This is a genomic window from Janthinobacterium sp., from assembly GCF_031995485.1.
In the GTDB taxonomy this organism is placed as follows: domain Bacteria; phylum Pseudomonadota; class Gammaproteobacteria; order Burkholderiales; family Burkholderiaceae_D; genus Janthinobacterium.
Genome location: NZ_DAMAGB010000036.1, coordinates 1 through 56,147, shown reverse-complemented (window position 1 = coordinate 56,147; position 56,147 = coordinate 1). Strand labels below are relative to the sequence as shown.

The window sequence follows — 56,147 nt, the reverse complement described above, 5'->3', positions numbered from 1 at the left end:
CGCAGCCCTGGCGCGGCAATGGGGACGGCATCGAGTTTGGCGCGTTTGCCGGCCTCGGTGGCCAGTTCGCCACGCCGCCGCTGGTACGTGCCACCGAAGATGGCTTTGTCGTCAGCGCCGGCGAGCGTTTTTACCTGCTGCTGGCGGACGCCCACGGCGCCGTGCTGCATGGCGCCACCGAAGACGAATATGCGCAGGCCGGTGCCAGTGTGCCGTCCGGCGTGCGGCTCAATGGCGCGACCCTGCATCTGGGCGCGCGCGCGCTGGCGCTGGACCTGCCGGCCGGCGAGATCGCGCTGGCCGCCAATGCGCACACGCTGGCGATCACCTCACCATATACGCATGCGATCCGCCTGCTGCCGCTGTCATGAGCGGCCAGCACGCCGAACTGATCGCGCAGTGGCGCGCCGCCTGGCCGCAGGCACTGGAGGTGTGGAGCAAGTTCACGCGCCTGCGCGATCCGGCCCTGTGCGCCAGCCGCGTCGCCGCCAGCAAGGAAGGCCTGAGCGGCAGCTTTGCCATGATCCGCCTGCTGGACCAGAGCGTGGTGGTCGACCTGCCGCTGGTGGCCGAGCTGGGATTGCAGGACTATGGACTGGAAATCCTTGCGCACGAAATCGGCCACCATATCCTGGCGCCCGGCAGCGCCAGCGACCAGTTCCGCCTGCTGGCCCGCATGCGCCGCGCCTTGCCGACGCTGGAGCAGCATGCACCGATGGTGGCCAATCTGTACACGGACCTGTTCATCAATGACCGCCTGCAGCGCCAGGCCGGCCTGCGCATGGACGACATCTACCGCAAACTCGAGCAAGGCAAGGCGAAAGACAGCCCCGCGTCCGGCAAGGTCTGGCTGCTCTACATGCGCATCTATGAGAACCTGTGGCAGCTGCCCAAGGGTGACCTTGGCGGCGCAGGTAGTGATAACGGCGCCGATGAACGCCTCGATACCGACGCCTGGCTGGGGGCGCGCCTGATCCGCGTCTACGCCAATGACTGGATGCTGGCGGCCGGGCGTTTTGCCACCTTGCTGCTGCCTTACCTGGTGGACGACACCGGTGCGCTGAAAGGGGCTGACCCGAGCCGCTATTTCCACGACACCCGCGATGCGGCGCGCGGCTGCCAGACCTATGGTGCGCAGCAGATCGAGGATGACGAGGAAGATGGCGCCATCCATCCCGTGCAGGACCGGCGCATTTCGGGACTCGGAGACGATGCCGTGGGCGAGCCGCCCGAGGAAAAGGCGCAGAAGCAGAGCAGCGGCCAGCTGCGCGAGCCGTTCGAGCTGGGTGATATTTTGAAAGCGTCCGGCATCGATCTGAGCGACCATGAAATCGCCATCCGCTACTATCGCGAGCGGGCCTTGCCGCACCTGGTGAAGTTTCCTTCGCGGCCAGCGCCCGAATCGGACGAGCCGCAGATGGAAGGCCTGTCGCCGTGGGATATCGGCGATCCTCTCGACGAGATCGACTGGCTGCAGTCGGTAATGCAGTCGCCGCGTCCGATCCCCGGCGTGACCACCGTGCGCCGCGAATACGGGCGCGAGCCGGCGCGCGACATCGACAATATTCCCGTCGACCTGGACATGTACGTGGACAGTTCAGGCTCCATGCCCAACCCGCAGCAGCACACCTCGTACCTGACCCTGGCCGGCGCCGTGATCGCCCTGTCCGCGCTGCGCGCCGGCGCCAAGGTGCAGGTGACGCTGTGGAGCGGCAAGCGCGAGGTGATGCAGACACCGGGTTTCGTGCGCGACGAGGATATGATCCTCGGCGTGCTGACCGATTTCTATGGCGGCGGTACCGCGTTTCCCATCCACTGCCTGCGCGAGACCTATGCGGCCAAACGCGAACGGCCCACGCATATCCTGATGATTTCCGACGACGGCATCACCACCATGTTCGACCAGGATGAGCTGGGCAACAGCGGCTGGGATATCTCCGCCAAAGCCCTGGAAAATGGCGGCGCCGGCGGTACCATGGCGCTGAACGTGGCAACTACCTGGGACCAGCCCGGCGGCGCCCACTGGATGCAGAAAATTTTCGGTGACCTGCAGCGCGCGCGCGACGAGCAGGGCTGGGATATCCACGCCGTGGCGCAGTTCGAGGATCTGCTCGAATTTGCGCGCCTGTTCAGCCAGCGGCATTATGTGTAAATTAACCCAAGGACAAGAACTGGGGTCGGACCCTGAGGGTCCGACCCCGGCATTCGCTCCTGGGTTTGACTGAGTATAAAAATCAATGCAAACCCCTGGCCCCCACCTCGAAACCCTGACCCACCGCCTGGCCGATACGCCTGCGGAATTCCTGCGCGAGCCGCGCATCGCCGGCGTGCATAACCCGCAGGCCGTGGCGGTGGCCGCGCTGGTCAACGATATCCTGCTGCTGCACGGCGCGCGCGCGCCGGCCGCATCGCTGCAAGGTTTCCATGGCGCGCAAGTGAAAGCCGACCGCAACCGGCTGGCGCTGGCCATGATCCTGTGCTGGCTGCTGACCGACGACTGGTTTGTGGCGCAGCAGCTGGCGCAGCAAGACCTGTTGCAGGTGCTGGGCGAGGCGGCGCGCGAACTGGCGGCGGCCAGCCCCGCGCACCAGTACACGCAAGATCCGGAACGGCGCGAGGAACTGGCGCGCATCGTGCTGGCGCGCCTGGGTTTCCGGCCCCGCGATGAAAGCGCGGCGCAGGCCACCGACCGCCTGTCGGCCATCAGCGGCACCGAGCGGCGCCGGCTGCTGGAGGCCAGCCGCGTGGCCGAGCAGCGCGCGCGCGAAATCCGCGAAGCGCTGGCGAAAAAGGCGGCCCAGGAATCGGCCGACAAGTGGTCGCGCGAATGATGCCGGCAGCGATATCGCAGGACAACCTGCCCGGCGGCGCCTGGGCCACCGATCTCGATTACTGTCCCACCTTGAGCGATGCGGGACGGCGCATGCTGGAGCACCTGCGCAGCCATCCTGCCGCCCCTGTCTACACGAACCGCAGCGGCAACAAGCTGCTGGCCCATGAGGTCGAGGCGCTGCGTGATTATGAGCGTGAAGTGATGGACGCCGTGATCGGCTGGCAGCCTGGCGAGCCACCTGCGTGGATGGCAGCTTTCCTGCGCCAGGCCTGGGTCAGCGTGCCGCATTATCGCGCCTGCGGTTCGCCCCCCGCGCGGCTGGCGGACGTGCCGCCCATCAGCCGCGCCGACCTGGCCAGCGATATTGCCTCATTCGTGCCCGACGATGCGGACCTGGCGCGCATGATCAACTTCCAGACCACGGGCACCACCGGCCACCCTTTGCTGATTCCTTCGCATCCGTTGGTGGCGGGGCGCTACCTGGCCTTTCACAAACGGGCGCTGCGCCGCTTTGGCGTGACCCTGCGCCATGGCACGGGCCAGGTGGGCGTGATGCTGCTGGGGCACCAGCGCCGCTGCTTCACGTATGTGTCGGTCACGCCCGCCATGGGCGAATCGGGGCTGGCAAAGCTGAACCTGCATGTGGACGACTGGCACCATCCCGATGACCGCGCGCGCTACCTGGACGCGATGGCGCCCGAGCTGGTCGCGGGCGACCCGATCTCGTTTGCCGAGTTGCTCACGCTGCCGATGACGCACCGGCCGGCCGCCCTGATGTCGGTCTCGATGATGCTGTTGCCGGGCATGCGCGCGCGCCTGGAACAGCGTTTCAATTGTCCCGTGCTCGATATCTATTCCCTCAACGAGGTGGGGCCGGTGGCCGTGTTTGACGAAGCGGCCGGCGGCCATGTGCTGCTGCAGCACCGGCTGTATGTGGAAATCCTCGACGGCGAAGGCCGGCCGGTACCGCAGGGGGTGCGTGGCGAAATCACGGTCACCGGCGGCTTCAATTTCTGCCTGCCGCTGGTGCGCTACCGTACCGGCGACTACGCCTCGCTGGCGCATGGGCCGCATGGCCCGGTGCTGCTGGGCCTGGCCGGGCGCAGTCCGCTGCGCTACCGCACGGCCAGCGGCGAATGGATCAACAATATCGACATCACGCACGCCCTCAAACCGCTGGCCATCGCGCTGTTCGGCGTGCACCAGCAGCAGGACGGCGCCGTCGTGCTGCGCCTCGCTCCCGGCGCGATGGCACAGGCAGGCCAGGCGCGTGCCTTGCTGGCGCCGTTTTTCGGCGCCATCACGGTGGAGGTGCTGCTGGCGGAGGACAAGATCATTCAATACACATCGGATTTGCAGGAAGCACTGGCATGAAAAAATTCAAGAGGGCGCTGGTGGTGGGCAAGTTCTGTCCGCTGCACCGCGGCCATCAGCTGTTGCTCGATCACGCACAGGACGGCAGCGAGGAGCTGCTGATCGTCAGCTATACCAAACCGGAGTTTCCCGGCATCGAGCCGGCGCGCAGGGAGCAATGGCTGCGCGCTCTGTATCCGCAGGCGAACGTCGTGGTGCTCGACGATGCGCGGCTGGCGGCATTGTGCGCCGCGCGCGGCATTGCGGCGCGCACGCTGCCGCACAATGACCTGGACGACGGCGACACGCATCGCCACTTCATGGGCTGGCTGTGCTGGACGGTGCTGGCGCTGCCGGTCGATGCCGTGTTTTCCAGCGAAGACTATGGCCCCGGCTTTGCCGACGTGCTGGCCGAATTTTATGCCAGCTCGCCTGTGGCGCATGTCAGCGTCGACCAGGCGAGAATGCAGGTGCCCGTGTCCGGCACGGCCGTGCGCGGCGATCCGCATGCGCACAGCGCCTTTCTGTCGCCCGTCGTGTATGCGAGCCTGGTCACGCGCATCTGCGTGCTCGGTGGCGAGTCGAGCGGCAAGACGACGCTCACCGCCGCGCTGGCCGCGCATCTCGACACCAGCTGGGTGGCCGAATATGGCCGCGAACTGTGGGAAAGCCAGGACGGCGTGCTGGCCTACGGCGACCTGCTGAAAATCGGCCGCGAACAGCTGAAACGCGAGGCGGCAGCGGCAGGGCAGGCCAGGCGCTGGCTGTTCTGCGACACCTCGCCCATGACCACCTATTTTTACTGCATCGAGATGTTCGGCAAGGCCGAGGCGGAGCTGGCGCAGCTGGCCGAACACCGCTACGACCTGGTGCTGCTGTGCGCGCCCGATTTTCCGTTTATCCAGGACGGCACGCGCCGCGACGAGGATTTCCGCGCGCGCCAGCATGCGTGGTACCAGCAAGAGCTGGCGCGGCGGGGAATCGCGTATGTCGATGTGACGGGCAGCGTGGAGCAGCGGATCGAGCAGGTTGCTACATTATTGGCTCGCGAATGACGGCCAACAATGTTGTCGGATTACGCGCTGCGCGCTAATCCGGCCTGCCTGGGATGGCGGCCGCAGGTCGGGTTGGCGCATGGCGCGTAACCCGGCATCACCACCGACGCCGACAATGTGATTGAATCATGGCGCAAACGCGCTGCTGACCGCCGCCAGGATCTCCTGCGAAAACGCCTCGTCATCGACGGCGCGCGCCAGCGCCACCGCACCCACCATGGCCGACAGCATGACGATGGCCTCCTGGCGCGGCCGGCTTTTCTTTTTCCACGGGAAATGCGCAGCCAGCTTGCCGATAATGGTCTTCAGGTGAAACGTGAAGGCTGGGCGCACCGATGGCTGGTTGCGCACTTCGCCGGCCAGCGCCGCCAGCAGGCAGCCCTGGCCCGGCGCATCGCGATGGGCGGTGCTGACGTAATTGCGCACATACTCGCGCATGGCCTCGGGCGTGGCGGTGGCCGCATCGAGCCCTTCGCGCGAATGGGCCGATCCATGCAGCGTGCTTTCCGCCATCAGCGCTTCTTTCGATGCGAAATGGTTGTAGAAGGGGCCGTGGGTCAGGCCCGTCGCTTTCATGATCTGGCCGACGCTCACGCCATCAAATCCCTTTTCGCGAAACAGGCGTGCCGCCGCGGTCAGGATGCGCTGGTGCTTGTCGGCGGTTTCTTCGGCTGGATAACGCATGGCAGGCTCCATAAAATTTATGTTGACATCATACATGATGTTCGTCATGCTTTCGCCATCAAACATGATGATCGTCATGTTTGATAAGTTGAAGCATGATGGTTGTCATGTTTGATGGCGCCACTTCCCACATTGAAAAAGGAATTACCATGAACGCAATTGCTCCAAAAGGCACGGCCCTCATTACCGGCGCCTCCTCCGGCCTGGGTGCCGTCTATGCCGACCGCCTGGCCCGGCGCGGCTTCGACCTGGTCCTGGTGGCGCGCCGCGTCGAACGCCTGGACACGCTGGCCACCTCGCTGGCGGAAAAGTATGGCGTGGCCGTACGCGCCATCGCGGCCGATCTGTCGGCACCCGCCGACCTGCAGCGCGTGGCGGAAGAACTGTCGTCGAATCCGTCCATCACCATGCTGGTCAATAATGCGGGCGTGTCCACCCTGGCGCCCGTGGCGGCCACCAGCGGCGCGGATATCGCGGCCATGGATGCGGTCAACGTGCTGGCCCTGACCACCTTGACGTACGCTGCGCTGCCCGCCTTTTTGCAGCGCGAGCGCGGCACCATTGTCAATATCGGTTCGGTGCTGTCCTTCCATGTGCTGCCGACCAGTACCGTCTACAGCGGCACCAAGGGCTATGTCATGAACTTTACGCGTGGCCTGCAGCAGGAAGTGGCCGGCACCGGGGTGACAGTGCAGCTGGTGCTGCCGGCATCGACGGCGACGGAAATCTGGGAGCTGAGCGGCGTGCCATTGACCCAGCTCGATCCGGCCACCGTCATGCGCGCCGAAGACTGCGTCGACGCGGCGCTGGCGGGCCTGGACCAGGGCGAACTGGTGACCTTGCCATCGGTGGAAGAGCAGGCGCTGTGGGAGCAGTTTGACGCAGCCCGTCTGGCGCTGTTTGCAGGCGCGATGCGGGGCAAGCCGGCATCGCGCTATGGGGTGAAGTAAAGTCTTACGCCGCTGCCAGCGCCTGTTCCAGATCTTCGCGCAGATCGTCGATATGCTCGATGCCGACCGACAGGCGCAGCATGTCTTCGGATACGCCCGCCTTGGCCAGTTCTTCGGGATTGAGCTGGCGGTGCGTGGTGGAGGCCGGATGGGTGGCCAGCGACTTGGCGTCGCCGATATTGACCAGGCGCGTAAACAGCTGCAAGGCGTCCAGCACGCGCGCGCCGGCCGCGCGCGGATCCTCTCCCTCGGCCAGCTTCAGGCCGAACGACAAAATGCCCGAAGCGCGGCCCTGCATGTATTTTTGCACCAGCGCGTAGTCGGCATGGTCTTCCAGCCCCGCGTAATTGACCCACGCGACTTTCGGATGATTTTTCAGATGTTTGGCCAGCGCCAGCGTGTTGTCGCAGATGCGGTCCATGCGCAGCGCCAGCGTCTCGATGCCCTGGATCAGCTGGAAGGCGCTCAGCGGCGAAATGGCTGCGCCCATATTGCGCAGCGGGACGACCCTGGCGCGGCCGATAAAGGCGGCCGGGCCGAACGCTTCCGTGTAGACCACGCCGTGATACGACACGTCCGGTTCGTTGAGGCGCCTGAAACGCTCCTTGTGTTCGGCCCACGGAAACTTGCCGCTGTCGACGATGGCGCCGCCGACCGTGGTGCCATGGCCGCCCAGGTATTTGGTCAGCGAGTGCACCACGATATCGGCACCGTGTTCGATCGGGCGGAACAGGTAAGGGCTGGGCACCGTGTTATCGACGATCAGCGGAATCCCGTGCGCATGGGCGATCTCGGCCAGCTTCGCCACGTCCGTCACATTGCCCAGCGGGTTGCCGATCGATTCGCAGAAGATGGCCTTGGTGCGGCTGTCGATCAGTGCGGCGAAGGTCTCGGGCTGGCGCGCATCGGCAAAGCGCACTTCGATGCCGATCTGCGGCAGGGTATGGGCAAACAGGTTGTAGGTGCCGCCATACAGCTGGCTGGCGGACAGAAAATTGTCGCCCGCTTCGGCGATGGTCTGGATCGCGTAGGTAATCGCCGCCATGCCCGAAGCCACTGCCAGCGCCGCCACGCCGCCTTCGAGGGCGGCGACGCGTTTTTCCAGCACATCCTGGGTCGGGTTCATGATGCGCGTGTAGATATTGCCCGTGACTTTCAGGTCGAACAGGTCGGCGCCATGCTGGGCGTTGTCGAAGGCGTAGGCCACCGTCTGGTAGATGGGGACGGCGGCGGCCTTGGTGGTCGGGTCGGGGGAATAGCCGGCATGCACGGCCAGGGTTTCGATTCTCATTGCAGGTCTCCGGTTTCAAATTCTGGTGTGGTGAAATCCGCAGCCATTGTGCCATGCGGGCGTTAGCATGCCGCCATGCTTGATAGAATTTTAAGTCATAAGCTAGTGCGGTCTTGATATAAGTCCAGCATTTCCGTTTTGCCGATAAAACGCTCATGCGTGCCGCGGTGGGCGCAGGCAAAGGCGCCGCCGATGGCGCCGCGGCGCATGGCGGTGTGCACGCTCTCGCCAGCCAGCCACGCATGCAGGAACGCCGCCACGAACGAGTCGCCCGCGCCATTGGTATCGAGCACCGGCAGGCCCAGTGCTGCGCATGGGAAGTGACGTACATTGTCCTTGCCCCGTTCCAGCAGATAGGCGCCGTCGCCGCCGGCCATGGCAACCACGGCCTGCGCGCGGCCCTGGTCCACGATCTCGTGCATCACGCCGTCGCGCCGGTCCCCGAGTGCCGCCGTGCTGAGAAACACCAGGTCCGAGTAAAATGCAAACACCCGGTGGTGCGGATTGACGCCGTCCCAGTCGTGCAGGTCGGTCGAGACGGTGGTGCCGCTGGCCAGCGCGTCGTCATACAGGTGCGCCACCCAGGCCATGATGGAAAAGTGTGCGTGGCGCGCCGGTGCCAGATAGGGCAGGTAGAAATTGGCCGGCATGCGCAGGCTCTCGGGATGGCGGCCGTCGTACAGCGACAGGCGTCGTCCCTGCGGATCGAGCAGGTTGACGCTGCGGCGCGTGCCGGACGGCTCCACCAGGTAACTGAAATCGAGCCTGATTTCTTTGTAGCGCTGCAGGATGGCCGCGCCCTGCGCATCGTCGCCGATAAAGTCGATGAACTTGCAGCGCAGCCCCAGCGCATGGCAGCCCTGCGCCACGCCATTGCCGGTGTGCGCCACATAGTCGAGAATCGGCGGCACGTGCAGCGAATCGGCGGCAGGCAGGCGCAGGTCGGGGACCTGCACGATGGTGTCGATGCCGGCGCCGCCGACCACCAGGATATCGTAAGTGCTCATGGTGCGCTCTCCAGTAATACGGTGCCGTCTGCGATGATGTCGACGGCGCCATTTTTCACGATGTAGTTTCGATTGGCATAGGCGTCGCGCAATGCCGCGCCGTCGGCAAACAGGCCGTGCACCTTGAGCGTGACCGGGCCTTGCGCGTCCGGTGCGACGATGACCTGGTCGGCGCCAGATACGCGGGCAAAGGCATATGGCGCGTCGCCGGTCGAACGGTGTTCGCCGCGCGCCAGCGCCGGGTGGCGCAGGCGGAACTGGCCCAGTTTCCTGGCATGGGCCAGCATGGCGGTGTCGAGCGACTGCCAGTTCATGTCGGAGCGGGTCGCCTGCTGTTCGTCGCCGGCCGGCGCGCTGCCGGGCAGGCGGCCGCTTTCATCGCCATAGAACAGCTGCACGCCGCCGGGCGCCAGCAGCAGGGCGGACAGGCCGTGTTTGCGCTGCCCGCGCGGGAACAGGCTGGTGTCGTGCGAGGAGATATACGACAGGATGTCGTACCGAGGACCTTGGCCCAGCAGCTGCGCATACTGGCGGTACACGCCGTCGATGGCTTGCCAGTCGCCGCCGGCGCGGGCCTGGAAATCGAAATTGAGCATCGAGTCGAACCCCGCGTCATGCCAGCTGCTGCGTTCGGGACCATGGCCCCACGCTTCGCCCGTCATCCAGAACGGCGCGTCGTCGATGGCTTGCTCAGGGTGGCGCGCCTTCCAGTCGGCCAGCGCTCCGGTGGCGGCCGCGCGCAGGGCCAGCCAGGTTGCCGGCTCCACATGCTTGACGGTGTCGGCCCGAAAGCCATCGACGCCGAATTCGCGCACCCAGTCGGCCAGCCAACGCACCAGGTAGCCGCGCACGGTGGTATCGGGCAGGGCAACGGCGCGTGTATCGTTTTTCCGCTGCAGGATGGGTGGCAGTCCTGCCGCCTTGCTACTTTCCGTGCGAAAGTCGGGCAGGTAAGCGAGCTGCATCGTGAAGTCGTCCTGGCCGCCATCCGGATAGCCGGGCAGGCCGGCGCGCACCCAGTCCGGCCCCCACCACTGCCTGAAGTCGAAATTGTTATAGTCGACAAAGCCGTGATAGTCGCGCAGGTTCGCTTTTTCATGGCCGGGCCACAGGACAGGAACTTTATACTCTGCCAGCGTGCGCAGGTCGGCATAGCCGGGGTGGTTGAGCACCACGTCGAACAGCACGCGGATGCCCTGCGCGTGGGCGGTGGCGATCATCTCGCGCAGCTCCTCGCGCGTGCCCATGTTGGCGTCCATGGTGGTGTAGTCGAGCGCCCAGTAGCCGTGGTAGGCGTAGTGCCTGAACGACTGCTTGCCGCCGACCACCCAGCCGTGGATCTGTTCATATGGCGCCGTGATCCACAGTGCGTTGACGCCCAGTTCCTTGAACCAGCCAGCTTTCAATTTCTCCGTGATGCCGGCGAGATCGCCGCCGTGGAAGCTGCCGCTATCGCCGCCTTCCGGGTCGGCCGCCCGGCCATACGAATGGTCGTTGCCGGGATTGCCGTTGGCGAAACGGTCAGTGACCGCAAAGTAGACGATCGGATTGTCTGAAAAGCTGGCCGCCTGCGCCGGTGCGCAGAAAAGCAGGGCGGCGATGGCGGTCAGCACGGGTCTCATGTCAGCCTTTCACGCCGCCAGCCGTCAGGCCGGAAATCATCCACTTCTGCGCCAGCAGGAACACGGCCGTGATCGGCAAGCCGGACAGGATGGCCGCAGCGGCGAAGTCGCCCCACAGGTATTTTTGCTCGTACAGGAACAGCTTGGAGCCGACCGCCAGCGTCAGGTTGTTCTGTTCATGCAGCAGCACCGAGGCGATCGGGTATTCGATGATCGCGCCGATAAACGACAGCAGGAACACCACCATCAAAATCGGCACCGTCATCGGCAGCAGCACGTAGACAAAGGCCTGCCACTGCGAAGCGCCGTCGACCTTGGCCGCTTCCTCGATCTCGATCGGAATGGTTTGATAATAGCCCTTGATGGTCCAGATATGCATGGCGATGCCGCCCGTATAGGCCAGCACCAGGCTGCCGTGGTGGTCGATGCCCAGCCACGGCACATAGCTGCCCAGCAGATCGAAGATGGCGTAGATGGCCACCAGCGCCAGCACGGCCGGGAACATCTGCAGCAGCAGCAGGGCTGACAGGGTCTGCGACTTGAAGCGGAACTGCATGCGCGCAAACGCATAGGCGCAGGTGGTCGACAGCAGCACGGTGAGCGTGGCGCTCATGGTGGCCACCTTGATCGAATTCCACAGCCACAGCAGCACGGGGAAGTCGGGTTCGACCAGCGCGCCGTTGGGCGCCTGGTAGGACATGCCCAGCGCCAGGCGCCAGTGCTCGAAGCTGATCTCGGGCGGTATCAGGCTGCCCGAGGCGAAATTGCCCGGACGCAGCGAGATCGACAGGATCATCAGGAAGGGAAACATCACCAGCGCGATCAGCGCGATCACGGCGATGTGCGCCGCGACGATGCGCCAGCGGTTGGAACGGTCGACAACGATAGCCATGGCTTGTTCCTTAAGCTTTGTTCATGCGCGTCAGGCGCATGTTGACCAGCGAAATCGCGGCCACGAGGAAGAAAATCAGGGTCGAGATGGCGGCGGCCAGGCCGAAGTTCTGGCCCGAATCCTCGAACGCGATGCGGTAGGTGTACGACACCAGCAGGTCGGTGGTGCCGGCCGGCAGGGTGGTGTCGAGAAAGTCCGGACGCCCGCCCGTAAGCAAACTGATCAGGACAAAATTGTTGAAGTTGAAGCCCAGGCTGGCCACCATCAGCGGCGTCAGTGGCTTGATGATCAGCGGCAGGGTGATCTTGAAGAAGTTGGTCAAGGGTCCCGCGCCGGCCAGCGCGGACGCTTCGTACAGGTCGGACGGAATCGCCTTGATCAGGCCCATGCAGACCACCATCATGTAGGGGTAGCCAAGCCAGGTATTGACGATCAAAATCATGGCCTTGGCCAGCGTGGTGTCGGAGAACCAGGCCGGCTTGATGCCGAACAGGGCGTCGAGCACCAGGTTGATCTCGCCGAAGTTATTGTTGAACAGGCCCTTGAACACCAGGATGGAAATGAAACCGGGCACCGCGTACGGCAAAAACAGCAGGGTACGGTACAGGCCGCGGAAACGCAGCGCATCCCAGTTCAGCAGTACGGCCAGCACCATGCCCAGGCCCGTCGTCGTGGCCACGCTGATCAGCGCGAACACGATGGTCCACACAAAAATGCGCAGGAAGGGGCCGCGGAATGCCTCGTCCGAAAAGATCTTGACGAAGTTGGCAAAGCCTACATTGACCTTGAAGCCCGGTTCCAGCCTGGTGCCGTCCGGCATTTCATAGAAACCCGTCTTGAAGTTCGGTTTGACCAGCTCGCCGGTGGCGACTTTTTTCAGCGTGTTGTCGGGCAGCTGCCTGTAGACATGCGCAACAGGGCCGAATTCGCGCAGGCCCACCATGCGCAGCTCGATCTTGTTTGGCAGCACGAGCGTGAGCAGCTTCAGATCCTTTTGCAGCGCGATTATGTCCTTGATGCCCAGCGGCTCGGCCAGCACGGGCGCTTGCACCGGATCAACCGGTGCGGCCTCCACCGACAGCGGCACGGCGCGCTTGAGCGCCAGCGGCGCGGTCAGCAGCACCTCGCCCGTGTCCGGGCTTTCCAGGCGCAGGCGATACTCCTTGTTATCGGGATGCACCGTCATCGCGTAGCCGGCGCTTTCCACGCGCTGCGTTTCGTCCAGCAGATACTGCGTGGCGCGCTCGTAGGTGAGCAGGTTGCGCGAACTGAAATTGGTAAAGCCGATCGACACCGTGTACACCAGAGGCAGCAGCACGAAGACGATCACCGCCGTAATGCCGGGGAACAGGTAGCGGTAGGCATAGGCGCGCGGCGACGTGAAGACAAACGTCGTCAGCGTCAGCAAGCCAAGGAAGACGGCGGCCAGCATGGTCTGGCCGGAGATATACAATAAAAACAGCAGGTACAGACCCAGCGCCATGCTGATGGTCAGTACCGTGGGGCCGATAAACTTGCGCACGATGGGATACCTGTGAAAATGGTGCTGAATGTGATGCGTTTTGGCGTAGGCCGGATTAGCGGCCACGCCGCGTAATCCGACATCAGGTGCCAGCCATGTTGTCGGATTACGGCCCTTTGGGCCTGATCCGACCTACGCTCTGAGCCGCCTTGCTTAATTGGCGGTCGTAATCCGCTTCGCCGCCGCATCCAGACCTTCCTTGGTCGACTGGCGGCCTTGCGTAATGTTTTCCAGCGCCGATTGCATCGACGACCAGAAGCGGCCCATTTCCGGGTTGTTCGGCATCGGGCGGCCGGCCTGCGCGCTTTCCATGGTGGCCTGGATGTTCGGGTTCGATTTCAGTTCCGCGAACAGCACCTTGTTGGCGGGCGTGCCGAGCGGCACGTCGGCGTTGATGGTTTTCAGGCCATTAATCTGCAGCATCTGGTTTTCCAGGAATTCGACGGCCAGGTCCTTGTTCGGACTGGCTTTCGAGATCATCGCGCCGAGCACGCCAACGAATGGCGTGGCGGTCTTGCCGGCCACGGTAGGAATCGTCGCCACGCCGAAGTTGATCTTCGACTTGCGCGCGTTGTCCCACGACCAGGGGCCGTTGATCATCATGGCGATCTTGCCCTGGTTGAAGCCCGCTTCCATTTCGGCGTAGCCGGCGCCCTTGGCCATCGCGCCGCTGTTGATCAGGTTCATGACGGCGTTCACGCCCGCCACCGAACCGGCATTGTTCACGCCCGTCTTCGACGCATCGTAGCGGCCATCGGCCTTGACTTCAAACGGATAGCCGCCGCCCGCGCCCAGCAGCGGCCAGGTGAAGTAGGTATTCGTGTAATCCCACAAGATGGCTATCTTGCCCTGTGCGGACAGTTTCTTGTCCAGCGCGGCGATTTCCTCGAACGTCTTCGGCGGGGTCGGCACCAGGTCCTTGTTGTAGACCAGCGCCACCGCTTCGATCGACATCGGGTAGCCCCAGGTCTTGCCGCTGACGGTAAAGGCATTCCAGGCCAGCGGCAGGATGGCGGCGCGCGCCTCCTTGCTCGGCGTGACCGGCTGCAGCAGGCCGGCGTCGATCCAGCCGCCGATGCGGTCATGCGGCCAGATCCAGATGTCCGGGCCTTTGCCGGCGGCGGCGGCCTGCTGGAACTTGTTCGGCGCGTCTTCCGGATGCTCGACCACGACCTTGACGCCGGTCTTTTTGGTAAATTCCTCGCCGACCTTGGCCAGGCCCTTGTAGCCCTTGTCGCCGTTGATCCAGATCAGCAGGGTGCCCGCTTCGGCCGCATGCGCCATGGTGGCGGCGGCCAGGTTGCCGATGCCGGCGAGAGCCGCGGCCACCAGGGTGGTTTTGATGAGGCTGCGTTTGGTGTTGTGTAAGGACATGTCGATCTCCAGTGCTGTTTTTATGATGATGCGGTTCAAGGCTGGGTTGAAACCGGCCAGGCGGCGCCCATGGCGCCTGGCCGCAAACGACCGTGGGTCAGGTGCGTGTCTGGCCGTGTTCGTCGAATACATGGACGCGCGCGGCGGCCACCTGCAGCGCCACCTGCTGGCCGATGGCCCAGTCGGTCTCGGCGTCGGCGCGCACCACCAGCGGCTCGTCGCCGCCCGGCACGGCCACATACAGGTAGCTGATGTCGCCCAGTTTTTCCACCGCCTGCACCTGCGCCGTGATGGCCGAGGCCAGCGTGCCCGGCGCGCAGGCCTGCACATGCTCGGGACGCGCACCGACCGTCACGGCGGTGCCGTTCGGCAGCGGCTGCGTCAAGCTGGCTTGCAGCAGGCCGCCGGCGGCAGTGGCGATGGTCGCCACGCCATCGGCATGCGACTGGACTTTACCCTTGAGGAAATTCATGCGCGGCGAGCCGAGGAAGCCGGCCACGAACAGGTTGGCGGGGTGGTGATACAGTTCAAGCGGCGCGCCCACCTGCTCGATGCGGCCCGCGTTCAGCACCACGATGCGGTCGGCCAGGGTCATCGCCTCGACCTGGTCGTGCGTCACGTAGATCATGGTCGAGCGCAGTTCGCGGTGCAGGTTGGCCAGTTCGATGCGCATCTGCACGCGCAGCGAGGCGTCGAGGTTGGACAGCGGTTCGTCGAACAGGAACACGTCGGGTTTGCGCACGATGGCGCGGCCAATCGCCACGCGCTGGCGCTGGCCGCCGGACAGGTCTTTCGGTTTGCGTTCAAGCAGCGGCTCGATGCGCAGGATCTGCGCGGCGCGCTGCACGGCGTCGGCAATCTGCACCTTGCTCATGCCGGCCAGCTTCAGGCCAAACGCCATGTTCTGCGCCACGCTCATGTGCGGGTACAGCGCATAGCTCTGGAACACCATGGCGATGCCGCGCTTGGCGGGCGGCACGTCGTTCATGCGCGTCTTGCCGATATACAGGTCGCCGCCGCTGATCTCCTCCAGCCCGCAGATGCTGCGCAGCAGGGTGGACTTGCCGCAGCCGGACGGCCCCACGAACACCATGAATTCGCCGTCGGCGATCTCCAGGTCGATGCCGTGCAGGGTCTGCACGTCGCCATAGGCCTTTTTCAGGCCGCTTAATTTCAATCCTGCCATTGTCTTCCTCGCTCAATCCGGCCCCGCTGAAACGCGGGGCTCATTATTGTAATTGCCGGCATTGCTGCCGCCAGACACTTATGCCAGTGTGCCGAACCAGCCGCCGTGGGCGGGCAGGGTGATGCTGCCGCCCTGCGCGCTGCCGACCAGGCCATGGCCACCGAGGTCGGCCGCACCGGCCGCGGCCGGCCAGTCGAACGTGACGGCCTCGGTGCCCAGGTTGAAGGCGGCCAGGATGGCGGGGTGGCCGTCGAGGTCACGGCGCAGGGCCAGCACCGGTTCGGGCGCATCGAAGAAACCGATCTCGCCGCGCAGCAGTTGCGGCTGCGTGCGGCGCCAGGCCAGGATGGTCCGGGCAAACTGCAGTGGCGAGGCGGCATCCTGCTCTTCCACGTCGACCGCGCGCGCCAGATGTTCGGGCGGCACCGGCAGCCACGGTTTTGCAGCGCTGAAGCCGCCGTGTGGCGCATCGCCCGCCCACGGAATCGGCGTGCGGCAGCCGTCGCGGCCCTTGAACTGCGGCCAGAACGGAATGCCGTACGGGTCCTGCAAGGCCTCGAAAGGAATGTCCGCTTCGGTCAGCGCCAGCTCGTCGCCCTGGTACAGGCACGGCGTGCCTTTCAGCGCGACCTGCACCGCCAGCACCACCTTGGCCAGCGATGGGGCAGGGCGGTCGCCGCCCCAGCGCGTCATCACGCGCACGCTGTCGTGGTTGCCGACCGACCAGGAAGCCCAGCCATCGGTCACTTTCGCTTCGAATTCTTCCACCTGCCTGCGGATATGCGCGGCCGAAAACTCGGCCGTCAGCAGGTTGAAGCTGTAGGCCATGTGCAGCTTGTCGCCGCCGGTGGTGTAGGCCGCCATGGTGGCCAGCGCATCGTCGTCGCCCACTTCGCCGATCGAGATGGCCTGGTATTCGTCGAGCACGGCGCGCACGCGCTGCAGGTAGGCGATGTTTTCCGGCTGCGTCTTGTCGTACACGTGGGCCTGCATGCCGTACGGATTGACGGCCGAGACGCTGCTCGCATCGCGCCGGGCGGCCGGCGGATTGTTGCGCAGCTGCTGGTCGTGGTACGGGAAATTGCAGGAGTCGAAACGGAAGCCGTCGACGCCGCGTTCCAGCCAGAAACGCAGGTTGTCCAGCTGCGCCTGCTGCACGGCCGGGTTATGGAAATTGAGGTCGGGCTGGCTGGCCAGGAAGTCGTGCAGGAAATACTGGCCGCGGCGCGGCTCCCATTGCCAGGCCGAGCCGCCGAATACGGACAGCCAGTTGTTCGGCGCCGTGCCGTCCGGCTGCTGGTCGGCCCACACATACCAGTCGGCTTTCGGATTGTCGCGGCTTTCGCGGCTTTCGACGAACCACGGATGGTCGTCGGACGAATGCGACAGCACCTGGTCGATCATCACTTTCAGGCCCAGCTCATGCGCGCGTGCCACCAGGCGGTCGAAGTCGGCCAAAGTACCAAACATCGGGTCGACATCGCAGAAGTTGGCCACGTCGTAGCCGAAGTCTTTCATCGGCGAGGTGAAGAAGGGCGAGATCCAGACGATATCGGCGCCGAGGGCGGCAATGTAATCGAGTTTGCTGGTAATGCCCGGCAGGTCGCCGATGCCGTCGCCATTGCTGTCGAGGAAGCTGCGTGGATAAACCTGGTAGATGACGGCGCTGCGCCACCAGTCGGCGGGCAGGTTGGCAAGATTGTTCTTGATGGTCGGCATGGATAATTTGTGAACGCTGGTTGGAAGGCGGTGTCTTGTTTTATATTCAAAGCGCTTTGGGTGTGAAATGAGTATAGTTCAAAGCGCTTTGAAAAGTAAAGCGATAAGCTGTACTGAATAGTGTAAATATTTAGCGGATGAGAAGTCGAAACCCCAAAACGAACACTGGGGTCGGACGGGGACGCCTAGTCCCTCAGGGTCCGACCCCAGATGTTCGCGGGTTTCGCAGTGAGAAGGTAAATCAGGTGTTGACGACAGGCCCCGCCGATTCCCCGGGCAGCAGCTCGCACGGCCACAGCTCCTGCAAGTCCGTGGCCGGCGTGCCGTCGAGCAGGGCCAGCAGCATCTGGATCATTTTCGCGCCGGCGCCGCGCGGGTCGGGCTGGACCACGGTGGTGACGTTGTGGCCGGCCAGCGAGTCTTCCATCACGCCCCAGACGATCAGCGACATCTCGCTGCCGATCGCCACGCCGGCGTCGAGCAGCGCGCGCATGGCGCCCACGCCCGACATATGGTTGTCGACGATGACGGCGGTGGGGCGCGGCGAGCGGGCCAGCAGGCGCTGCATGGCCTGGTAGCCGGCGCGGCGGTCGTGCGCGTTGTCGACCAGGTTGTCCGGATCGACTGGCAGGCCGCCGGCGCGCATGGCGTGCTGAAAGCTCTCGACGCGCTGGCGCACGAAATTCAGGTCGGGCGTCGCGCTGATCAGGCCGATGCGCTGGTGGCCCAGGGAAGCCAGGCGTTCGACGGCCAGGCGCATGCCGGCTTCATTGTCGTAGTCGAACCACGCATGCGGCGAATTGAGCTGGGTGCGCCCGTGCGCGACAAACGGCATGCCCTGCTGCGCCAGGTAGGCGATGCGTTCGTCGAACGGCTTGGTGCGCCCGACGATCAGGCCGTCGATGCGGCGGCCCTTGACCATCCGTTCATAGGTGCGAAATTCATTGGTGGCCGAGGCGGGCGCGATCATCATGTCCATCTGCTGCGCTTCGAGCGCTTCGGACATGCCGCCGACGATATCGATGAACATCGGGTCGGCCAGGTCGTTCGGCATCAGCGGATAGATGATGCCGACGATATTGGTGCGGCCCACGGCCAGGCTGCGCGCCATCGGGTTGGGCCGGTAGCCGGCCGCCTGCGCGGCGGCCATCACGCGTTCGCGCGTGCGTTCGCTCACTTCCGGATAGCCATTCAAGGCGCGGCTGACGGTGGTTTCGGAAATTCCTAGCGTTTTGGCGAGATTTTTGAGGTTCATGGATGCTGCGTCAGGGGTGGATCTTGCCGCTGCCTTCGGCCGGTGACAGGCCGCCGTGGGCACGGTGCGATGGCAGCCAGTTTATCCGATAATGGATAACTTGATCAGGGAACTGCGGCCGGTGGCGGCGCAAAAAAATACGCGGGCAAACCCGAGGGCGCCCGCGCTGAAAGAGGATTGCTGAATCACTACATGAAACTGCCGGCCATCGGGTGCAGCGGCCCGACGGTGGTTCCGGTTGCTGCGGTGTTGCTGCCAGAGGTCAGGCCTGATGGCCTGACCTCACCTTTTCTTCAAGAGGCTGTTACCACCAGCTCTCTACCTGGAAGCCCATCGAGCTGCCACTGGTTTTCCCGCCAAACACGCCGGTCGACGACAGCGCCGATTCGGCCACGGCCGCCGACTGCGCCGCCTTGTTCCATTTCGCGTAGGTGTAGAAAGCGCGCAGCACGGGGCGCGACCAGAAGCTGTTGCCGGCCGACAGTTGCGGCGCGATCGTCAGCTTGGTCAGGTTGCGCGTCTTGTCGCCTTCGGGCTTGACGATGTCGTGGCCCAGTTCCACCGCCAGGCTGTAGTTGTCGCTGAAGTGGTAGATCGGACGCGCGCCGACCGAGGTCCATTTGCTGCTCACGCCCGAGGTTTCCTTGTCTTCATACACGAATGTCGCCATGCCGGACCACGAACCCTTCGGCTGCACCATCAGCTGTTCCGTCAGGCGCACGACCTTGTCGTCGCGGTCGGCGGAGAGGGTGGCGCCGCCCGTGTTGGCGCCGCTGCCCTTGCCGAACTGCAGCGCCACCTTGTTGTAGCCGCCCAGCAGGTTGCCCTGCGTGTGCATCAAAGTCAGCAGGTGGCCGCTGGCCACCGGCGCCGCGCCGTCGGCATTGCGCTTCTGGTTGAACTGCGCGCCGACGGTCAGTTCGCCGTCCGGGTTGACCTTGATGCCCGAGAAGCGCAGGTCGTGCGACAGCGCCATGCGCTTGCTGTCGGTGTCGTCGGCGGTGCGCACGATGGCGTAGGCCAGCTTGGCTGCGCCCAGGTCGATGTTTTCCAGGCCGGCGCCAGGGCCGCTGTTGTTCCAGAAGTAGTAATCGGTGATATGCACGTCCTGGCGGTCGTAGTAGCGCTTGCCGACCCAGGCGCGCGCTTCGGCAAAGGCGCCGGTGCCGATCTTGTCGGCCACCACGTTCAGCTCGCGCCAGGCCGGGTCGGACTGTTCCCAGTCGAAGTTCTGGTTGACGGAAAACGCCACCAGCGTGTTGATGCGGAAGGTGGTGCCGTTGGCGGCCTTGAACGCTTCGCCGCCGAATTTGAGCTCGCCATAGGTTTCGCACTCATTGCCGAGGCGGTATTTCGACGACGCGCCGGCCAGGCCGAAGCACGATTCCTTGCCGCCTTCGCTGCTGGTGCCGAAGCCCGAGCGGAAGTAGCCGCCGAAATCGATCGGCAGGGCGGCCTGGGCTGCGGAAGCGCTGAGCGCCAGGGCGACAGCCGCCGGCAAGGTTTTCAAGAAATGCTTGTTCATCTTATCTCCAGTATTTTTATAGGTCCAGGACCGGCGCCGTTCCAATCGGAAAGCAGCGTGGTCAAAGCGCTTTAGTTCTTCCTCAAAGCGCTTTGGAGTATAGTTCAAAGCGCTTTGATAAGTAAACTGATTCAATGCTGGAAATTTCGGTGCCTGTTGCTTGGAAACGTCAGGGTGCCGGGGCGGCGACTCCGGCAGGCTGGCGCAGGAACACCAGCAGCAGCACGGCGGTGGCGCCGCTGATGGCTGCCAGCACCTGCAGCAAATGGTGGAATGCGAGGCCGTAGGCCGCTGCCAGTTCGGCGGCGCCCAGCTGCGGCAACAGTTGGCCCGCCTGCTGCAACTGGCCGATGGCCAGCAGCGGCGCGGCCAGCGCGGCATCGGGCGCGGAAACGCCAGGCACGGCGCGCAGCGCTGCCAGCGTAAAGGTGGCCAGCAGCGCCGCGACAATGGCCAGCGCGATGCCTTCGCCGGCCACGCGCGTGGTATTGAAAATGCCGGCCGCCATGCCGGCCCGTTCCACCGGCACCACGCTCACCGCCAGGCCATCCATCAGACCCCACGGCAGGCTGATGCCGGCGCCGATCAGCAGCAGCGGACCCAGCACGGCGCTCTTCGGCGTGCCGGGCGGACATTCTGCCAGCCACAGCAGGCCGGCAGCGGCCAGCAGCAGGCCGACGCTGCAGATGTGGCCGGCCGGGACGCGCTGCGCCGCCAGCCCGGCCAGCAGCGGCAGCACCAGCATCGGCGCCGACAGGGCCAGCAGCATCGCGCCCGCCGCCTGCGCGCTGTCGCCGTCGATGCCGATAAAGCGTGCCGGCAGCAGCACCAGCAGCACCACGAACGAAAACGCGGGGGCGGCGGCCAGCAGCTGCACCCCGGCAAAGGCGGGCAGGCGGAACAGCGACAGGTCGAGCATGGGGCGCGCATGGCGCTTTTCCACCAGCACGAAGACGGCCAGCAGCAGCGCCGCGCCACCCAGCAAACCCCAGCTGGCAAGGCTGTTCCAGCCACTGGCGGGCGCCTGCAGCAGGCCATAGGTCAGCAGCGACAGGGCGGCGGTAAAGCTTGCCGCGCCGGCACGGTCCAGGCTGGCGGCCTGCGGATCGCGCGATTCGCGCAAGGTGCGCATGCCCAGCAGCAGCGCCAGCAGGCCGGCACCGGCCGTCGCCAGGAACAGGCTGCGCCAGCCGGCGGCCGCCACCAGCACCCCCGCCACGATGGGCCCGAACGCCAGGCCGGCGCCAAATGACGTGCCGATCAGGCTGAAAGCGCGTGCCCGGGGCGCGCCGTCGAACTCCTGCGCCAGCGCCGCCAGTCCGCTCGACAGGGCCAGCGCGCAGCCCAGGCCTTGCGCCGCGCGCAGCACGCCCAGTACCGCGATGGTGGGCGCCAGCGCCAGGGCAAAGGCGGCCAGCGCAAACAGCGCCATGCCCAGCAAAAACAGGCGCTTGCGGCCATGGCGGTCGGCCAGCGCACCGGCCGCCATCAGGCAGCCGCCAAAGCTGAGCATGAAGGCATTGCTGATCCAGGCCAGCGCCAGCGGACTGCCTGGCAGGTCAAGGGCAATGGCGGCAGTGGCGATGGCGGGACCGGTAAAGCTCAGCGGCATGCACAGCGCGGCCAGGCAGACGGCGGCCAGCACCAGCAGGCGGCGCGCCTTGTCGGAAGAAAATGAGGTCATGATGGAATTCCTGAAAGTGGGAATTCAATGATAGGATGGCTTGAATCGCTTAAAAAGTAGCTGAAAATCCTCTAATAGCGGACAAAAATTCCCCAATCAAGCCTATGGACAATCTGAATGGCATTGCCGCCTTCGTGCATGCGGCGCAAACCTGCAGCTATGTGGCAGCGGGACGCCGGCTCGGGGTATCGGCCTCGGCGGTCGGCAAAAGCGTGGCGCGGCTGGAAGAAAAGCTGGGCGTGCGGCTGCTCAACCGCAGCACGCGCCGCATCAGCCTCAGCAACGAAGGCGCGCTGTTCTACGAGCGCTGCCAGCGCATCCTGGCCGATATCGAAGACGCCGAGGCGGAGCTGTCGCACCTGGCCGAGGCGCCGCGCGGCAAGCTCAGGGTCAGCCTGCCCGTGATCGGCTACCGCATCATCCTGCCGCTGCTGGCCGAGTTTACGCGCCAGTATCCCGAGATCGAACTCGATCTCGATTTCAATGACCGGCTGGTCGATGTGGTGGCCGAGGGCATCGATGTGGCCGTGCGCAGCGGCACGCTGACGGACTCACGGCTGATGGCGCGCGAACTGGGACCGTTCGGGTTTGCCATCGTCGGCTCGCCAAGCTATCTTGCCCGCCATGGCGTGCCGGAGGTTCCGCGCGCGCTCGAATCGCATGCCTGCGTGCGCTATAAATTTCCCAGCACCGGCAAACTGCAGGACTGGCTGCTGCAACTGGACGAAGGGCAGGGCGCGCCCGAACTGCGGCTGCGCACGGCGCTCACCTGCAACAATATCGAAGCGCTGATCGGCGCCGCCAGCCAGGGCGTGGGCCTGGCCTATCTGCCCGACTTTATCGTCAGCGACGCCGTTGCGCGCGGCGAACTGCAGCCCGTGCTGCAGCCGTATCTGCGCACCGCCAGCAAGTTCTGGGTGCTGTGGCCGTCGAGCCGCCATCTGTCGCCGCGCCTGCGCGTGTTTGTCGATTTTCTGTGTGCCCATCTGCAGTTTTCCGGCCGGCCATAACGCTGCAATCAGCGCCAGCCCGCCGCCTGCGCAAATATTGTCATATTTTCTATGTAGCAACACTTATTGGCAGATTTTTACAATTATTTTTGTTGCACCGCAACACCGGCAAGCCGCATGCTGCCTGCTTATGGGGTTGCTGAATATCGCTTATACGTTAACTAAATTGCCATGTGGAATTTATTTATGTTAATTTAATATCTCATTTTGCAACATTGTTCTGCGGGAATAGTGAAGCAGCTTTGAGCTATATCAAACAAGCGATCATTCATCCAGGGGCGCAGTACGCTCCATCATCGAGGAGTGTGCATGAAATCAGTCAATAAAGCAGAAGCGGTGAGCATGGCTTCGGCAACGGTGCGGCCGGCCCGCAAGACCGGCCTGCTGCTGGGCGGCGGCGCCCCCAATTCCACCCTGATCGCCGGCGCGCTGGCCGCGTTTGTCGACGCAGGGCTGGAGTTCGACGTTATCTCGGCATCGGGCGCCGGTGTACTGATGGGCCTGCTGTACACCACGCCGCACGAGGCGACGCCGCGCCAGGCGCTGCAAAGCTGGGCCGATACCGGCGTGGCCGACAGCATCTACAAGATGATCCCGATTAACTACAAGATTTTCCAGAAGCCCGGCATGCAGGCCAGCACCTTCCGCGATGTGTTCCAGCCACCAGCGAGCAACCCGTTTGTGCAGGCATTCAAGCAAACGTTTGCGGGTGCACCCACTGCCTGGTCTGACTGGGGCAAGCTGATGCTGTCGTCGCTGTCGCCGTCGGACCTGTCGTCGAAAAGCCTGGGCCTGTGCGCGCATCTGCCGTTCCTGGAAAAAGCCGTCGATTTTTCGGGCGTGAAAACCATGCGGCCGCAGTTCTACATCAACGCCTACAACCTGACCGAACACCGCATGCAGAACTGGGGCAAGCACGAGATCGGTCCCGAGCACGTGCGCGCGGCGCTGTCGTTCCCGTTCCTGTATGCGCCGACCACGATCGCCGGCAGCGACTTTATCGAAGGCGCGGCGCTCGATACCCTCAATTTCGACCCGTTTATCGAAGGCAAGGGCGAGCATCACGATGCCGATACCCTGGTCATCCTCGATATCCTCGGCGATGAACGCCTGCTGCGCAAACCGCGCAACCTGTATGACGCCTGGGTGCGCTCCATCATCACGCCGCTGGTAAAGATTTCCAAGTCCGAACTGCGCCTGTTCGAACTCGAGCACAACACGGACGCCCGCACGGGCCAGCCCAAGCGCCGCCTGCTGAAACTCGACCTGATGGGCGGCATACCGGAGCAGCACTGGCCCGACACGCTGGACTGGTCCAATTCGAACATGAAACTGCTGTTCGACGTGGGCTACAAGGCGGGCGCGGCGTTTTGCGCTGAACACGGCGAATTGCTGCACCGCACGCAGGAAGCGGCACTGGCTGCCTGACGTTTCACGTTATTACATTCACTCACAACCTTATTGACCCCACTAACTCCGCTTCAATGCCGAGCACATCATGAATATCACCAAGCAATTAATTCTGACCCTGACCATCGCCTTGCTGGCCCTGCTGTTGCTGGGCGCCGGCGGCGCCATCCAGCTCAAGCGCTCCCAGGAGCGTTTCGATACCGTCCAGAACCGCATCATTCCCAGCATCCAGGGGCTCAATGCGGCCAAGGCTGCCCTGACCGATTCGCGCCTGGCGGGCTACCGCCTGTCGGTGTTCTCGAACCTGGCCGACAAGACCGCGCTGGACAAGGCGCTGGCCGCCGCCAACAAGGATTTCGACGACCAGATCGCCCGATACCGTGCCGAACGCATCTACGATGAAACCGACCGCAAGATGCTCGACGCCGACCAGGCTGCGATGGAAGCCTATCGCCGCGCGCTGGTGCCGTTCTTTGCCGCCGCTTATGCGGACGACCTCGAAGCTGTGCGCGCCACCTTGCTGGCCGGCACGCCACTGGCCCTGACGGCCGCCGCCGCCAAGAAAAGCCTGGATGATCATATCGCCTACAACAACAAGCTGGTGTCGGACGTCAAGGCCGAAAGCCTGGCCGCCTACGACACGGCCATCAACACCATGCTGGCCGTGCTGGCTATCGCAGTGTTGCTGACCGGTACGCTGGCCTGGCACATCTACCGCACCATCAGCGGCGGCCTGGGCAATATTCAGTCGACGCTGGAGCGCGTCAGCGCCACGCTGGACCTGTCGTCCTCCATGCCGGTCGAGCGCATGGACGAAGTGGGCCGCACCGCCACCGCCTTCAACCAGTTCCTCGAACGCATTGTCGAAGTGATCGCCACCGTGCGCACTTCGGCCGATACGGTCAGCGTGGCCGCCGGCCAGATTACCGCCGGCAATGCGGACCTGTCGGTACGCACCGAACAGCAGGCCTCGTCGCTGGAAGAAACCGCGTCCAGCCTGGAAGAGCTGACCTCGGCCGTGCGCCAGAACACGGATAACGCCCGCCAGGCCAATACGCTGGCCGTGTCGGCCTCGGAAGTGGCCAGCAAGGGCGGCGCCGTGGTGGCGCAGGTGGTCGGCACCATGGGCTCGATCAACGCCTCGGCGAAGAAGATCGCCGACATTATCGGCGTGATCGACGGCATTGCCTTCCAGACCAATATCCTGGCGCTGAACGCGGCCGTGGAAGCGGCGCGTGCCGGCGAGCAGGGCCGCGGCTTTGCCGTGGTGGCCACCGAAGTGCGCAACCTGGCCCAGCGCAGCGCAGCGGCGGCCAAGGAAATCAAGGGCCTGATCGAAGACTCGGTCGAGAAGGTCAATACGGGCAGCGTGCTGGTCGACCAGGCCGGCGCGACGATGGAAGAAATTGTCACCAGCATCAAGCGCGTGACCGACATCATGGGCGAGATCGCCAACGCCAGCCACGAACAGAGCGCCGGCATCGAGCAGGTCAACCAGGCCATCTCGCAGATGGACCAGGTTACCCAGCAGAACGCGTCACTGGTGGAAGAGGCCGCCGCCGCCGCCGCTTCGCTGCAGGACCGTGCCGTGGAACTGGTCGATGTGGTGGCGGTATTCCGCCTGCGCGGCGACGCCGGCGGACGCAAGCTGAGCGTGGCCGGTGGCTTGCCGCCGGCAGCAACGCCGCGCCGCGCGCCGGAGCAGCGCTTGCTGGCTTGATTTTGTTGGCTATGTCACCGACAGATGGGGGAACATGCCCAAGGTGGCCCTGAGCAAGCTTTCGGGCGACAAGATCCTCCTGGCGTCGAGTATCCAGCGCCAGCCCAGATAGTTGGGCAAGTAGCGTGTTGCCACGCCATGAAACGGGCGCAGCCACTGCCGCAGACGGCTGTGATAGGCGTTGACGTTTTGCACGTGGATCGCGCCCCGCGCCCGGATGCCGGCCCGCAGATTCACCGCCTCATGCAAGATGCCAGCCTCCCGCGCAAACACGGGATAGGCCGGATGGCCATCGCTGACCAGCAGGATGTCGCGGTCGATCACGGGGGGCAGGCAACTGTGCAATTTCGCCTTGGTCAGCTGCCCCGGGCCTGAGACGAAGTCAACGGTTTGCCCGGTGCGGTCGCGCGCCACCAGCACGCAGACGTGGTCGTTTGAAATACCGCGTTGCCTCGCTTTGCCGCCGCGCCGGCGCGCCGGACGCGTCAGGTGCCGCGATCCTTTTTGCGACTCCAGCACATACATCTCGTCGGCTTCGGCGATGCCATGCAGGCAGTGTGGCCGGTCGGTCCTGGCCAGCGACAGAAAACGATGACGCCAGCGAAAGCTGGTGTTGCGATGTACCTGGACTTGCTCGGCCGCCTTGCGCACGGAAAACGAGTTCAGCATGCAGCCGGCATAGGCCAGCCAGCGTTCCTTGTGGCGCAGGTGCGCCAGCGGCGTGCCGCTCAAGGCGTTGAAGGTTTTGCCGCAGGGGACGCAACGATAGCGCTGCAATTGGTTGGCATGGCCATGCCGGTGAAAATGTGTCGAATGGCAAGCTGGGCAATGCAAATGCGCCTGTGCCGCTTGTTCGATCACGGTAATGTTCGCGTCCTGCGACGCGCCGTCGCGCAACAAGTCGCTGCTGATAACACGCTGGCGCTGTGACAGTTGCGTGAGCTGCTTGCGAAACAGTTGCCACTGGGAGGCGTTCATTGCATGCTCCTGGAAGAAAATAACTGATTGTTTAGATTCCAGCAAATCCAGCACGTTCCCACGTCTTGCGATGACATAGCCATTTTGTTAACCCGGCAGCGAAACTGCCGGCGTCCGACCCGACGGGGTCAAGCATCCCGGTGGGATGCTTGACGATCCGAAGGACTGACCCCGGATTTTGCTTCCGGGTTCAAATTTTGCCTGTAGTCAATTCGCACCAAACACTTTCAAATTAACGTGCCGTTCGTGTCATGATGGAATACAATTCCTCGTGGCAGCCAGCTTGCCTGGTCTCGCCAGGGTTGCTGTCACGCCTGACGACCACGGAAAGAAGTTTGATGATGAATTTGCAGTACCGCCTGCCTCCCGCGCCCCGCGCCTGCCTGCTCGCCCTGACCCTTGCCCTGCCTTTGTCCTGCCTGACGGCTCCCGCCGTGGCTGCGCCATCGTCCAGCGTGGTGCTGGAAGAACTGACCAGCACAGAATTGCAGGACCGCATCGCGCATGGCGCCACCACCGTGCTGGTGCCGATCGGCGGCGTCGAGCAGAGCGGCCCGTATATTGCGCTGGGCAAGCACAATGTGCGCGCCGGCATCCTGGCGCGCCAGATCGCGCAAAAGCTCGGCAATACCATCGTTGCGCCCGTCGTGTCCTATGTGCCGGAAGGCAGTATTTCGCCGCCGGCTGGCCATATGCGCCACGCGGGTACCATTTCGATACCGCCGGCCGCCTTCGAGGCTGTGCTGGAAGGCACGGCGTCCAGCCTGCGCCAGCATGGTTTCCGCGACATTATTTTCCTCGGTGACCATGGCGGCTACCAGAAGAACGAGCAGAATGTCGCTGCCAAGCTGAACCGGGCCTGGACCAAAAGCGCCGGCAAGGATGCCCGCGCTTGGGCCTTGCTCGACTACTACGACATTACCCAGGCCAAATTTATCGCCGAGCTGCAGAAGCGCGGTTTCAGCGCTGCCGAAATCGGCCTGCATGCGGGCCTGGCGGATGCGGCGCTGATGCTGGCGACCGATCCGTCGCTGGTGCGCACTGACGCCATGGCGCATGGCGCGAAGCCGGGCGTGGCCGATGGCGTGCGCGGCGACGCCACGCGGGCCACTGCCGAGCTCGGCCAGATCGGCGTCAAATTGCAGGTCGACACGTCGGTGGCGGCCATCAGGCAATTGCTGCAGCACAAATAATTTTCCATCCGGGCGCCAGCAGCGTCCGGCATTTGCAACGAAAACACGCGAACCCACCATGAAAATACTCCAGCGACGCACCATCGTCACCGTTTCCGCCCTGGCCGCCGCACTGGCCGGCCTGGGCGTGGCCAGCCAGGTTATCGGCGCGGCAGCACCCGTACCGGCGCCTGCCGCCGCAGCTGCCTATTCGCCGCTGCCCGGCATGCCGGCCCTGACCGACCCGAAAAATGTCTACGGCAGCATCGGCCCATCGAACATGAGCGCCGTGGTCAAGGACCATCTGCCGCGCGTGTACGTGCCCAACCTGCGCTCGAACGACGTGTATGTGATCGACCAGGAAAGCCTGAAAGTGGTCGACAAGTTCAAGGTCGGCAGCGGCCCGCAGCACGTGGTGCCGGCGTGGGATTTGCGCACCCTGTGGGTGGCCAATAACGCCGAGCGCACCGACAAGGGCAGCCTGACGCCGATCGATCCGCTGACGGGCAAGCCGGGCAAGGAAGTGCCGGTCGACGATCCCTACAATATGTACTACACGCCGGACGGCAAGTCGGCCATCGTGGTGGCCGAAGCGCGCCACCGCCTGGACTTCAGGGATCCGAAGACGATGGCGGTGCAGTATTCGATCGACACGCCACAGTGCGGCGGCATCAACCATGCCGACTTTTCCAACGACGGCCGCTACGCCGTGTTCACCTGCGAATTCGACGGCACGATCGCCAAGATCGACCTGGTGGGCCGCAAGGTGGAAGGCTACCTGAAGCTGCAGATGCCGACCAAGCGCTTTGCCGAGTCCGGTCCGGTCGGCGGCCCGGCCAATGAAATCTGCAGCGTCAAGAAAGGCATGCCGCAGGACATACGCATCTCGCCGGACGGCAAGAAATTCTTTATCGCCGACATGGACGCCGACGGCGTGCACATCGTCGATGGCGCCACGCTCAAGGAAATCGGTTTTATCCAGACCGGCGTCGGTGCGCACGGCCTGTACCCGAGCCGCGACGGCAAGAAGCTGTACGTGGCCAACCGCGGCACGCACCGCATCCATGGCAAGCGCAAGGGCAAGGGCAGCGTCAGCGTGATCGACTTCGCCACCGAAAAAGTGGTGACCCAATGGGTGATCCCGGGCGGCGGCAGCCCTGACATGGGCAATGTCTCGGCCGACGGCAAATACCTGTGGCTGTCGGGCCGGTTCGACGATGTGGTGTACCGCATCGACACGGCCGGCGGCGCTGTCTCGACCGTAAAAGTCGGGCAGGAGCCGCACGGCCTGACCGTCTGGCCGCAGCCGGGCCGCTATTCGCTGGGTCACACCGGCAATCTGCGCTAATCCCAGGGATGGCATGAAACCGGGCAGCACCCTGTACGCGGACGGCACCGGCCGCTATGCGTATGTGAATGCGGGCTTTTCCTGGCCCGCCTTTTTCCTCGGCCCCCTGTGGGCGGTCGCCAAGCGCCGCTGGTGGTGGCTGCTGCCCATGCTGTGCCTGGACCTGGCCCTGTCGGCGGGCAGCGAGCTGGCCACCGGCCACGAGTTCGATGCCACGCTGCTGCTGGTGGCGGGCGCCCAGCTCGCTTACCTGATGGCGCGCGGCTGGTATGGCAACCGCTGGCTGGAAGCGTCGCTGCGGCGCCAGGGCTATGTGCGTGTGCTGCCGGGTGTTCCTTCCTGGCCCGCATAATTTTCTACCTTCAATTTTGACGCTTGCCAACGGCGGGCGTTTTCAATAAGTTTTCTGCGCAGCCCTGCGTACCTTTGATCCATATCATCCCTGCGCAGTGGTGCTCACGTAGTCTTGGGGCTCGCGTTGCAAAGCATCTGTCCACCAGTCGGCTATGTTTTTCGCGTATCGCCTGATGTCGCATCGAGCAGCATCGGTATTTATCCCAACGTCACGTTTAATAAGGAAACTCCATGTATCCATACTCGCGTAATGTCACCCCTGCCGCCAAAAACCATCTGGAAGCCCAATTGTCGTTTTTTAACGGCATCTCGAAATCGCTGTTCCGCTCGGTACAGCAGATCAGCGACCTGAACGTGCAGCTGGCACAAGGCCTGCTGGAAGAAACCACCATCGCTGCCCAGAACCTGCTGACGGTCGACCGTCCGGAAGATACGCTGCAGGTTGCCGCCGCCTCCGGCCAGCCGGCTGCCGAGCAGCTGCGTGTGTATCAGCAGAAACTGTCGCGCCTGGCCGCCGACACCCAGGTGGAGCTGGCCAACGTCGCCGAGCAGCATGTGTCGGAAACCAGCCGCACGGCCAAGGCACTGGCCGAAGAAGTGGCGCGCACGGCATCGGAAGAAACGGAAAAAAATATCCGCAAGCAGCAGGAAACCATGCAGCGCATCGCCGAGCCGTTCCAGGGCTTCCAGAACGGCAACGGCTACAGCCGCGACCAGCGCAGCGCCCAGGGCCGCGAAGGCCAGAGCCTGCAAAGCGCCGGCCAGGGCAGTTCGCAGTCGGGCAGCGCCGAAAGCAACCCCAGCAGCACGCCATCGGCCAGCAGCACGTCGTCGTCCGGCAGCAAAACCAGCAGCCGCAAGGAGTAAGCCGGCCGGGGCTGAACTGACTGCGCGGGGACCGAGACCCGTCATGGCAGTACAGCCCTGAGTCAGTCCGCCAGCCTTGCTGCGCCATGGCGCCCGTTCTTTACTGAACGGGCGCTTTTTCTTTCTGCACAGCCGGTGCCGTTGTCGCGGCGGCATGGGCGTGCGCATGGTCGTCGATAAATGCGCTGACGCTGTCAAGCGTAGGCGCCAGCATGCGCAGCGGCGCCGCCAGCGAGGCAACCAGGGTGACGTGATTGATGCCGTCCAGATACTGTTCCGTCACGGGCCGATGCGCCGTGCGCAAGGCAGCGGCCAGCCCGCCCGTATTGCGCTGCGGATTGACCAGGCTGTCCTTGCCCGGTTTGGGTGCGATCAGCAGGGCCGGCGGCGCGTCAGGCGTCACGTGATGGATCGGCTGCGAGGAGGCGGGCGTGTCGGGGAAAAAGAATACCGGCCGGGTGTTGATGTTTTCGACCGGCAGGAAATCGTAGGGTCCGGCCAGGCCGATCCAGCCGCGCAGGTCCTGCGGCCGCATGCCGTGGCGCGCCAGCAGGCTGGCGTCCAGCGCCACCATGGCCGCGTTATAGGCACCCGCGCTATGGCCCATCACGAACAGGCGCGTGGGGTCGCCGCCGTAGCGCCGCACTTCCAGCGCTGTCCAGGCCACGGCGCGCGCCGCATCCTGCAAAATTTCCGGGTAGTGCACTTGCGGATAGAGCCGGTAGTCGGCGATCACCGCCACGTAGCCGCGCGATGCCAGCGCATGGCCGACAAACGCATAGTCGGCCCGCTCGCCCGAATTCCAGTTGCCGCCATAAAAGAACACCACCACCGGCGACAGTCCCGCATGGTTTTTCGGCGCATAGACATCGAGTTTTTGCCGTGGCAACGGTCCGTAGGGCAGGTTGGCGCTGACCTGCGACGCAGCGCCGGGCGACAGCGCATTCAGGGCCGATAGCGGCGAGCAGGCGACCAGCCCGGCGACGAGCAGGCTCAACAAGGTATAGCGCGCAATGCTCATGGGACCGCCTTGTTTGTCATGTTGGCTCCAGTGTAGGCCAGGCGGGGCAGGGGGCGCACACTGCTGAACTCGCCGCTCATGGCTGCAGCAGCCATTTGCGGGCGGTGGCGATCACGGCGTCCGACAGCGTGCGCGTGAGCGGCGTCTGGATATCCCAGGCATGCCAGATCAACGGCACATCGAGCGCTTCGCCGGCGGCCACGTCGACCAGCTTGCCGGCAGCCAACGCCGTTTCCGCCTGCAGCAGCGGCACCATGCCATACGCATAGCCCGCTTCGATAAAGCGCACGAAGTCGCGCGCCGAACCGAGCACATGATGCGGATAGCGCCCCGTGTAGCCGAGACGGTGTTCCAGATAGCGTTCGTGCAGCGCATCCTTGCTGCCGAAGGTAATCGCCGGGGCAGCGCCGACCGCTTCTGCCGTGAAGCCGTCGGCGAACCATTGCGCGGCAAACGCGGGCGAGGCCACGCACAGGTAGCGCATGCGGCCCAGCGGGGTGGCGGTGGTGCCGGCCACGAGATCCGTGGCGCTGGTGACGCAGGCAAACACGCGGCCCTCGCGCAGCTGGCTCAGCGTGTGGTCCTGGTCGTCGAGGCGGATATCGAGCAGGCACGACGGCGGCGTCAACAGCGGCCCCAGCGCTTCGGCGATCCAGGTGGCGGCGCTGTCGGCATTGACGGCGATCGCCAGTTCGGGCAGGAGGGTAGTTGGCCCCGGCTGCGCGTCGAGCGCCGCTTCCAGCAGCTTCACCTGCCGGTAGTGGGCGATCAGGCGCTGGCCTGCTTCCGTCGGCAGCGGCGGATGGCTGCGGATGACCAGCAAAGTGCCTTCCAGGTTTTCCAGCGTGCGGATGCGTTGCGACACGGCTGGCTGGCTGATCGCCAGCGCCTGCGCCGCCTTTTCAAAGCTGCCCAGGCCGATCACGGCATCGAGCGCCGCCAGTCCGCGGTAGTCGACTACGCGCATAAGTATCTCTTATATATGGTTAGAATCATTCATTATACTTATGTTGCGTCGCACCGTAAAATGATGGCTTAGGGTAACAACTTCCTCCGCGCGCGGCTCTGCTGGCACTGCCGCCGCCCACTGTCCTTCTACCTTTTACAGCCCGCCGCGCGTGTTCCGGCCGGGCGTGGGCGGCTGCGCGCGCGAGGAAAGCAACAACAAGGAAATCACCATGGATAGCGCAATCTTCTTGAAAGGCATGGGCCTCGGCGCCAGCCTGATCGTGGCCATTGGCACGCAAAACGCCTTCCTGCTCAAGCAGGGACTGAAACGCCATTATGTACTGACCTGTATCCTGGTCTGCCTGCTGTGCGACGCACTGCTGATTTCGGCCGGCGTGGCCGGCATGGGTACGGTCATTGCCAACAATCCGAACTTCCTGCTGTGGGCCAAGGCCGGCGGCGCCACGTTTCTGATCGCCTACGGCCTGCGCGCGGCGAAATCGGCCTGGCGTCCCGCCGCCCTGACGGCCTCGACCGCCAAGGCGCCCGAGGGCTACTGGGCCGTGATCGGCGCGGCGCTCGCGTTCAGCCTGCTGAACCCGCACGCGTTTCTCGACACGGTGATCCTGCTCGGCTCGATTGGCGGCCAGCATGAAGGCAGCGGCCGCTTCTACTTTGCCGGCGGCGCCATCATGGCCTCGGCGCTGTGGTTCTTCGTGCTGGGCTTTGGCGCGCGCTACCTGGCGCCCGTGTTTGCGAAACCGGTGGCCTGGCGCGTGCTCGACGCCATTATCGCGCTGGTGATGTGGGCAATCGCCGCCTCGCTGTTCCTGTAGGCAGCGCTACGGAAGACGGCAGGGATTTCTGCTAAGGTATGGTTTTATGACAAGCCCCGGCCATCATGACCACCACCAGCCCAGAATCCCTGCATATCGTCTGCCCCCATTGCGACGCCGTCAACCGCCTGCCGCCGGCGCGCCTGCGCGAACAGCCCACCTGCGGCAAATGCCGGAAGGATCTGTTTACGGGCGCGCCGGTAGACCTGGCCAGCGCCCGTTTCCTCAAGCATGTCGAGCGCACCGACATTCCCGTGCTGGTCGACTTCTGGGCGCCGTGGTGCGGCCCGTGCCGCACCATGACCCCGTTCTACGCCCAGGCCGCCAAAACACTGGAGCCGGCGTTTCGCGTGGTGAAAGTCAATACCGAAGCGTCGCAGGATATCGCCGCGCGCTTCGCCATCCGCAGCATCCCCACGCTGGCGCTGTTCCAGAACGGCATGGAAGTGGCGCGCCAGCCGGGTGCGGTCGATGCCAATACCATCGTCAGCTGGGCCAGGAGCAAGGCGAGGTAGCCGATAGCGGGCGGGCTACTGCAGCAGCAGTTCGACACCGTCTTCCTGTTCCGGCCCGCCCGGGCCGTGTATCCTGATGATCTGCACCAGCGACTCGAACACCGTCGCGCCCTGCTGCTGTTCCGCGAGTGCCAGCTCTGCTTGCACATGTTCAAGATTGGCCGGATGACAGGTCGTCAGCCGCCGGCGCAAAACCCGTTGCGTCTCGGCATATCCAAGACGGCTTTTGGACAAGCGATGGTTTTTCCAGATCAGCAAAAAGCCGTCTTCAGGCGTACCGAAGCCGCCACGTAAGACATCGTGGAATGCATCGAGATTGTTGCCCCAGCGTGCGCCGTCCAGCGCCTGCTCCTGAAAGTGCCTGAAAAACTCGTCAAGCGTGGCAAAGCGCTCGCCATCGATATGGATAACAGGTTTCATGCGTGTTCAATTCCTGGTTGCGGCGTAGTGGATGGACGGCGATGATAACGCAGGGCAAAGGCATGCATGCGTCAAATTCACGGCGCTTGTCATCCGGTTGGCCGATCGAATGGCTGGCCTTGCCTGCCAGCGGCCCTGTAAAGGCTGCCGCATTTCCGGTAAGATGCTGCTCAATCTTGTCCCCGCCAGTTTCCCATGCATTTATTCCGATTCGCCGCCGCTTGCGCGCTGGCGTGCCATCTGCTCGCCGCCGGCGCGCAGCCGCTGCCGGTCGAAAGCCGTCCCGTCATCGACATGCAGCATACCAGCTGGACGGCGAAAGATGGCGCCCCGACCGGCATCACGGCCATTGCCCAGACCACGGACGGCTGGCTGTGGATCGGCAGCGCGGTGGGCCTGTTCCGTTTCGATGGCGTGCGCTTCGAGCGCATGACGGGCGCGCAGGCGCCGCTGTCGTCCAGCATCCAGGACCTGGGCCTGTTGCCCGACGGCCGCCTGTGGCTTACCTACAAGTTCGGTGGCGCCAGCCTGATGACGGCGGCAGGCATGCAGCATTTTCGCGTCGGCGAACACGGCATGCCGGGTGGTGCCGCCACCTGCCTGGGCCAGGATGCCGATGGGCGGCTGTGGCTGGCCAGCTCCCGCGGACTGCGATTGCTCGATGGCGATGGCAACTGGCACGCGCCGTCGCCCGCGCTGGCAGCGCCCGCTGGCGCCGCCGACGCGATGCTGCTCGACCGCAGCGGCAGGTTCTGGGTACGCACGCACGATGCCGTGTACGTGCTGGGCAAGCATGCTGCGCGCTTTGTCAAGGGTCCGCCCGTGGCCGGCTTCGGCAGGCTGGCCCAGCATCCGGACGGCAGCGTCTGGACCTCCGCCACCACGGGGCCCGGTTTGCAGCCGCTGGCTGGCGTGCCGGGCGCCTCGGTCCCGGATTCTGCCAGCCTGGGCAATATCACCTACTTCGTGTTTGACCATGCGGGCAAGCTGTGGATGCCCAACTACAACGGCGTGAGCGTCATCAGCGCCGCCGGCGCGGGCGCCTTTCCCGCGCAGCGTACCGGCGCCGGACAGGGCCTGTCGGGCCAGCATGGCTATGCCGTGTTCGAAGACCGCGAGCAGAATGTCTGGGTCGGCACTGAAAGCGGACTCGACCGTTTTCGCGCGTTCCGGCTCGCTGCCGTCGCCTTGCCGAGGTATCTGGCTTCGGCGCGTCCCCTGGCCCCGCGCAGCACGGGCGGGGTGTGGGTCGACCGCTCGGTGATCGGCAAAGCCGGTGCCGCGCCCGTGCCGTTTGCGCCACCGTCCACCGCCACCGATCTCACCACGGCGCTGCATGCGGCGCCCGATGGCGTGCTGTGGAGCGGCGGCATCGGCACATTGTGGAAAATCCATCAGGGCCAGCGCGTCGCCGTGCCGCTGCCGGCCGGCCTGGCCAGTCCGGCCAGCACGGTGATCCTGTCGATGGCGAGCGATGCATCGGGCGCATTGTGGGTCGGCATGGGCCGGCGCGGCCTGTATACGCTGCGCGACGGCGCGTGGCTGGAAAACGGCGGGGTGCCTGGCCTGGCGGGGCTGTCGCCGTCGGTGATTGCCAGCGATGCGCGGCGCACCTGGTTCGGCTCGACCAATGACCGGCTGGTGATGCTCGAACAGGGCAGATTGCACCGCATCGGCCGGGCCGAGGGCGTGCAGCTGGGTACCGTGCTGGCGATCCTGCCCACCGAACGCGGGGTCTGGGTGGGCGGCGAAAACGGCGTGGCTTATGTCGAAGGCCGCAAAGTCATGCCGGTCACCGGCTTCGGCGAGGATCCGCTTGCCGGCACCACGGGCCTGGTGCTGGCCGCCGACGGCACGCTGTGGCTGAACGGCGGCGCCGGCATTTCCTCGATCGCGCCAATCGAGCTGCAGCGCGCCCTGCGCGAGCCGGGCTACCGGGTGCAGTTTTCCCGGCTCGATTACCGCGACGGCCTGCAGGGCACGGCCAGCCCGATCACGCCGTTTCCCTCCGCCGTGCGCAGCGGCGATGGCGCGCTGTGGTTCTCGACCATGGGTGGCGTCTACACCTTCGATCCGGCCAGGCTGGCGCGCAATGCGCTGGTGCCGCCCGTCCATATCACCGCCTTGAAAGCCAACGGCCAGCGCTATCCCTTGCACGACGGCGTGCGCCTGCCGCCGCATGCCGGCGAACTGGCGATTGATTTCACGGCACTGGGCCTGCGCGCGCCCGAGCGCATGCGCCTGCGCTACCGGCTCGACGGGCTGGACCAGCCGGACCAGGATTGGCACGAGGTGGCGGGGCGGCGTTCGGTCCAGTACACGGGCCTGGCGCCAGGGCATTACCGGTTTCGCGTGATCGCCTCGAACGACGATGGCGTATGGAACGAGGCCGGGGCGCAGCTGCCGTTCGAGGTGCTGCCGGGATTGACGCAAACCATCTGGTTCCGCGTGCTGTGCGTGCTGGCCTGCCTGTTGCTGGCCTGGCTGCTGCACCGCTGGCGCCTGGCCCGGCTGACGGCGCAGATGCACGTGCGCATGCACGAACGCGTCGGCGAACGCACCCGCATTGCCCGTGCGCTGCACGACACCATTTTGCAAAGCATGCAGGGCCTGATCCTGCATCTGCACGTGGCGCGCGGCGCCATGCCGCAGGGCAGCGCCGTGCACGCGCGGCTGGAACAGGTGATCGCCGATGCGGACCGGGCCTATGTCGACGGACGCGACCAGGTCAGCGCGCTGCGCGTCAGCCTGGCCGACGATTTCGAAGATGTGATAGCCGAGACCGGCGAGCGCCTGCATGGGGAAAATCGGCAGACGGCATTCGCACTGACGGTGACTGGCCGGCGCACGCGATTGCGCGAGATCGTCGCCGAAGAAGTCACCGAAGTCGCCCGCGAAGCGATCCGCAACGCGTTCCGGCATGCCGGCGCGGCCAGCGTTACCGTCACGCTCGACTACGGCGCGCGCAAGCTGACGCTCACCGTCTGCGATGACGGCACCGGCATGGCGGAAACGGGCGGCGAGGGACGCTGGGGACTGGTCGGCATGCGCGAGCGCGTGGCGCGCATCAAGGGCCGCCTCTCGGTCGATGGCGCGGCGGCGCCAGGCACCTGCATCGTCATGACCGTGGCGGCTCGCCTGGCCTACGCCGACCGCAAGCCGTGGTGGCGCTTCCAGCGCATGCGCCGGCCTGCCTGACTATGGTGTACAGTCGGGTTTTTTTGCCGATCAAGCTGACCATGAGCGCCAGACTTCTTTCCCTCCTTTCCTTTATAGTGCTTGCGGTGGCGCAGGCGATCGCGCCGGCGGCCCAGGCATCGCCGGCCGAGCTGTTCGCCGCCGCGCGCAGCCAGGTCGGCGTCACGCTGTCCTACGATCCGCGTTACGAACGGCTTGCCTACCCGGGCGGCGACGTGCCGATCGAGCGCGGCGTGTGCACCGACGTGATCGTGCGCGCCTACCGCAAGCTGGGGCAGGACCTGCAGGTGCTGGTGCACCAGGACATGAAGCAATCGTGGGCGGTCTACCAGAAGCAGGGGCGCTGGCAGATGAAGGCGCCGGACCGCAATATCGACCATCGCCGCGTGCCCAACCTGGCCACCTTCTTTGCGCGCCATGGCACCAGCCTGCCGGTCAGCAAGGATGGCAGCGCTTACCGGCCTGGCGATATCGTCACCTGGATGCTGCCAGGCAACCTGACCCATATCGGCATTGTCAGCGACAAACGCACGGGGGCCGGCACGCCGCTGATGATCCACAATATCGGCGCCGGCACGCGCGAAGAGAACATGCTGTTCGATTTTCCGGTGACGGGGCATTACCGCTGGCAGCCGAAATAGGTGGCTCGGTCAATGGCGAGCAGGGGAATGTTCCTGAGCGGCTGAGGTCCAACCGATCAGGCCATTCCTTGCAGGGGCGCATCACGCTGGCGGCGCCATCTCCCGCAAGATGCCATGCACGATGGCCAGCGCCGCGTCGATGTCGAGCGTCTCGATGGCGCCATAACCCAGATACAGTCCCTGGTGGCGCGGCGTGCCATGGTAGAACGGCGCAATCGACTGCAGGCCCACGTCGGCCTGGCGCGCGCGGCGCAACAGCAAGTCGATATCGAGCGGCGCCTGCGCCAGCGCAGCCACATGAAAACCGGCGGTGGCCGGCACCAGGCGGAACCAGGGCGCCAGCGGACCGTTGAACCAGTGCTGCAGGCGCTCGCGCCGTCCCGCATACACATCGTGGCAGCGGCGGATATGGCGCAGCAGGTGGCCGTCGTCGATGAATTTCGCCAGCGCCAGCTGCCCCAGGGTGGGCGTATGCCAGTCGGTCAGGTACTTGACGGTTTGTACGGCTTGCACCAGCGCTTCGGGCAGCACCACATAGCCCATGCGCAATTCCGGCAGCATGGTCTTCGAGAAACTGCCCACATGCGCCACGATGCCGTAGCGGTCCATGCTCTGCAGCGCGTCCGTCGGCCGGCCTTCATAGCGAAATGCGCTGTCGTAATCGTCTTCGATGATGATGGCGCCCAGGTTGCGCGCCCGTTCCAGCAGCGCGTGGCGGCAGGCCATGCTCATTGGCATGCCGAGCGGGAACTGGTGCGCCGGGGTGGCATAGATCAGCTTGGTGCCATCGGGAATCTGGTCCACCATCATGCCGTCTTCGTCCACTTCGATGCCGACCACGCGCATGCCCAGGCTGGCAAACAGCTGGCGCGCCATCGGATAGCCCGGTTCCTCCACCGCCACCGTGTCGCCCGGTTCGAGCAGGGTCTGCGCCAGCAGCGCCAGCGCCTGCTGCGCGCCATTGGTCACCAGCACCTGGTCCGGCGTGCAATGGATGCCGCGGCTGAACGCGGCGTGGCGGGCAATCGCCGCGCGCAGCACCGCCAGCCCTTCCACCGGGCCATAGTTGCCGCGCTCCTGGCGATCCTGGCGCAGCGCGTGCTGCACGCAGCGGCGCCATTCGTCGTGCGGGAACAGGGCAGGGGTGGCGCGCCCGCCGATAAAGGCATAGCGCGCAAACGCGCTGCGCGGCCCCTGCACCAGCGGACGCGGCGTGGCGTTCCAGCGCGCCAGCCGTTCGCCGCTGGCCAGCCTGGTGCTGGCATGGCGGCGCTGCGGCGAAGCGTGCGGCGCCTGCACGAAGCTGCCGACACCGACCCGGCCCACCAGCAGCTGTTCATAGCCCAGCTTGTCATACACGTCCGACACGGTCTTGCGCGACAGGCCCAGCTGGCTGGCCAGCAGCCGCGAAGGCGGCAGTTGCTGGCCGTCTGCCAGGCGACCGGCGCGGATCGCCTCGGCGAGCTGGCGATACAGCTGCCCGCCCAGGTCGCGCGTGCCTTCCAGGCTGATGTGTAATTCCATGGTGATGGTCTGCTGTTTTTAGGGGAAATTGGCCTGCCGCAGCCCGGGGCCGCGCTTCTACAATGGTGCATCTTTCTTCACAAGGAGCATCATCATGACACAGCAACGCATCGACTTCATAGCCGCCTCGCCCGACGCCATCAAGGCCATGTATGCGCTCGAAGCTTCCATCGCCAAACTGGGCATCGAACATTCGCTGCTGGAGCTGATCCGCTTGCGCGCCTCGCAGATCAATGGCTGCGCATTCTGCGTCGACATGCACACCAGCGACGCGCGCAAGGCCGGCGAAACGGAGCGCCGCCTGTACGCCGTCTCCGTCTGGCGCGAAACCCCGTTCTTCACCGCGCGCGAGCGCGCCGTGCTGGGCTGGACCGAAGCGCTGACCTTGATGGCGCAGCAGCATCCGTCGGACGCCGCCTATGCAGCGCTGGCCGCCGAACTGACGCCGGCCGAAATGGTCAATGTGACGCTGGCCATCGGTTCCATCAATACCTGGAACCGACTGGCGGTGGGATTCGGCAAGATGCCGGAGTAAGCCGAGCGTACGTTCGCGTACAGACGCAATGCTGCGCGCTGACTATGCTGGCGACATGACCTATCAGCCAGGAGCAGCCATGGAAGCAAATGTGGGCGACGTCACCGAAAAGACGCCAGAGCAACAGGAAGCGGCGCGCCGCGAGTTCATCGCCGAACTGTGGCGGCGCTTCGAGGCCTTGCAGGAATGGGCGGTGGGCCACTGGCCGGACCAGCAGCATCCCTTGAGCTCGGCGGACTTTGTCGAGTCGCGCAAGGAAATCCTCAGCCTGCGCTCGCCGGCCGGGCCGCTGAACCAGCCGTCGCAGCAGGGCGAGGCGGAGCCGGAAGATGGCGGGGCGCAGTATCGTGATGTGACTCCCGCACCTTGGCCCTGATCCAATATTACTGCGGTCGGGATCAACCATGTTGTCGGATTACGCGCGAAGCGCTAATCCGACCTACGCCGTTCCACGCCCGCTGCTGCCGATTTGCGCCAGCATCCAGCACACCAGCGCCACCAACAATCCCCCCATCACGCCATACGCCAGGTTGAGCGCGCTGTCGAACAGCAGCGGCGCCACCAGGCCCGATACCAGCGCAAACAGCAGCATCTGGATAAACGACTGCATCGACGAGGCCAGCCCGCTGTTGTTCGGGAAGTGGTTCAGCGCCATCAGGGTCATCGGCGGCATGGCGATCGACAGCGCGAACGAATAGAAGAACAGCGGCAGCACGGCCCACGGCACTTCGGCGGCAAAGAACCAGTTATAGGCGATATTGGCGCCAGCGGCGACCAGCATCAGGACAAAGCCGGCCCATACCATCTGGCGCTGGCTGTAGCGGTGCGCGACCTTGCCGGACAGGGCGGAACCGAACACCATGCCGCTGATCAAAGGAATGAACAGCCAGGCAAACGCCGTTTCCGGCAAATGCAAGATATTGATGATGAAGTAGGCGGCCGAGCCGATATACAGGGCAAAGCCGCCAAAGGCGGCGCCGATGGCGGTCGACAGCAGCAGGAACTGGGGGTGGCGCAGTACGCTCCAGTAGTTGGCGGCGATGCTGCCCAGGTGGAAAGCATGGCGCTGTTCCTTTGGCAGGCTTTCCGGCAGCGCGCGCCAGACGACCACGAACATCAGTACGCCAAACGCCGTCAGGAACCAGAAGATCCAGCGCCAGCCCAGGCCCACCTGCAGCCAGCCGCCCAGCACGGGCGCGATCGCCGGCGCCAGCGCGAACACCATCATGATATGCGACAGGATTTTTTGCGCTTCGGCGCCCGAGTAGCGGTCCTGCACGATGGCGCGGCCGATCACCGAACCGGCGCCGGCCGACAGGCCCTGCAGCACGCGCCAGGCCAGCAGAGCGCCCAGCGACGGCGCCAGCGCGGCGCCCACCGAGGCGATCACGTACAGCACCAGCGACACGAGAATGACGGGACGGCGGCCGAAGGAATCGGACATGGTGCCGTAGAACAGCATCATGAAGGCAAAGCAAAACAGGAAAAAGCTCAGGGTCTGCTGCACCAGCAAGGGGCTGGCGTTGAAGTCTTGCACGATGGCGGGGAAGGACGGCAAATAGGTGTCAATGGCAAGCGGTCCGACCATCGCCAGGCCCGCCAGTATCCAGGTTAATAATTTAGTCATGTTCTACAGTGTTTTTGTTAGCCCGCCATTTTACGCTAGTGCGCGCCATGCCGTTGATGGCGGCTCCGTCAGGCTTGCCGATATGCGGTTTGCGCATATCGATGCATGAAATGCTTCCTTGGCTTTGCGCGGCGCTGCCGCTAAGCTGGGGCGACCCGGCCTGCGCGCCGTTTTCTTGAAATGATTCGCCATGCACAGCATTTATCCTCCGGCTCCGCTTGAAGACACGGTTCAGTGGAACCTCGGCCCCGTGATTGCCGCCCTGCGCGTCTCGCGCGAAGAAAAGCACAAGATCCGCCACAATGGCCGCGTGCGCGAACTGCCGTCGCGCGAAGCGCTGACCACCATCGTCAACGGCCTGTCGGCCGCGCTGTTCCCCACCCACTACGGGCGGCCCAACCTGACCGACGAAAGCATCGATTATTTTGTCGGCGACACGCTCAATACCACGCTGAACCGCCTGTCCGAACAGGTGCGGCGCGGGCTGCTGTTTTCGGTGCCGCACGGCGACGCATCAGCGCAAACCAGCGACGACGCGGCCCTGGCCGCGAAAGCGCGCGAGATCACGCGCGAGTTTGCCGCCAGCTTGCCCGAGATCCGCGCGCTGCTGGTGTCCGACGTGCAGGCCGCCTACGCAGGCGACCCGGCCGCCACCTCGGTGGCCGAAATCATGCTGTGCTATCCGGGCACCATTGCCATCCTGTACCACCGCCTGGCGCACCAGCTGCACAAACTCGGCTCGCCGTTCCTGGCGCGCCTGATCGCCGATATCGCCCACACCCTGACCGGCATCGACATCCACCCGGGCGCGCAGATCGGCGCGAGCTTCTTTATCGACCATGGCACCGGCGTGGTGATCGGCGAGACCGCCATCCTCGGCGAGCGCGTGCGCCTGTACCAGGCCGTGACCCTGGGCGCCAAGCGCTTTCCGGCCGATGAATCGGGCGTCCTGATCAAGGGCACGCCGCGCCATCCTATCGTCGAGGACGACGTGGTGATCTACGCCGGCGCCACGGTGCTGGGCCGCATCACGATCGGTGCAGGGTCGACGGTAGGGGGGAATGTGTGGCTGACGCAGAGCGTGCCGGCGGGAAGCAACGTGTCGCAAGCCCATACGCGCCACGATTGAATGACATTGACATGCAGCTGGGGCAGGTCGGGGTAGGTCGGGGTAGGTCGGGTTAGCCCGCAGGGCGTAACCCGACAACATTGTTGGCGCATGTGGTGGTGTCGGATTACGCGCTTGCGCGCTAATCCGACCTGCGTTGAACCGCCGAACAACAATTATTTCACTGCCTCATACCGCGCCACCGCCACCCCATCCTTCAACAGCAGCAGCTGCTGCCCGTCATAGCGGTAGCCATTGATGGTGCCCAGGCTTTTCAGCAACTGGTTTTCCAGGTCCATGTCGGCTTTGTCGCAGGCCATCATGGTGCCGGCGAACTGCGAGAAGGTCAGCGTGCTGCTGCCGTTGGTGCCGTAGGCGCCCATCATCTGGTTGCAGCCGCTGTGGCCGCTGACACGGCCGTCGTTGAAGACGATGGTCACGTCGCGCTGGCGCGGCGGCGTGCGGCTCACGTTCTTGCCGTTCAGCTGTTTCAGCTTCCAGGTGGTGCCGGCCAAGGGCGGCGCCGGCATGGCTGGTGCGCTGGCCACCGGTGCGCCACTGGCGCCGGTGGTGGCAGGCTGGGTCTGCGCGCAACCGGCCATCACGGCGGCTGTAGCAAGCAGGGCTAGGGTACGGGAAAACGTCAGCATGGCTATCCTCAGTGTAATGAATGGCGGCAGGTTAGCAGAAGTGCGCCGCGCCGGCACGCACGGTTGCCAGCGCGATTACTGCTTTTCGGCGGCCAGCCGTGCTTCGAGCAGCGTGCGCGCGGCCGCTGCATACGCCCGGCAAGCGCCGGCATCGACAAAGGCATCCGTCCCCTTGCCGGCGCTTGCCGCCAGCCGTTGCCACAGCTGCGAGGCTTCCGGATGGGCGGTCACCAGCACGTCGCACGGCAGTTTTTCCAGCATCTCGAAACTGCGTGCAAAGTCGGCCAGCGCGTGCGGATACTCGCTGCTGGCAGCGAATCTGAAGCCGGGGCGCGACACCGGTTCCAGGCTGTCCGCGTAGACCATCTGCAGGCAGCGGCCCGCCTCGCACGACTGCCAGCTCCACGACAGCCCGCCCGGCGTATGGCCGGCCGTGGCGTGGGCCGTCAGCTTGAGCGGTCCGGTGGTGAACTGGTTGCCGTCGCGCGCCAGGCGCATGTCGGTCACGGGCGGATACCTGGCGGCCGCATGGTATTGCGGATCATCCGGGCCCACTTCGCCGGCCGCCAGGTCCAGCGCCGCCGACGGGCTGGCCACCACCAGCGCATCGCTGCGCCGCTGCAGCTCGCCCAGGCCGCCCGCATGGTCGATATGGCCGTGCGAATTCATGATCATTTTCACGTCTTCGATGCGAAAGCCCAGTGCGGCGATATTGGCGATGATTTTCGGCGCTGAATCGGGCAGGCCGGCGTCGATCAGCATATGGCCTTCGCTTGACGTGATCAGCACGGAACTCAGGCCGTGCACGCCCACGTAATAGGTATTCGCGTAGAGCTTGAACGGGGTCTGGTCGGCGTTCAGGTCTGGCGCGGTTTGCGCGTGCGCCAGTGGGCTGGCCAGAAGGACAGATATCGCCAGCGCGCGTGGGAAGGGTAGAAGCATGGTATTCCTGGTCAGTGGGCCGGGGTGGCATATGCTGACATGGAACGGGGCGCCGCGCAAATGCGGCGGCGCGATCAGATCGCGTGCGTGGCGTGCAGCTCGCCCAGGATGGCGTCTTTCAGGCTGGCCTGCGCGGCCGGCGAGCGGCTGCGCGGACGCGCCGCCGTCACCTCGTAACGGGCGCGCGGCGGGCCGGCGCGGCTGTCGAGCAGGACGATGCGGTCGCTCAGGTACAGCGCCTCGTCGATATCGTGCGTCACCAGCAGCACGGTGAGGCCATGGCGTTCGGCGACCGCCGCCAGCAGGTCCTGCAGCTTCATGCGGGTAAACGCGTCGACGGCGGAAAACGGCTCGTCGAGCAGCAGGATGCGCGGCTGGCCGAACAGGCCGCGCGCGATCGCCGCCCGCTGCGCCTGGCCGCCGGACAGTTGCTTGGGCAGGCTGTGCGCATGGCCGTGCAGGCCCACTTCATCGAGCAGCCGCGCCACGCGGGGATCGTGTTCGCCGCCGGCGCCGAGGCCAAACGCGATATTCTGCGCCACCGTCAGCCAGGGGAACAGGCGCGGTTCCTGGAAGATCAAACCGATATCGGCGTGCACGCCGTTGACCAGCTTTCCGTCGAGGCGCAAGGTGCCGCGAAAGTCGACGTCGAGGCCCGCCACGATGGACAGCAGGCTGCTCTTGCCGCAGCCGCTGGCGCCGATCAGGCTGACGATTTCGCCCTGGCGCAGCTGCAGCTGCAGGTTGTGCAGGATGCGTTTCGATCCATACGATTTTTCGTTGACGGCGATGTCCAGCAATGCGCTCATGGCTGATTTCCTTCAGGTGGCGGAATAATTGTCGCGCCAGGCCAGCAGCCGCTGTTCCAGGTGGCGCATCAGGCTGTCGCTGGCCTTGCCCAGCAACGCCAGCAGCACGATGGCGGCCAGCACGATATCGGCGCGGCTGGTTTCGCGTCCGTCGCTGAGCAGATAGCCCAGGCCCTGGCTGGCGGCGATCAGTTCGGCCGCCACCATGAACATCCACGCCAGGCTCAGGCCATTGCGCAGGCCCGTGAAGATGGACGGCAGGGCGGCCGGCAGCAGCACGCGGCGCGCCAGCGCGGGCCGGCTCAGACGGTACATGCGGGCCGCGTCGATCAGCTTGCGGTCGACGTCGCGGATGCCGGACGCCACGCCCATATACACGGGGAAGAAAGCGCCGACGCCGATCAGCACCAGCTTGGGCGCCTCGTCGATGCCCAGCCACAGCAGCAGCAGGGGTACCCAGGCCAGCGACGGTATCGCGCGCAATGCCTGGAAGGTCGGGTCCAGCAGTGCTTCGACCGTGCGGTTCAGGCCCACGGCGGCGCCCAGCACAATCGCCAGCAGCGCGCCGCAGGCAAAGCCGATCGCCACGCGCACGGTACTGGCCAGCACATGGCCGCCCAGGCCCTGCTGCGCCAGGCTGGCAATGGTGGCGGCGATCTCGGTCGGCGCCGGCAGCAGGTTGGCCGGGATCAGGCCCGCGCGCACGCCCACTTCCGCCGCGGCCAGCGCCAGCACCGGCAGCAGCAGGCCCAGCGCCGCGCGGGGCAGGCGCAGCTTGCGGCGCTCGCCAGTATCGGCGTCGGACGCCGGTACGATAAGGGTGTCCCTGGCCATGATCGCTTATGCCTTCCTGATGAACGGCTGCGCAAAGCGCGTGTCGAGCAGGTCCGTGATGGCGCGGTTCAGGTCCGTGCCGGGCTTGACCAGGGACTCTTCCACCAGGATGGGCGCGGCCACCAGCAGCGCCTTCACGTGTTCGGACGACGGCTGGGGATTACTGAAGTCACTGCGCAATTTGACCTGCAGCAGCGCCACCGGCAGGCTGACTTTGGCCTCTTCGGCCAGGATCTTGGCCGCTTCGGCCGGATTGGCGATGGTCCAGGCGCGCGCCCGTTCATAGGCGGCGATGACCTTGCCCACTTCGGCCGGCCGGCTGGCCAGGAAATCTTCGCGCACGTTCAAAAAGCCGTAGGTATTGAAGGCCACGTTGCGGTAGATCAGGCGCGAGCCTGCTTCCAGCTCGCTGGCCGCCATATGCGGATCGAGGCCCGCCCAGGCATCGACCTTGCCCTGTTCCAGCGCCGCGCGTCCATCCGCGTGCTGCAGGCCCACGTGTTCGATATCGCTGCGTTTCAGGCCCGCCGTCTTCAGCGCGCGCAGCAGGAACAGGTACGGGTCGGTGCCCTTGGTGGCGGCGACCTTTTTGCCTTTCAGGTCGGCGATGCTGCGGATCGGACTGTCCTTGCGCACCACCAGCGCCGTCCATTCCGGGCGCGAAAAGATATACGGCGCGCGGATCGGATTGCCGTTGGCGCGCGCCAGCAGCGCGGCCAGGCCGGCGCTCGAACCGATATCGATGCTGTTGGCGTTCAGGTACTCCAGTGCGCGGTTGCTGCCGGCGCTCAGCACCCACTTGATGCTGGTGCCGTCACCCTTGAAAGCTTCTTCGAGCCAGCCGAAGCGGCGCAGTACCAGGCTGGTGGGCGAGTAATAGGCGTAGTCGAGGCGCAGCTCTTTCAGGGGCGCTGGCGCGGCGGCGCGGGACAGGCCAGGCAAGGTGCTGATGGCGGCGGTGGCGGCTGCCAGCTGCAATACGGTTCTGCGTTTCATGGAGTCCTGAAGTGGGAGGTGGAGGTAGATAGTCAGGCCGCCAGCGCGGCCGCCTTGTTCGTGATGCTGACCTGGCGGCCCGCATGACTGTCCGGCAGGCGCGGGCCGTTGCCGAATACCTTGTGGCGCAGGCTGCCTTCGTCATATGCGGTGCGGTAGCGGCCGCGCCGCTGCAGCTCGGGCACGATATGTTCGACCACATCGGCCATGCTGTCGTGGGCCACCGCAAAGGCCAGGTTGAAGCCGTCGATGCCGGTCTCGATCTGCCAGCTTTCCAGCTGGTCGGCCACCTGCTGCGCATCGCCGACGATCACGGGGCCGCGGCCACCCAGGCCGATATACTGCGCCGCTTCGCGCACGGTCCAGGTGCGGCCCGGGTCGGCCTGGCTGAACGAGGCCAACGCCGAGCGCCCGGCCTCGGAATCGATATATTCGATGGTGGCGTCGAGCGGGAAGCGTGAAAAATCCACGCCGGTCCAGCCGGACAGCAGCACCAGCGCCGCTTCGATATCGATATGCTTTAGATAATCGTCATGCTTGGCGCGCGCTTCGGCTTCGGTGGCGGCCGTGATGATCAGCGCCTGCGCATAGATCACCAGTTCGTCGCCGTCGCGGCCAGCGGCCCGCACGGCCGCGCGCAGATCGTCCGCATAGCGTTTCACCACCGTCTTGCTGGGGCCACTGACAAAAGTGGCTTCCGCATGGCGCGCGGCAAAGCGCGTGCCGCGCGGCGAAGTGCCGGCCTGGTACAGCATGGGCGTGCGCTGCGGCGATGGTTCGCACAGGTGGATGCCGGGCACCTGGTAGTGGCGGCCAACGTGGTTGATCGGGTGCACGCGGGCCGGGTCGGCATAGACGCCGCGCGCCTTGTCGTTGACCACCGCGTCGTCGTCCCAGCTTTTTTCCCACAGCTTGTAGACCACGTCGAGGTATTCGTCGGCCAGGTCGTAGCGCTCGTCGTGACCGAGCTGCTGGTTCAGTCCCAGGTTGCGCGCCGCGCTGTCCAGGTAGCCGGTCACGATATTCCAGCCGATGCGCCCGCGCGTCAGGTGGTCGAGCGTGGAGATGCGGCGCGCAAACGTGTACGGGTGCTCGTAGGTGAGGGCGCAGGTCACGCCAAAACCGAGGTGGGTGGTGGCCTGCGCCATCAGCGGCACCAGCGCCAGCGGATCGTTGAGCGGCACCTGCACGCCGTGCGTCAGGGCCGCGTCCAGGCTGCCCTGCCAGACGTCGTACACGCCCAGCACATCGGCCAGGAACACCGCGTCGAACAGGCCTTTTTCCAGCAGCTGCGCCAGTTCGGTCCAGTGTTCCGGGTCCGTATAGCGGTGGCTGCGGTCGCGGGCATGCGTCCACAGCCCCGGCGACTGGTGGCCCACCGTATTCATCTGGAAGGCGTTGAAGCGGATGGTTTTGCTCATTATTTCGATGCCGTTTGCAGCGCTTGCTGGTAGTCCGGTTTGACATAGCCGGCAAAGTGCTTGTTGGTGATGTCGAGGAATTCTCGCGAACGGTAGGCGGCCGCCAGGTCTTTCGCGAACTGCTTGTCCTTGTCGGCCGTGCGCACCGCCACCAGGTTGATGTAGTTGGGCGGGATTTTCTCGGCCACCAGCGCCTCGGTCAGCTTCAGCCCCGAGGCCAGCGCGAAATTGCCGTTGATGAAGGAATAATCGGTATCGCCCAGCGAGCGTGGCAGCTGCGCCGCTTCCAGCGGCAGGATCCTGATCTTCTTGATATTGACGGCGATATCCTTTTCGGACGCGCGCACCGGATCGATATTCTCGCGCAGCTTGACCCAGCCCAGCTGGTCGAGCAGCACCAGCGCGCGTGCCTGGTTGGTCGGGTCGTTCGGCAGGCCCACGGTCGAACCTTCCTTGACTTCGGCCAGCGATGTATGTTTTTTGCTGTACAGCGCGATCGGCGCCGTCGGCACCTGGATCAGGTCCGTCAGCGCCAGCTTGTGTTCGAGCGCGAATTTTTTCAGGTAGACGATATGCTGGAAGGCGTTGGCGTCCAGCGACCCTTCGGCCAGCGCGAAGTTCGGCTGGATATAGTCGTTGAACTCGACCAGCTTGACCTTGTATCCCTGCTTTTCCAGGATGGGCTTGATGCCCAGCTTGATCTGGTCCGCATACGGGCCGGCGCTGGCGCCGAGCGTGATTTCCTTCGGGTCTTTGGCGTGGGCGAAACCGGTGGCCAGGGCGAGCGTTAATGCGCTGAGGAGCAGGGTGCGGCGGGTGGTGGTCATGGCTGTCTCTCGTTGTCGTGGAAATGGTGTCAGGAATAAGCCGTCGGCTCCGGCACGGTACCGCTCAATGCATAGCGCCCCAGGTCGCGCAGCTTGTAGTCGACCGGGTCGTGCAGCGTATGCACGCGCACGTTGCGCCAGTAGCGGTCGAAACCGTATTTGGCCGAGGTCGAACGGGCGCCGGTCAGTTCGAACAGCTGGCTGCTGATCTCGATGCCGGCCTTGTGCGCCAGGCATTTGGCTTCGGCCACGGCGACGGCCAGCAGGCCGCGCTCGTGCGCCGTGATCAGGGGACCCTTGCGGTAGACGGTGTCCAGTTCCTGCGCCGCCACGTCGGCCAGCACCTGCGCCGGGCGCAGCAGCAGCCACAGCTGGCCGTAGCGGTGCTGCACCAGCGGATCGTCGGCCGCTTCGGCCACGCCGGAGGCAAACCAGGCTTTCGCCTGCTCGCTGGTGTAGGCACGCGCCGCTTCGAAAGCGCCTTCGGCGATGCCAAGGTACAGATTGGTCATGATCAGCTGCGCGATCTGCGAGCGCACGGTGGCCTGCGCCGTGGCGGCCTGCGCCGGCGCCTGCAGCACCAGGTCGGCCGGCAGGTGCACCTGCGCAAAGTGCACATTGCCGCTGTCGGTCTGGCGCTGGCCGAACGCATCCCAGTCCGGCTGCACCGTGATGCCGCTCTGGCGCGTCGGCAGGGCGGCGATCAATGCCGTTTGCGTGGGCGCGTGCCAGGCCGAGACGGTCAGCCAGTCGGAACCGACCGAGCCGGACGAAAAACTCTTGATGCCGTCCAAAACAAAGCCGTCGTCGGTGTCGAGCGCGGCGACGCGCTTGTCGAGCGGATTGAGGGCATTGCCCCAGAACAGGCGCTGTTCCACCGTCAGCGTCAGCAGGCGGCGCTGCTGCCGGGCGTTGCCATACAGATGCAGGCCTGCCAGCTGCAGGTGGTGAAAGCCGAACACATGGGCCAGCGCGCTGTCGGCGCGCGCCAGGATGCGGATCACCTGGTACACCAGCGGCCACGAGGCGCCCTGGCCGCCGAATTCCACCGGGATCGACAGGGTCAGCAGGCCCGAGTCGCGTATCCATTCGCGCTCCTGCGCCGCATGGCCGCCGGCCTGGTCGCGGGCATTGGCCGTTTCGGCCAGGCGCGCGGCGAGGGCAGTAGCGATGCCGATCGCATCGGGCTCGGCGGTACCGGTAACGGGGGCGTTCGTATAAAGGTGTGCAGCAGGAGGCATGGCGCTCTATCCAGAAAGTCGATGCAGCCAGTATTGCACCGGAAAATGGGCGCCGTACACGAAGAAAAGCGCGCATGGATATGCGAAAAAATTTGATATGGGTGATTGCGGCCGGGCTGCGGGGCGTAGTAGCGCGTTAGTCGAAAAACACATATCGAAGCGCGAAAGCATTCGTTTTGTCCGGGCGTTGATGGCGATAGGCTGCATGCATCTCCAGCAGACAACCTATCGGGACGGACATCACATGAGCATACTTTTACTGGGCGGCAGCCCGCACATACCATCGAGTTCGAGCCGTTTGCTGCAGCATATCGGCGACCAGCTGGCGCTGCATGGCCATAGCTACAGCAAGCTCGATGTGCGCGACCTGCCGGCGCGCGCGCTGCTGCAGGCCGACTACGCCGACGCGCAGATCGCCGATGCCGTGCGCGCCGTGGCCGAGGCGGACGCCATCCTGATCGCCACGCCGATCTACAAGGCATCCTATACGGGTCTGCTGAAAGCCTTCCTCGACCTGCTGCCGCAAGACGGCCTGGCCGGCAAGCTGGTGCTGCCGCTGGCCACGGGCGGCGGCCACGCCCACACGCTGGCGCTCGACTATGCGCTGCGTCCGGTGCTGCACGCGCTGGGCGCCAAGCAGGTATTTACCAGCATCTACGCCAATGCGCAGCAGCTGGACTGGCACGACGAACGGGGCCTGACGCTGGACGCGCCGATCGCCGCGCGCGTGCAGGCCGGCATCGCCGAAGTGTCGACGGGCCTGTTTATCCTGCAGGGCGCGCGCCGCCCTGCAGCCGCCAACGGGGATGCAACTGTAGATAATGCGCCGGCGCCTGCGCGCTCGCTGCAGCAGCAACCCTATACACCCTCCCTTCAAACCGCCTGATCTTTCAACTCTCCAGGACTCGCCATGACCAATCGCCTTGAACAACGCCTTTCCCGCCGCACCACCGTGGGCCTGCTGTTTGCCGCCGTCGCCGGTGTAATGGCGGCCGGCATGCCGGCCATGGCGCAGGCGCAGGCCAAGGGCGAGGTGCGCATCGGCTACCAGAAGTACGGCACCTTGACCTTGCTCAAAGGGCGCGGCACGCTGGAAAAACGCCTGGCCGAGCAGGGCGTGGGCGTGAAGTGGACAGAGTTTCCGGCCGGCCCGGTGCTGCTCGAAGGACTGAACGTGGGCAGCATCGACTTCGGCACCGTGGGCGAAGCGCCGCCGATCTTCGCGCAGGCGGCCGGCGCCAACCTGGTGTATGTCGGCAATGAGCCGCCGTCGCCGGCCAGCGAAGCCATCGTCGTGCCCAAGGGCTCCGGCCTGCGCACGCTGGCCGACCTGAAAGGCAAAAAAGTCGCGCTGAACAAGGGCTCGAACGTGCATTACCTGCTGCTGAAAGCGCTGGAAAAAGCCGGCGTCGCGTATGCCGATATCCAGCCCGTGTTCCTGCCGCCGGCCGATGCGCGCGCCGCCTTCGAGCGCGGCAGCGTGGACGCCTGGGCCATCTGGGATCCGTTCCTGGCCGCCGCCGAAAAGCAGCTCGGTGCGCGCGTGCTGGCCGATGGCAAGGGGCTGGTGGCCAACTACCAGTTCTACCTGGCGTCGCGCACCTATGCCGAAAAGAATCCCGAGATCCTGCGCATCGTGCTCGACGAAGTGGCCAAGGTCGACGACTGGGGCCGCAACAATCCTGACGAAGTGGCGGCCATCCTGTCGGCGCAGACAGGGTTGAGCCGCGACGTGGTGGCGCTGGCCGCCTCGCGCTACGCCTACGGCGTGAAACCCGTGTCGGTCGACGTGATCGCCTCGCAGCAGAAAGTGGCCGATGCGTTTTCGAACCTGAAGCTGATCCCCAAGCCGATCGTCGTCAGGGACGCGCTGCTGCCAGCGAGCCAGGTCGCCACCAAATAAAAACCGAGACTAAGAAAGAGCACACCATGTCATTGAATATCTTCTGGTTCATTCCTACCCACGGCGACAGCCGCTATCTTGGAACGTCAAAAGGCGCGCGCGCCGTCGATGCCGACTACCTGCGCCAGGTGGCCGTGGCCGCCGACACGCTGGGCTACGACGGCGTGCTGCTGCCGACGGGCCGCTCGTGCGAAGACGCGTGGGTGGTCGCGTCATCGCTGATCAGCGTGACGCAAAAGCTCAAATTCCTGGTCGCCGTGCGCCCCGGCCTGTCCACGCCCGGCCTGGCCGTGCGCATGGCGTCCACCTTTGACCGCCTGTCGAACGGGCGCCTGCTGATCAATGTGGTCACCGGTGGCGACCAGGGCGAACTGGAAGCGGACGGCCTGTTTGCCGACCATTCCAAGCGCTATGAAATTTCGGACGAATTCATCAAGGTCTGGCGCGCCACGCTGGCCGGCGAGGGCGGCGCGGCCGGCTACGATTTCGAGGGCAAGCATATCCAGGTCAAGGGCTCGAAGACGCTGTATCCGCCGGTGCAGAAACCGTATCCGCCGCTGTACTTCGGCGGCTCGTCCGAGCCTGCGCATGAACTGGCGGCCGAGCAGATGGATGTGTATCTGACCTGGGGCGAGCCGCCGGCCGCCGTGGCCGACAAGATCGCCGATATCCGCGCGCGCGCCGCCAAAAAAGGACGCACGATGCGCTTCGGCATCCGCCTGCACGTGATCGTGCGCGAAACGAATGAGGCGGCCTGGCGCGCGGCCGATGAGCTGATCAGCCACCTGGACGATGAAGTCATCGCCAAGGCGCAGGCGGCGTTCTCCAAAATGGATTCGGTGGGCCAGCAGCGCATGGCCGCCCTGCACGGCGGCAACCGCGACAAGCTGGAGGTGTCGCCCAACCTGTGGGCCGGCGTTGGCCTGGTGCGCGGCGGCGCCGGCACGGCGCTGGTCGGCGACGCCGAAACGGTGGTGGCGCGCATCAGGGAGTATGCGGACCTGGGCATCGACACCTTCATTTTCTCGGGCTACCCGCACCTGGAAGAATCGTACCGCTTTGCCGAGCTGGTGTTCCCGCTGCTGGGCAAGGGCAAGGCCGTCGGCGAGCAGTCGCTCTCCGGTCCGTTCGGCGAAGTCATGGCCAGCAATATCGTGCCCACCGCGCCGCAGAAAAAGGCGGCCTGAGATGGCGGCGGCAACCATCAGGAGCAGGGGCAAGACGGTAGCGACGCCATGGCGCGACAACCTGGCGCCGTGGGCCTTGCCGGTGGCGCTGCTGCTGGGCTGGCAACTGGCCTCGCAACTGGGCTGGCTGTCGAGCCGCATCCTGCCCGAACCATGGGCAGTGGCGAAAGCCTTCTGGAGCCTGGCCGAGTCGGGCGAACTGTGGCTGCACCTGAAAACCAGCCTGTGGCGGGCGACCGTCGGCTTTGGCATCGGTGCGGGACTGGGCTTGCTGCTGGGGCTGTTGACGGGCAGCTTCCGCCATGCGGAAACGCTGCTCGACACCACCTTGCAGATGGTGCGCAATATCCCGGCGCTGGCGCTGATACCGCTGGTGATCCTGTGGTTCGGTATCGATGAAACAGCCAAGCTGTTTTTGCTGGCGGTCGGTGTGTTTTTCCCCGTCTATCTGAATACCTTCCACGGCATCCGCTCGGCCGACCAGGGCCTGATCGAAATGGCCAGGAGTTATGGCCTGTCCGGCTGGCCCCTGTACCGCGACGTGATTTTGCCGGCCGCCATGCCCTCGATCCTGGTCGGCGTGCGTTTTTCGCTGGGCCTGGTGTGGGTGCTGCTGATCGTGGCCGAAACCATCTCGGCACAGGCCGGCATCGGCTACATGACCATGAATGCGCGCGAATTTCTGCAAACGGACGTGGTGCTGGTGGGCATCCTGCTGTACGCCTTGCTGGGCAAACTGGCCGACCTGTTTTCGCGCCGGCTGGAGCAACACTGCCTGCGCTGGAATCCGGCCTACTAATAAAGGAATTGATCATGCTGTTAGCCCCGATCCAGATTGAAACGGATTTGTTTTCCCACTTCGCGCAAGATGAATCCGCGGCGCCTGCGAAAGCGAAGCTGGCACCGCGCCCGGCCAGCGAGCGCAGCGGAGTGCCGCTGTCGCTGACGAATCTGAGCAAGACCTACACCACGCGCCCGGTGCTGAAAAACGTCGACCTGCAACTCGAGGCGGGGGAGTTCGTTGCCATCGTCGGGCGCAGCGGCTGCGGCAAGAGTACCTTGCTGCGCTCGATCGCAGGCCTCGAAAGCATCGACGAAGGATCGATCACGGTTGGTTCCGGCAAGCTGGAACCCGATGTGCGTATCATGTTCCAGGAAGCGCGGCTGCTGCCGTGGAAGACGGTGCTGGAAAACGTGGCACTCGGCCTGCCGCGCGGCGTCGGCGCGGCGGCCGCGTCGCTGTGGACGGTGGGCCTGGCCGACCGCGCCGACGAATGGCCGGCGGCGCTGTCCGGCGGCCAGAAGCAGCGCGTGGCGCTGGCGCGCGCGCTGGTGCATGAACCGCAGCTGCTGCTGCTCGATGAGCCTTTGGGCGCGCTCGACGCGCTGACGCGCATCGAGATGCAGCAATTGATTGAATCATTGTGGCTGGCGCGCGGTTTCACGGCCGTGCTGGTGACGCACGACGTGGCCGAAGCGGTGGCGCTGGCCGACCGCGTGCTGCTGATCGAAGACGGCCAGATCACGCTGGACCAGCAGGTCGATCTGCCGCGTCCGCGCCAGCGAGGCAGCGCGGCGTTTGCGGCGCTGGAGCAGTCTATTCTTGGACGGGTGCTGCAGCCGCAGGCGACTGCGCCAGCACGATAAAGCCGTCTGCATCGACGGTGGCCACCATCGCTTCATAGCTGGCGACCGTCGGGTGATGCGTGGCCAGCGGATGCGCATGCGTGGCCGTAATCACCATTACCTTGGCGCCGGCCGCCACGCCCGCTTCGATGCCGACCGACGCATCCTCGAATACTAGGCATTCATCGGCCGGCACACCCAGCAGCTTGGCCGCCAGCAGGTAGCAGTCCGGCTTCGGCTTGCCTGCCTCGACGTCTTCGGCCGTCACCATCACGGCCGGGACCGGCATGCCGGCCGCTTTCAGGCGGGCGGTGGCCAGCGCCCGCGGCGCCGAGGTGACGATGGCCCATTGCGCCGGCGGCAGCGACTGCAGGAAGCGCTGCGCGCCGGCGATTTCGATAATTCCTTCCACATCGACGATCTCGGCATCCGTGATGCCCTGCGCTTCCACGCGCGGATCGAGTCCGGGCAATCCCAGTCTGGTGATGGTGTCGACCGAGCGCGCGCCATGGATGGTGGGCAAAAAG

At 65.1% G+C, this 56,147-nt stretch carries 52 protein-coding genes (1 of these 52 running past the window's edge); 25 read left to right on the top strand and 27 right to left on the bottom strand.

Features of this window, described 5'->3' with window-relative positions:
• From RTQ46_RS18795 to RTQ46_RS18775, 5 genes are all read left to right on the top strand, one after another.
• Positions 1–371: the 3' end of a hypothetical protein gene (locus tag RTQ46_RS18795; RefSeq protein WP_312438982.1), read on the top strand. 601 nt of this gene lie to the left of the window's left edge; 371 of the gene's 972 nt are visible here — the last part of the coding sequence; its start codon lies beyond the left edge, outside the window; the stop codon is at positions 369–371.
• Positions 368–2,152 (top strand): VWA domain-containing protein, encoded by a 1,785-nt coding sequence (locus tag RTQ46_RS18790; RefSeq protein ID WP_312438980.1) that lies wholly within the window; start codon positions 368–370, stop codon positions 2,150–2,152. The genes RTQ46_RS18795 and RTQ46_RS18790 overlap by 4 nt, the downstream gene beginning before the upstream one ends.
• 85 nt (positions 2,153–2,237) lie before the next feature.
• Positions 2,238–2,831: a hypothetical protein gene (locus RTQ46_RS18785; protein WP_312438979.1), complete on the top strand. Its 594-nt coding sequence runs from the start codon at positions 2,238–2,240 to the stop codon at positions 2,829–2,831.
• Complete coding sequence (locus RTQ46_RS18780) at positions 2,828–4,207, top strand: capsule biosynthesis protein CapK (RefSeq protein ID WP_312438978.1); 1,380 nt, start codon at positions 2,828–2,830, stop codon at positions 4,205–4,207. The genes RTQ46_RS18785 and RTQ46_RS18780 overlap by 4 nt, the downstream gene beginning before the upstream one ends.
• Positions 4,204–5,241, top strand: coding sequence for an AAA family ATPase (locus RTQ46_RS18775; RefSeq protein WP_312438976.1), 1,038 nt, complete (start codon positions 4,204–4,206; stop codon positions 5,239–5,241). The genes RTQ46_RS18780 and RTQ46_RS18775 overlap by 4 nt, the downstream gene beginning before the upstream one ends.
• A gap of 126 nt (positions 5,242–5,367) precedes the next feature.
• Here RTQ46_RS18775 and RTQ46_RS18770 read toward each other — a convergent pair whose 3' ends face one another.
• On the bottom strand, positions 5,368–5,925 hold the full coding sequence (locus RTQ46_RS18770; RefSeq protein WP_312438974.1) for a TetR/AcrR family transcriptional regulator: 558 nt from the start codon (positions 5,923–5,925) through the stop codon (positions 5,368–5,370).
• Between the two features lie 149 nt (positions 5,926–6,074).
• Here RTQ46_RS18770 and RTQ46_RS18765 point away from each other — a divergent pair, with 149 nt between their 5' ends.
• Positions 6,075–6,875, top strand: coding sequence for an SDR family oxidoreductase (locus RTQ46_RS18765; RefSeq protein WP_312438972.1), 801 nt, complete (start codon positions 6,075–6,077; stop codon positions 6,873–6,875).
• Between the two features lie 4 nt (positions 6,876–6,879).
• On the opposite strand, the gene RTQ46_RS18760 is transcribed toward RTQ46_RS18765, so the two are convergent.
• The 11 genes from RTQ46_RS18760 to RTQ46_RS18710 form a co-directional block, all read right to left on the bottom strand.
• On the bottom strand, positions 6,880–8,166 hold the full coding sequence (locus tag RTQ46_RS18760) for an aminotransferase class I/II-fold pyridoxal phosphate-dependent enzyme (RefSeq protein WP_312438971.1): 1,287 nt from the start codon (positions 8,164–8,166) through the stop codon (positions 6,880–6,882).
• Positions 8,167–8,261: 95 nt separating this feature from the next.
• Positions 8,262–9,173 carry a PfkB family carbohydrate kinase gene (locus RTQ46_RS18755; RefSeq protein ID WP_312438969.1) on the bottom strand — a complete coding sequence of 304 codons (912 nt, stop codon included), beginning with the start codon at positions 9,171–9,173 and terminating at the stop codon, positions 8,262–8,264.
• Complete coding sequence (locus RTQ46_RS18750; protein ID WP_312438967.1) at positions 9,170–10,795, bottom strand: alpha-amylase family glycosyl hydrolase; 1,626 nt, start codon at positions 10,793–10,795, stop codon at positions 9,170–9,172. The genes RTQ46_RS18755 and RTQ46_RS18750 overlap by 4 nt, the downstream gene beginning before the upstream one ends.
• Before the next feature lies 1 nt (position 10,796).
• On the bottom strand, positions 10,797–11,687 hold the full coding sequence (malG, locus tag RTQ46_RS18745) for a maltose ABC transporter permease MalG (RefSeq protein ID WP_312438966.1): 891 nt from the start codon (positions 11,685–11,687) through the stop codon (positions 10,797–10,799).
• 10 nt (positions 11,688–11,697) lie between these two features.
• Positions 11,698–13,209: a maltose ABC transporter permease MalF gene (gene malF / locus RTQ46_RS18740; RefSeq protein ID WP_312438964.1), complete on the bottom strand. Its 1,512-nt coding sequence runs from the start codon at positions 13,207–13,209 to the stop codon at positions 11,698–11,700.
• Positions 13,210–13,362: 153 nt separating this feature from the next.
• Positions 13,363–14,583: a maltose/maltodextrin ABC transporter substrate-binding protein MalE gene (gene malE / locus RTQ46_RS18735; RefSeq protein ID WP_312438962.1), complete on the bottom strand. Its 1,221-nt coding sequence runs from the start codon at positions 14,581–14,583 to the stop codon at positions 13,363–13,365.
• Between the two features lie 97 nt (positions 14,584–14,680).
• A complete protein-coding gene (locus RTQ46_RS18730) occupies positions 14,681–15,769 on the bottom strand; it encodes a sn-glycerol-3-phosphate ABC transporter ATP-binding protein UgpC (RefSeq protein ID WP_312438961.1) in 1,089 nt (362 codons plus the stop codon).
• Positions 15,770–15,847: 78 nt separating this feature from the next.
• Complete coding sequence (locus RTQ46_RS18725) at positions 15,848–17,488, bottom strand: alpha-amylase family glycosyl hydrolase (RefSeq protein WP_312438959.1); 1,641 nt, start codon at positions 17,486–17,488, stop codon at positions 15,848–15,850.
• 241 nt (positions 17,489–17,729) lie between these two features.
• Complete coding sequence (locus tag RTQ46_RS18720; protein ID WP_312438958.1) at positions 17,730–18,743, bottom strand: substrate-binding domain-containing protein; 1,014 nt, start codon at positions 18,741–18,743, stop codon at positions 17,730–17,732.
• A gap of 304 nt (positions 18,744–19,047) precedes the next feature.
• Positions 19,048–20,268, bottom strand: coding sequence for a carbohydrate porin (locus RTQ46_RS18715; RefSeq protein ID WP_312438956.1), 1,221 nt, complete (start codon positions 20,266–20,268; stop codon positions 19,048–19,050).
• A gap of 169 nt (positions 20,269–20,437) precedes the next feature.
• Positions 20,438–21,952, bottom strand: coding sequence for an MFS transporter (locus RTQ46_RS18710; RefSeq protein ID WP_312438954.1), 1,515 nt, complete (start codon positions 21,950–21,952; stop codon positions 20,438–20,440).
• A gap of 104 nt (positions 21,953–22,056) precedes the next feature.
• On the opposite strand from RTQ46_RS18710, the gene RTQ46_RS18705 reads away from it, so the two are divergent.
• The 3 genes from RTQ46_RS18705 (at position 22,057) to RTQ46_RS18695 (ending at position 26,092) form a co-directional block, all read left to right on the top strand.
• Complete coding sequence (locus RTQ46_RS18705; RefSeq protein WP_312438953.1) at positions 22,057–22,962, top strand: LysR family transcriptional regulator; 906 nt, start codon at positions 22,057–22,059, stop codon at positions 22,960–22,962.
• 309 nt (positions 22,963–23,271) lie between these two features.
• On the top strand, positions 23,272–24,390 hold the full coding sequence (locus tag RTQ46_RS18700; RefSeq protein ID WP_409518353.1) for a patatin-like phospholipase family protein: 1,119 nt from the start codon (positions 23,272–23,274) through the stop codon (positions 24,388–24,390).
• 70 nt (positions 24,391–24,460) lie between these two features.
• Positions 24,461–26,092, top strand: coding sequence for a methyl-accepting chemotaxis protein (locus RTQ46_RS18695; RefSeq protein WP_312438952.1), 1,632 nt, complete (start codon positions 24,461–24,463; stop codon positions 26,090–26,092).
• A 9-nt stretch (positions 26,093–26,101) separates the two neighbouring features.
• On the opposite strand, the gene RTQ46_RS18690 is transcribed toward RTQ46_RS18695, so the two are convergent.
• Complete coding sequence (locus RTQ46_RS18690; RefSeq protein ID WP_312438950.1) at positions 26,102–27,070, bottom strand: IS1595 family transposase; 969 nt, start codon at positions 27,068–27,070, stop codon at positions 26,102–26,104.
• A 338-nt stretch (positions 27,071–27,408) separates the two neighbouring features.
• On the opposite strand from RTQ46_RS18690, the gene RTQ46_RS18685 reads away from it, so the two are divergent.
• From RTQ46_RS18685 to RTQ46_RS18670, 4 genes are all read left to right on the top strand, one after another.
• Positions 27,409–28,263: a creatininase family protein gene (locus RTQ46_RS18685; protein ID WP_312438948.1), complete on the top strand. Its 855-nt coding sequence runs from the start codon at positions 27,409–27,411 to the stop codon at positions 28,261–28,263.
• 58 nt (positions 28,264–28,321) lie between these two features.
• Positions 28,322–29,590: a YncE family protein gene (locus tag RTQ46_RS18680; protein ID WP_312438947.1), complete on the top strand. Its 1,269-nt coding sequence runs from the start codon at positions 28,322–28,324 to the stop codon at positions 29,588–29,590.
• 13 nt (positions 29,591–29,603) lie between these two features.
• Positions 29,604–29,942: a DUF2628 domain-containing protein gene (locus RTQ46_RS18675; RefSeq protein WP_312438945.1), complete on the top strand. Its 339-nt coding sequence runs from the start codon at positions 29,604–29,606 to the stop codon at positions 29,940–29,942.
• A gap of 233 nt (positions 29,943–30,175) precedes the next feature.
• Positions 30,176–30,811, top strand: a complete 636-nt coding sequence (locus RTQ46_RS18670) for a phasin family protein (RefSeq protein ID WP_312438943.1) — start codon at positions 30,176–30,178, stop codon at positions 30,809–30,811.
• A 100-nt stretch (positions 30,812–30,911) separates the two neighbouring features.
• Here RTQ46_RS18670 and RTQ46_RS18665 read toward each other — a convergent pair whose 3' ends face one another.
• On the bottom strand, positions 30,912–31,832 hold the full coding sequence (locus RTQ46_RS18665; RefSeq protein WP_312438942.1) for an alpha/beta hydrolase: 921 nt from the start codon (positions 31,830–31,832) through the stop codon (positions 30,912–30,914).
• 76 nt (positions 31,833–31,908) lie between these two features.
• A complete protein-coding gene (locus RTQ46_RS18660; protein WP_312438941.1) occupies positions 31,909–32,799 on the bottom strand; it encodes a LysR family transcriptional regulator ArgP in 891 nt (296 codons plus the stop codon).
• Between the two features lie 211 nt (positions 32,800–33,010).
• Between RTQ46_RS18660 and RTQ46_RS18655 the strand changes: the two genes are divergently transcribed.
• Both RTQ46_RS18655 and trxC read left to right on the top strand, forming a co-directional pair.
• Positions 33,011–33,616, top strand: a complete 606-nt coding sequence (locus tag RTQ46_RS18655) for a LysE/ArgO family amino acid transporter (RefSeq protein ID WP_312438939.1) — start codon at positions 33,011–33,013, stop codon at positions 33,614–33,616.
• A gap of 65 nt (positions 33,617–33,681) precedes the next feature.
• Entirely contained in the window at positions 33,682–34,131 is a 450-nt protein-coding gene (gene trxC, locus RTQ46_RS18650; protein ID WP_312438937.1) for a thioredoxin TrxC, read from the top strand.
• Positions 34,132–34,146: 15 nt separating this feature from the next.
• Here the strand turns inward: trxC and RTQ46_RS18645 are convergent, their stop codons facing one another.
• Positions 34,147–34,551, bottom strand: a complete 405-nt coding sequence (locus RTQ46_RS18645) for a barstar family protein (RefSeq protein ID WP_312438936.1) — start codon at positions 34,549–34,551, stop codon at positions 34,147–34,149.
• Between the two features lie 195 nt (positions 34,552–34,746).
• Here RTQ46_RS18645 and RTQ46_RS18640 point away from each other — a divergent pair, with 195 nt between their 5' ends.
• Both RTQ46_RS18640 and RTQ46_RS18635 read left to right on the top strand, forming a co-directional pair.
• Positions 34,747–37,749: a triple tyrosine motif-containing protein gene (locus RTQ46_RS18640; protein WP_312438934.1), complete on the top strand. Its 3,003-nt coding sequence runs from the start codon at positions 34,747–34,749 to the stop codon at positions 37,747–37,749.
• A gap of 41 nt (positions 37,750–37,790) precedes the next feature.
• Positions 37,791–38,390 carry a DUF1287 domain-containing protein gene (locus RTQ46_RS18635; protein ID WP_312438932.1) on the top strand — a complete coding sequence of 200 codons (600 nt, stop codon included), beginning with the start codon at positions 37,791–37,793 and terminating at the stop codon, positions 38,388–38,390.
• An 81-nt stretch (positions 38,391–38,471) separates the two neighbouring features.
• Here RTQ46_RS18635 and RTQ46_RS18630 read toward each other — a convergent pair whose 3' ends face one another.
• Complete coding sequence (locus tag RTQ46_RS18630; protein WP_312438931.1) at positions 38,472–39,914, bottom strand: PLP-dependent aminotransferase family protein; 1,443 nt, start codon at positions 39,912–39,914, stop codon at positions 38,472–38,474.
• 94 nt (positions 39,915–40,008) lie between these two features.
• Between RTQ46_RS18630 and RTQ46_RS18625 the strand changes: the two genes are divergently transcribed.
• Both RTQ46_RS18625 and RTQ46_RS18620 read left to right on the top strand, forming a co-directional pair.
• Positions 40,009–40,449: a carboxymuconolactone decarboxylase family protein gene (locus RTQ46_RS18625; RefSeq protein ID WP_312438930.1), complete on the top strand. Its 441-nt coding sequence runs from the start codon at positions 40,009–40,011 to the stop codon at positions 40,447–40,449.
• A gap of 79 nt (positions 40,450–40,528) precedes the next feature.
• A complete protein-coding gene (locus RTQ46_RS18620; protein WP_312438928.1) occupies positions 40,529–40,825 on the top strand; it encodes a hypothetical protein in 297 nt (98 codons plus the stop codon).
• Positions 40,826–40,888: 63 nt separating this feature from the next.
• On the opposite strand, the gene RTQ46_RS18615 is transcribed toward RTQ46_RS18620, so the two are convergent.
• On the bottom strand, positions 40,889–42,076 hold the full coding sequence (locus RTQ46_RS18615) for a multidrug effflux MFS transporter (RefSeq protein WP_312438926.1): 1,188 nt from the start codon (positions 42,074–42,076) through the stop codon (positions 40,889–40,891).
• Between the two features lie 190 nt (positions 42,077–42,266).
• Between RTQ46_RS18615 and epsC the strand changes: the two genes are divergently transcribed.
• A complete protein-coding gene (epsC, locus tag RTQ46_RS18610; protein WP_312438924.1) occupies positions 42,267–43,205 on the top strand; it encodes a serine O-acetyltransferase EpsC in 939 nt (312 codons plus the stop codon).
• 155 nt (positions 43,206–43,360) lie between these two features.
• Here the strand turns inward: epsC and RTQ46_RS18605 are convergent, their stop codons facing one another.
• The 8 genes from RTQ46_RS18605 to RTQ46_RS18570 form a co-directional block, all read right to left on the bottom strand.
• Positions 43,361–43,834, bottom strand: a complete 474-nt coding sequence (locus RTQ46_RS18605; protein WP_312438922.1) for an META domain-containing protein — start codon at positions 43,832–43,834, stop codon at positions 43,361–43,363.
• Positions 43,835–43,909: 75 nt separating this feature from the next.
• Complete coding sequence (bla, locus tag RTQ46_RS18600) at positions 43,910–44,776, bottom strand: subclass B3 metallo-beta-lactamase (RefSeq protein WP_312438920.1); 867 nt, start codon at positions 44,774–44,776, stop codon at positions 43,910–43,912.
• Positions 44,777–44,850: 74 nt separating this feature from the next.
• Positions 44,851–45,585 carry an ABC transporter ATP-binding protein gene (locus RTQ46_RS18595; protein WP_312438917.1) on the bottom strand — a complete coding sequence of 245 codons (735 nt, stop codon included), beginning with the start codon at positions 45,583–45,585 and terminating at the stop codon, positions 44,851–44,853.
• Positions 45,586–45,597: 12 nt separating this feature from the next.
• Positions 45,598–46,419: an ABC transporter permease gene (locus RTQ46_RS18590; RefSeq protein WP_312438916.1), complete on the bottom strand. Its 822-nt coding sequence runs from the start codon at positions 46,417–46,419 to the stop codon at positions 45,598–45,600.
• Positions 46,420–46,425: 6 nt separating this feature from the next.
• Positions 46,426–47,415 carry an aliphatic sulfonate ABC transporter substrate-binding protein gene (locus RTQ46_RS18585; RefSeq protein WP_312438914.1) on the bottom strand — a complete coding sequence of 330 codons (990 nt, stop codon included), beginning with the start codon at positions 47,413–47,415 and terminating at the stop codon, positions 46,426–46,428.
• Between the two features lie 32 nt (positions 47,416–47,447).
• Positions 47,448–48,836, bottom strand: a complete 1,389-nt coding sequence (locus RTQ46_RS18580) for an LLM class flavin-dependent oxidoreductase (RefSeq protein ID WP_312438912.1) — start codon at positions 48,834–48,836, stop codon at positions 47,448–47,450.
• Complete coding sequence (locus RTQ46_RS18575) at positions 48,836–49,663, bottom strand: MetQ/NlpA family ABC transporter substrate-binding protein (RefSeq protein WP_312438910.1); 828 nt, start codon at positions 49,661–49,663, stop codon at positions 48,836–48,838. Before RTQ46_RS18575 ends, RTQ46_RS18580 begins: the two co-directional genes overlap by 1 nt.
• Before the next feature lie 29 nt (positions 49,664–49,692).
• Positions 49,693–50,904 (bottom strand): acyl-CoA dehydrogenase family protein, encoded by a 1,212-nt coding sequence (locus tag RTQ46_RS18570; protein ID WP_312438908.1) that lies wholly within the window; start codon positions 50,902–50,904, stop codon positions 49,693–49,695.
• A 244-nt stretch (positions 50,905–51,148) separates the two neighbouring features.
• On the opposite strand from RTQ46_RS18570, the gene ssuE reads away from it, so the two are divergent.
• From ssuE to RTQ46_RS18545, 5 genes are read left to right on the top strand one after another with little or no spacing between them, the layout of a single operon-like run.
• Positions 51,149–51,790: an NADPH-dependent FMN reductase gene (gene ssuE, locus RTQ46_RS18565; RefSeq protein ID WP_312438906.1), complete on the top strand. Its 642-nt coding sequence runs from the start codon at positions 51,149–51,151 to the stop codon at positions 51,788–51,790.
• A gap of 24 nt (positions 51,791–51,814) precedes the next feature.
• Entirely contained in the window at positions 51,815–52,807 is a 993-nt protein-coding gene (locus RTQ46_RS18560; protein ID WP_312438905.1) for a sulfonate ABC transporter substrate-binding protein, read from the top strand.
• Positions 52,808–52,833: 26 nt separating this feature from the next.
• Complete coding sequence (gene ssuD, locus RTQ46_RS18555) at positions 52,834–53,994, top strand: FMNH2-dependent alkanesulfonate monooxygenase (RefSeq protein WP_312438903.1); 1,161 nt, start codon at positions 52,834–52,836, stop codon at positions 53,992–53,994.
• 1 nt (position 53,995) lies between these two features.
• Positions 53,996–54,793 carry an aliphatic sulfonate ABC transporter permease SsuC gene (gene ssuC, locus RTQ46_RS18550; protein WP_312438902.1) on the top strand — a complete coding sequence of 266 codons (798 nt, stop codon included), beginning with the start codon at positions 53,996–53,998 and terminating at the stop codon, positions 54,791–54,793.
• A gap of 14 nt (positions 54,794–54,807) precedes the next feature.
• On the top strand, positions 54,808–55,641 hold the full coding sequence (locus RTQ46_RS18545) for an ATP-binding cassette domain-containing protein (protein ID WP_312438900.1): 834 nt from the start codon (positions 54,808–54,810) through the stop codon (positions 55,639–55,641).
• Here the strand turns inward: RTQ46_RS18545 and RTQ46_RS18540 are convergent.
• On the bottom strand, positions 55,592–56,147 hold a 556-nt coding region (locus RTQ46_RS18540), incomplete at its 5' end, for an HAD-IA family hydrolase (protein ID WP_312438898.1). The genes RTQ46_RS18545 and RTQ46_RS18540 overlap by 50 nt on opposite strands.

Bases quoted from the DNA above. Each gene is read 5' to 3' on its own strand.
- RTQ46_RS18615 (WP_312438926.1), bottom strand. From the start codon at position 42,076: ATGACTAAATTATTAACCTGGATACTGGCGGGCCTGGCGATGGTCGGA.
- RTQ46_RS18690 (WP_312438950.1), bottom strand. From the start codon at position 27,070: ATGAACGCCTCCCAGTGGCAACTGTTTCGCAAGCAGCTCACGCAACTG.
- RTQ46_RS18620 (WP_312438928.1), top strand. From the start codon at position 40,529: ATGGAAGCAAATGTGGGCGACGTCACCGAAAAGACGCCAGAGCAACAG.
- RTQ46_RS18680 (WP_312438947.1), top strand. From the start codon at position 28,322: ATGAAAATACTCCAGCGACGCACCATCGTCACCGTTTCCGCCCTGGCC.
- RTQ46_RS18645 (WP_312438936.1), bottom strand. From the start codon at position 34,551: ATGAAACCTGTTATCCATATCGATGGCGAGCGCTTTGCCACGCTTGAC.
- RTQ46_RS18590 (WP_312438916.1), bottom strand. From the start codon at position 46,419: ATGGCCAGGGACACCCTTATCGTACCGGCGTCCGACGCCGATACTGGC.
- RTQ46_RS18570 (WP_312438908.1), bottom strand. From the start codon at position 50,904: ATGCCTCCTGCTGCACACCTTTATACGAACGCCCCCGTTACCGGTACC.
- RTQ46_RS18760 (WP_312438971.1), bottom strand. From the start codon at position 8,166: ATGAGAATCGAAACCCTGGCCGTGCATGCCGGCTATTCCCCCGACCCG.
- RTQ46_RS18770 (WP_312438974.1), bottom strand. From the start codon at position 5,925: ATGCGTTATCCAGCCGAAGAAACCGCCGACAAGCACCAGCGCATCCTG.
- RTQ46_RS18720 (WP_312438958.1), bottom strand. From the start codon at position 18,743: ATGAACCTCAAAAATCTCGCCAAAACGCTAGGAATTTCCGAAACCACC.
- RTQ46_RS18640 (WP_312438934.1), top strand. From the start codon at position 34,747: ATGCATTTATTCCGATTCGCCGCCGCTTGCGCGCTGGCGTGCCATCTG.
- RTQ46_RS18730 (WP_312438961.1), bottom strand. From the start codon at position 15,769: ATGGCAGGATTGAAATTAAGCGGCCTGAAAAAGGCCTATGGCGACGTG.
- RTQ46_RS18710 (WP_312438954.1), bottom strand. From the start codon at position 21,952: ATGACCTCATTTTCTTCCGACAAGGCGCGCCGCCTGCTGGTGCTGGCC.
- RTQ46_RS18635 (WP_312438932.1), top strand. From the start codon at position 37,791: ATGAGCGCCAGACTTCTTTCCCTCCTTTCCTTTATAGTGCTTGCGGTG.
- RTQ46_RS18665 (WP_312438942.1), bottom strand. From the start codon at position 31,832: ATGAGCATTGCGCGCTATACCTTGTTGAGCCTGCTCGTCGCCGGGCTG.
- RTQ46_RS18755 (WP_312438969.1), bottom strand. From the start codon at position 9,173: ATGAGCACTTACGATATCCTGGTGGTCGGCGGCGCCGGCATCGACACC.
- RTQ46_RS18605 (WP_312438922.1), bottom strand. From the start codon at position 43,834: ATGCTGACGTTTTCCCGTACCCTAGCCCTGCTTGCTACAGCCGCCGTG.
- RTQ46_RS18675 (WP_312438945.1), top strand. From the start codon at position 29,604: ATGAAACCGGGCAGCACCCTGTACGCGGACGGCACCGGCCGCTATGCG.
- RTQ46_RS18775 (WP_312438976.1), top strand. From the start codon at position 4,204: ATGAAAAAATTCAAGAGGGCGCTGGTGGTGGGCAAGTTCTGTCCGCTG.
- RTQ46_RS18725 (WP_312438959.1), bottom strand. From the start codon at position 17,488: ATGCCGACCATCAAGAACAATCTTGCCAACCTGCCCGCCGACTGGTGG.
- malE (WP_312438962.1), bottom strand. From the start codon at position 14,583: ATGTCCTTACACAACACCAAACGCAGCCTCATCAAAACCACCCTGGTG.
- ssuC (WP_312438902.1), top strand. From the start codon at position 53,996: ATGGCGGCGGCAACCATCAGGAGCAGGGGCAAGACGGTAGCGACGCCA.
- RTQ46_RS18660 (WP_312438941.1), bottom strand. From the start codon at position 32,799: ATGCGCGTAGTCGACTACCGCGGACTGGCGGCGCTCGATGCCGTGATC.
- RTQ46_RS18780 (WP_312438978.1), top strand. From the start codon at position 2,828: ATGATGCCGGCAGCGATATCGCAGGACAACCTGCCCGGCGGCGCCTGG.
- malG (WP_312438966.1), bottom strand. From the start codon at position 11,687: ATGGCTATCGTTGTCGACCGTTCCAACCGCTGGCGCATCGTCGCGGCG.
- RTQ46_RS18750 (WP_312438967.1), bottom strand. From the start codon at position 10,795: ATGAGACCCGTGCTGACCGCCATCGCCGCCCTGCTTTTCTGCGCACCG.
- epsC (WP_312438924.1), top strand. From the start codon at position 42,267: ATGCACAGCATTTATCCTCCGGCTCCGCTTGAAGACACGGTTCAGTGG.
- RTQ46_RS18595 (WP_312438917.1), bottom strand. From the start codon at position 45,585: ATGAGCGCATTGCTGGACATCGCCGTCAACGAAAAATCGTATGGATCG.
- RTQ46_RS18575 (WP_312438910.1), bottom strand. From the start codon at position 49,663: ATGACCACCACCCGCCGCACCCTGCTCCTCAGCGCATTAACGCTCGCC.
- RTQ46_RS18560 (WP_312438905.1), top strand. From the start codon at position 51,815: ATGACCAATCGCCTTGAACAACGCCTTTCCCGCCGCACCACCGTGGGC.
- RTQ46_RS18625 (WP_312438930.1), top strand. From the start codon at position 40,009: ATGACACAGCAACGCATCGACTTCATAGCCGCCTCGCCCGACGCCATC.
- RTQ46_RS18790 (WP_312438980.1), top strand. From the start codon at position 368: ATGAGCGGCCAGCACGCCGAACTGATCGCGCAGTGGCGCGCCGCCTGG.
- RTQ46_RS18785 (WP_312438979.1), top strand. From the start codon at position 2,238: ATGCAAACCCCTGGCCCCCACCTCGAAACCCTGACCCACCGCCTGGCC.
- RTQ46_RS18670 (WP_312438943.1), top strand. From the start codon at position 30,176: ATGTATCCATACTCGCGTAATGTCACCCCTGCCGCCAAAAACCATCTG.
- RTQ46_RS18705 (WP_312438953.1), top strand. From the start codon at position 22,057: ATGGACAATCTGAATGGCATTGCCGCCTTCGTGCATGCGGCGCAAACC.
- RTQ46_RS18580 (WP_312438912.1), bottom strand. From the start codon at position 48,836: ATGAGCAAAACCATCCGCTTCAACGCCTTCCAGATGAATACGGTGGGC.
- RTQ46_RS18685 (WP_312438948.1), top strand. From the start codon at position 27,409: ATGATGAATTTGCAGTACCGCCTGCCTCCCGCGCCCCGCGCCTGCCTG.
- RTQ46_RS18585 (WP_312438914.1), bottom strand. From the start codon at position 47,415: ATGAAACGCAGAACCGTATTGCAGCTGGCAGCCGCCACCGCCGCCATC.
- RTQ46_RS18695 (WP_312438952.1), top strand. From the start codon at position 24,461: ATGAATATCACCAAGCAATTAATTCTGACCCTGACCATCGCCTTGCTG.
- RTQ46_RS18700 (WP_409518353.1), top strand. From the start codon at position 23,272: ATGAAATCAGTCAATAAAGCAGAAGCGGTGAGCATGGCTTCGGCAACG.
- RTQ46_RS18765 (WP_312438972.1), top strand. From the start codon at position 6,075: ATGAACGCAATTGCTCCAAAAGGCACGGCCCTCATTACCGGCGCCTCC.
- RTQ46_RS18630 (WP_312438931.1), bottom strand. From the start codon at position 39,914: ATGGAATTACACATCAGCCTGGAAGGCACGCGCGACCTGGGCGGGCAG.
- RTQ46_RS18545 (WP_312438900.1), top strand. From the start codon at position 54,808: ATGCTGTTAGCCCCGATCCAGATTGAAACGGATTTGTTTTCCCACTTC.
- trxC (WP_312438937.1), top strand. From the start codon at position 33,682: ATGACCACCACCAGCCCAGAATCCCTGCATATCGTCTGCCCCCATTGC.
- bla (WP_312438920.1), bottom strand. From the start codon at position 44,776: ATGCTTCTACCCTTCCCACGCGCGCTGGCGATATCTGTCCTTCTGGCC.
- ssuD (WP_312438903.1), top strand. From the start codon at position 52,834: ATGTCATTGAATATCTTCTGGTTCATTCCTACCCACGGCGACAGCCGC.
- RTQ46_RS18715 (WP_312438956.1), bottom strand. From the start codon at position 20,268: ATGAACAAGCATTTCTTGAAAACCTTGCCGGCGGCTGTCGCCCTGGCG.
- ssuE (WP_312438906.1), top strand. From the start codon at position 51,149: ATGAGCATACTTTTACTGGGCGGCAGCCCGCACATACCATCGAGTTCG.
- RTQ46_RS18655 (WP_312438939.1), top strand. From the start codon at position 33,011: ATGGATAGCGCAATCTTCTTGAAAGGCATGGGCCTCGGCGCCAGCCTG.